The sequence below is a fragment of the Erwinia sp. 1181_3 genome, from assembly GCF_052824965.1.
Genome location: NZ_VTDE01000014.1, coordinates 57672 through 115048, shown reverse-complemented (window position 1 = coordinate 115048; position 57377 = coordinate 57672). Strand labels below are relative to the sequence as shown.

55 protein-coding genes and 3 tRNA genes (2 of these 58 cut by a window edge) are annotated in these 57377 nt (G+C 53.7%); 36 read left to right on the top strand and 22 right to left on the bottom strand.

The features are described from left to right. Both FY046_RS21980 and aspA read right to left on the bottom strand, forming a co-directional pair. Nucleotides 1–249, bottom strand: partial view of an anaerobic C4-dicarboxylate transporter gene (locus tag FY046_RS21980; protein ID WP_167864317.1) — the start only. 1053 nt of this gene lie to the left of the window's left edge; only the first 249 of its 1302 coding nucleotides appear in the window; it begins with the start codon at nt 247–249; its stop codon lies beyond the left edge, outside the window. A 116-nt stretch (nt 250–365) separates the two neighbouring features. Continuing rightward, complete coding sequence (gene aspA, locus FY046_RS21975) at nt 366–1802, bottom strand: aspartate ammonia-lyase (protein ID WP_133842584.1); 1437 nt, start codon at nt 1800–1802, stop codon at nt 366–368. A gap of 368 nt (nt 1803–2170) precedes the next feature. On the opposite strand from aspA, the gene FY046_RS21970 reads away from it, so the two are divergent. The 3 genes from FY046_RS21970 (at nt 2171) to groL (ending at nt 4842) form a co-directional block, all read left to right on the top strand. Further along, a complete protein-coding gene (locus FY046_RS21970) occupies nt 2171–2632 on the top strand; it encodes an FxsA family protein (protein WP_133842583.1) in 462 nt (153 codons plus the stop codon). Nucleotides 2633–2857: 225 nt separating this feature from the next. Further along, a complete protein-coding gene (locus tag FY046_RS21965) occupies nt 2858–3151 on the top strand; it encodes a co-chaperone GroES (protein ID WP_133842582.1) in 294 nt (97 codons plus the stop codon). A 47-nt stretch (nt 3152–3198) separates the two neighbouring features. Continuing rightward, the gene (gene groL, locus FY046_RS21960) at nt 3199–4842 is read left to right on the top strand and encodes a chaperonin GroEL (RefSeq protein WP_159336785.1); all 1644 of its coding nucleotides are present in this window, start codon (nt 3199–3201) and stop codon (nt 4840–4842) included. A gap of 72 nt (nt 4843–4914) precedes the next feature. Here groL and FY046_RS21955 read toward each other — a convergent pair whose 3' ends face one another. The 4 genes from FY046_RS21955 to FY046_RS21940 all read right to left on the bottom strand — a co-directional run bounded on the left by FY046_RS21955 (nt 4915) and on the right by FY046_RS21940 (nt 9768). Next, complete coding sequence (locus tag FY046_RS21955; RefSeq protein ID WP_446186483.1) at nt 4915–7344, bottom strand: fimbria/pilus outer membrane usher protein; 2430 nt, start codon at nt 7342–7344, stop codon at nt 4915–4917. A gap of 52 nt (nt 7345–7396) precedes the next feature. After that, nucleotides 7397–8092 (bottom strand): fimbria/pilus chaperone family protein, encoded by a 696-nt coding sequence (locus FY046_RS21950; protein WP_159336787.1) that lies wholly within the window; start codon nt 8090–8092, stop codon nt 7397–7399. Nucleotides 8093–8163: 71 nt separating this feature from the next. Further along, entirely contained in the window at nt 8164–8874 is a 711-nt protein-coding gene (locus FY046_RS21945; RefSeq protein WP_446186482.1) for a hypothetical protein, read from the bottom strand. Nucleotides 8875–9117: 243 nt separating this feature from the next. After that, a complete protein-coding gene (locus FY046_RS21940; protein WP_446186481.1) occupies nt 9118–9768 on the bottom strand; it encodes a hypothetical protein in 651 nt (216 codons plus the stop codon). 353 nt (nt 9769–10121) lie between these two features. Between FY046_RS21940 and FY046_RS21935 the strand changes: the two genes are divergently transcribed. Then, nucleotides 10122–10466: a DUF4156 domain-containing protein gene (locus FY046_RS21935; RefSeq protein WP_133842576.1), complete on the top strand. Its 345-nt coding sequence runs from the start codon at nt 10122–10124 to the stop codon at nt 10464–10466. Between the two features lie 87 nt (nt 10467–10553). Here FY046_RS21935 and epmB read toward each other — a convergent pair whose 3' ends face one another. Continuing rightward, a complete protein-coding gene (gene epmB, locus FY046_RS21930) occupies nt 10554–11582 on the bottom strand; it encodes an EF-P beta-lysylation protein EpmB (RefSeq protein WP_133842575.1) in 1029 nt (342 codons plus the stop codon). A gap of 41 nt (nt 11583–11623) precedes the next feature. On the opposite strand from epmB, the gene efp reads away from it, so the two are divergent. The 3 genes from efp to FY046_RS21915 all read left to right on the top strand — a co-directional run bounded on the left by efp (nt 11624) and on the right by FY046_RS21915 (nt 12618). Next, a complete protein-coding gene (efp, locus tag FY046_RS21925) occupies nt 11624–12190 on the top strand; it encodes an elongation factor P (protein ID WP_133842574.1) in 567 nt (188 codons plus the stop codon). Between the two features lie 61 nt (nt 12191–12251). Next, a complete protein-coding gene (locus FY046_RS21920) occupies nt 12252–12377 on the top strand; it encodes an entericidin A/B family lipoprotein (protein WP_133842573.1) in 126 nt (41 codons plus the stop codon). A 109-nt stretch (nt 12378–12486) separates the two neighbouring features. After that, nucleotides 12487–12618 (top strand): entericidin A/B family lipoprotein, encoded by a 132-nt coding sequence (locus tag FY046_RS21915; RefSeq protein WP_133842572.1) that lies wholly within the window; start codon nt 12487–12489, stop codon nt 12616–12618. 41 nt (nt 12619–12659) lie between these two features. Here the strand turns inward: FY046_RS21915 and FY046_RS21910 are convergent, their stop codons facing one another. From FY046_RS21910 to frdA, 5 genes are read right to left on the bottom strand one after another with little or no spacing between them, the layout of a single operon-like run. Next, entirely contained in the window at nt 12660–13184 is a 525-nt protein-coding gene (locus FY046_RS21910) for a lipocalin family protein (RefSeq protein WP_446186480.1), read from the bottom strand. A gap of 44 nt (nt 13185–13228) precedes the next feature. Continuing rightward, entirely contained in the window at nt 13229–13585 is a 357-nt protein-coding gene (gene frdD / locus FY046_RS21905; protein ID WP_205945503.1) for a fumarate reductase subunit FrdD, read from the bottom strand. Nucleotides 13586–13594: 9 nt separating this feature from the next. Next, entirely contained in the window at nt 13595–13990 is a 396-nt protein-coding gene (gene frdC, locus FY046_RS21900; RefSeq protein ID WP_159336790.1) for a fumarate reductase subunit FrdC, read from the bottom strand. A gap of 11 nt (nt 13991–14001) precedes the next feature. Beyond that, the gene (locus FY046_RS21895; RefSeq protein ID WP_227535187.1) at nt 14002–14736 is read right to left on the bottom strand and encodes a succinate dehydrogenase/fumarate reductase iron-sulfur subunit; all 735 of its coding nucleotides are present in this window, start codon (nt 14734–14736) and stop codon (nt 14002–14004) included. Beyond that, nucleotides 14729–16519, bottom strand: coding sequence for a fumarate reductase (quinol) flavoprotein subunit (gene frdA / locus FY046_RS21890; protein WP_167864320.1), 1791 nt, complete (start codon nt 16517–16519; stop codon nt 14729–14731). The genes FY046_RS21895 and frdA overlap by 8 nt, the downstream gene beginning before the upstream one ends. A 314-nt stretch (nt 16520–16833) precedes the next feature. Between frdA and epmA the strand changes: the two genes are divergently transcribed. After that, complete coding sequence (gene epmA, locus FY046_RS21885) at nt 16834–17811, top strand: elongation factor P--(R)-beta-lysine ligase (RefSeq protein WP_446186479.1); 978 nt, start codon at nt 16834–16836, stop codon at nt 17809–17811. Nucleotides 17812–17906: 95 nt separating this feature from the next. On the opposite strand, the gene mscM is transcribed toward epmA, so the two are convergent. The 3 genes from mscM to rsgA form a co-directional block, all read right to left on the bottom strand. Beyond that, entirely contained in the window at nt 17907–21242 is a 3336-nt protein-coding gene (gene mscM / locus FY046_RS21880) for a miniconductance mechanosensitive channel MscM (protein ID WP_133842566.1), read from the bottom strand. Nucleotides 21243–21251: 9 nt separating this feature from the next. Next, nucleotides 21252–22151, bottom strand: coding sequence for an archaetidylserine decarboxylase (gene asd, locus FY046_RS21875; RefSeq protein WP_133842565.1), 900 nt, complete (start codon nt 22149–22151; stop codon nt 21252–21254). Nucleotides 22152–22290: 139 nt separating this feature from the next. Next, complete coding sequence (gene rsgA / locus FY046_RS21870) at nt 22291–23349, bottom strand: small ribosomal subunit biogenesis GTPase RsgA (protein WP_133842564.1); 1059 nt, start codon at nt 23347–23349, stop codon at nt 22291–22293. 119 nt (nt 23350–23468) lie between these two features. On the opposite strand from rsgA, the gene orn reads away from it, so the two are divergent. The 4 genes from orn to FY046_RS21850 all read left to right on the top strand — a co-directional run bounded on the left by orn (nt 23469) and on the right by FY046_RS21850 (nt 24770). After that, the gene (gene orn, locus FY046_RS21865; RefSeq protein WP_133842744.1) at nt 23469–24014 is read left to right on the top strand and encodes an oligoribonuclease; all 546 of its coding nucleotides are present in this window, start codon (nt 23469–23471) and stop codon (nt 24012–24014) included. Nucleotides 24015–24210: 196 nt separating this feature from the next. Continuing rightward, nucleotides 24211–24286: transfer RNA gene (locus FY046_RS21860), tRNA-Gly, on the top strand. A 28-nt stretch (nt 24287–24314) separates the two neighbouring features. Continuing rightward, nucleotides 24315–24390, top strand: a tRNA-Gly gene (locus FY046_RS21855). Between the two features lie 304 nt (nt 24391–24694). After that, nucleotides 24695–24770: transfer RNA gene (locus FY046_RS21850), tRNA-Gly, on the top strand. Nucleotides 24771–25084: 314 nt separating this feature from the next. On the opposite strand, the gene queG is transcribed toward FY046_RS21850, so the two are convergent. Beyond that, a complete protein-coding gene (queG, locus tag FY046_RS21845; protein WP_446186478.1) occupies nt 25085–26224 on the bottom strand; it encodes a tRNA epoxyqueuosine(34) reductase QueG in 1140 nt (379 codons plus the stop codon). On the opposite strand from queG, the gene nnr reads away from it, so the two are divergent. The 14 genes from nnr (at nt 26223) to rlmB (ending at nt 42645) form a co-directional block, all read left to right on the top strand. After that, on the top strand, nt 26223–27746 hold the full coding sequence (gene nnr / locus FY046_RS21840) for a bifunctional ADP-dependent NAD(P)H-hydrate dehydratase/NAD(P)H-hydrate epimerase (protein ID WP_167864322.1): 1524 nt from the start codon (nt 26223–26225) through the stop codon (nt 27744–27746). The two genes, queG and nnr, sit on opposite strands and share 2 nt — an antisense overlap. Continuing rightward, entirely contained in the window at nt 27743–28219 is a 477-nt protein-coding gene (gene tsaE / locus FY046_RS21835) for a tRNA (adenosine(37)-N6)-threonylcarbamoyltransferase complex ATPase subunit type 1 TsaE (RefSeq protein ID WP_133842561.1), read from the top strand. The genes nnr and tsaE overlap by 4 nt, the downstream gene beginning before the upstream one ends. Then, nucleotides 28216–29892, top strand: coding sequence for an N-acetylmuramoyl-L-alanine amidase AmiB (gene amiB / locus FY046_RS21830; RefSeq protein WP_133842560.1), 1677 nt, complete (start codon nt 28216–28218; stop codon nt 29890–29892). The genes tsaE and amiB overlap by 4 nt, the downstream gene beginning before the upstream one ends. 69 nt (nt 29893–29961) lie before the next feature. Then, nucleotides 29962–31809, top strand: coding sequence for a DNA mismatch repair endonuclease MutL (gene mutL / locus FY046_RS21825; protein ID WP_446186477.1), 1848 nt, complete (start codon nt 29962–29964; stop codon nt 31807–31809). After that, nucleotides 31802–32752, top strand: a complete 951-nt coding sequence (gene miaA, locus FY046_RS21820; protein ID WP_167864323.1) for a tRNA (adenosine(37)-N6)-dimethylallyltransferase MiaA — start codon at nt 31802–31804, stop codon at nt 32750–32752. Before mutL ends, miaA begins: the two co-directional genes overlap by 8 nt. A gap of 102 nt (nt 32753–32854) precedes the next feature. Further along, nucleotides 32855–33166 (top strand): RNA chaperone Hfq, encoded by a 312-nt coding sequence (gene hfq / locus FY046_RS21815; protein ID WP_062745674.1) that lies wholly within the window; start codon nt 32855–32857, stop codon nt 33164–33166. A gap of 230 nt (nt 33167–33396) precedes the next feature. After that, complete coding sequence (gene hflX, locus FY046_RS21810) at nt 33397–34677, top strand: ribosome rescue GTPase HflX (RefSeq protein WP_133842557.1); 1281 nt, start codon at nt 33397–33399, stop codon at nt 34675–34677. Between the two features lie 68 nt (nt 34678–34745). Next, nucleotides 34746–35996, top strand: a complete 1251-nt coding sequence (hflK, locus tag FY046_RS21805) for an FtsH protease activity modulator HflK (protein WP_133842556.1) — start codon at nt 34746–34748, stop codon at nt 35994–35996. 3 nt (nt 35997–35999) lie between these two features. Further along, on the top strand, nt 36000–37004 hold the full coding sequence (gene hflC / locus FY046_RS21800; protein ID WP_133842555.1) for a protease modulator HflC: 1005 nt from the start codon (nt 36000–36002) through the stop codon (nt 37002–37004). 84 nt (nt 37005–37088) lie between these two features. Further along, the gene (locus tag FY046_RS21795) at nt 37089–37289 is read left to right on the top strand and encodes a DUF2065 domain-containing protein (protein WP_133842554.1); all 201 of its coding nucleotides are present in this window, start codon (nt 37089–37091) and stop codon (nt 37287–37289) included. A 133-nt stretch (nt 37290–37422) separates the two neighbouring features. Next, the gene (locus FY046_RS21790) at nt 37423–38721 is read left to right on the top strand and encodes an adenylosuccinate synthase (RefSeq protein ID WP_133842553.1); all 1299 of its coding nucleotides are present in this window, start codon (nt 37423–37425) and stop codon (nt 38719–38721) included. Nucleotides 38722–38907: 186 nt separating this feature from the next. Beyond that, nucleotides 38908–39351: a nitric oxide-sensing transcriptional repressor NsrR gene (gene nsrR, locus FY046_RS21785; RefSeq protein WP_133842552.1), complete on the top strand. Its 444-nt coding sequence runs from the start codon at nt 38908–38910 to the stop codon at nt 39349–39351. 16 nt (nt 39352–39367) lie between these two features. After that, the gene (gene rnr / locus FY046_RS21780) at nt 39368–41812 is read left to right on the top strand and encodes a ribonuclease R (protein ID WP_133842551.1); all 2445 of its coding nucleotides are present in this window, start codon (nt 39368–39370) and stop codon (nt 41810–41812) included. A 95-nt stretch (nt 41813–41907) separates the two neighbouring features. Beyond that, nucleotides 41908–42645 carry a 23S rRNA (guanosine(2251)-2'-O)-methyltransferase RlmB gene (rlmB, locus tag FY046_RS21775; protein ID WP_062745656.1) on the top strand — a complete coding sequence of 246 codons (738 nt, stop codon included), beginning with the start codon at nt 41908–41910 and terminating at the stop codon, nt 42643–42645. 46 nt (nt 42646–42691) lie between these two features. Here the strand turns inward: rlmB and bsmA are convergent, their stop codons facing one another. Together bsmA and FY046_RS21765 are read right to left on the bottom strand one after the other, a co-directional pair. Then, nucleotides 42692–43018 (bottom strand): biofilm peroxide resistance protein BsmA, encoded by a 327-nt coding sequence (gene bsmA / locus FY046_RS21770; protein WP_133842550.1) that lies wholly within the window; start codon nt 43016–43018, stop codon nt 42692–42694. A 43-nt stretch (nt 43019–43061) separates the two neighbouring features. Further along, complete coding sequence (locus tag FY046_RS21765; protein WP_446186476.1) at nt 43062–44999, bottom strand: methyl-accepting chemotaxis protein; 1938 nt, start codon at nt 44997–44999, stop codon at nt 43062–43064. Nucleotides 45000–45197: 198 nt separating this feature from the next. Here FY046_RS21765 and yjfP point away from each other — a divergent pair, with 198 nt between their 5' ends. From yjfP to rplI, 5 genes are all read left to right on the top strand, one after another. Next, entirely contained in the window at nt 45198–45947 is a 750-nt protein-coding gene (gene yjfP, locus FY046_RS21760) for an esterase (protein WP_446186475.1), read from the top strand. 262 nt (nt 45948–46209) lie between these two features. Then, nucleotides 46210–46605: a 30S ribosomal protein S6 gene (gene rpsF / locus FY046_RS21755; RefSeq protein ID WP_034891402.1), complete on the top strand. Its 396-nt coding sequence runs from the start codon at nt 46210–46212 to the stop codon at nt 46603–46605. Between the two features lie 5 nt (nt 46606–46610). Further along, complete coding sequence (gene priB / locus FY046_RS21750; RefSeq protein WP_159336799.1) at nt 46611–46928, top strand: primosomal replication protein N; 318 nt, start codon at nt 46611–46613, stop codon at nt 46926–46928. 4 nt (nt 46929–46932) lie between these two features. Continuing rightward, entirely contained in the window at nt 46933–47160 is a 228-nt protein-coding gene (gene rpsR, locus FY046_RS21745; RefSeq protein ID WP_062745644.1) for a 30S ribosomal protein S18, read from the top strand. Nucleotides 47161–47198: 38 nt separating this feature from the next. Continuing rightward, on the top strand, nt 47199–47651 hold the full coding sequence (gene rplI, locus FY046_RS21740; RefSeq protein WP_133842546.1) for a 50S ribosomal protein L9: 453 nt from the start codon (nt 47199–47201) through the stop codon (nt 47649–47651). A gap of 212 nt (nt 47652–47863) precedes the next feature. On the opposite strand, the gene FY046_RS21735 is transcribed toward rplI, so the two are convergent. Next, on the bottom strand, nt 47864–48520 hold the full coding sequence (locus FY046_RS21735) for an OapA family protein (protein ID WP_445235342.1): 657 nt from the start codon (nt 48518–48520) through the stop codon (nt 47864–47866). Between the two features lie 226 nt (nt 48521–48746). On the opposite strand from FY046_RS21735, the gene fklB reads away from it, so the two are divergent. Beyond that, complete coding sequence (gene fklB / locus FY046_RS21730) at nt 48747–49367, top strand: FKBP-type peptidyl-prolyl cis-trans isomerase (RefSeq protein ID WP_133842544.1); 621 nt, start codon at nt 48747–48749, stop codon at nt 49365–49367. Between the two features lie 47 nt (nt 49368–49414). Here fklB and FY046_RS21725 read toward each other — a convergent pair whose 3' ends face one another. Beyond that, nucleotides 49415–51349, bottom strand: a complete 1935-nt coding sequence (locus FY046_RS21725) for a bifunctional 2',3'-cyclic-nucleotide 2'-phosphodiesterase/3'-nucleotidase (protein ID WP_446186474.1) — start codon at nt 51347–51349, stop codon at nt 49415–49417. Nucleotides 51350–51689: 340 nt separating this feature from the next. On the opposite strand from FY046_RS21725, the gene cysQ reads away from it, so the two are divergent. Then, a complete protein-coding gene (gene cysQ, locus FY046_RS21720; RefSeq protein WP_200641848.1) occupies nt 51690–52436 on the top strand; it encodes a 3'(2'),5'-bisphosphate nucleotidase CysQ in 747 nt (248 codons plus the stop codon). Between the two features lie 73 nt (nt 52437–52509). On the opposite strand, the gene FY046_RS21715 is transcribed toward cysQ, so the two are convergent. Then, nucleotides 52510–53067 carry a YtfJ family protein gene (locus tag FY046_RS21715; protein ID WP_421505135.1) on the bottom strand — a complete coding sequence of 186 codons (558 nt, stop codon included), beginning with the start codon at nt 53065–53067 and terminating at the stop codon, nt 52510–52512. 316 nt (nt 53068–53383) lie between these two features. On the opposite strand from FY046_RS21715, the gene FY046_RS21710 reads away from it, so the two are divergent. Beyond that, on the top strand, nt 53384–53590 hold the full coding sequence (locus tag FY046_RS21710) for a DUF1107 domain-containing protein (protein ID WP_133842540.1): 207 nt from the start codon (nt 53384–53386) through the stop codon (nt 53588–53590). A 44-nt stretch (nt 53591–53634) separates the two neighbouring features. On the opposite strand, the gene FY046_RS21705 is transcribed toward FY046_RS21710, so the two are convergent. Further along, nucleotides 53635–54966, bottom strand: a complete 1332-nt coding sequence (locus FY046_RS21705; protein ID WP_133842539.1) for a hemolysin family protein — start codon at nt 54964–54966, stop codon at nt 53635–53637. Between the two features lie 569 nt (nt 54967–55535). On the opposite strand from FY046_RS21705, the gene tamA reads away from it, so the two are divergent. Together tamA and tamB are read left to right on the top strand one after the other, a co-directional pair. Beyond that, nucleotides 55536–57251 (top strand): autotransporter assembly complex protein TamA, encoded by a 1716-nt coding sequence (gene tamA / locus FY046_RS21700; protein ID WP_446186473.1) that lies wholly within the window; start codon nt 55536–55538, stop codon nt 57249–57251. Then, nucleotides 57248–57377, top strand: the 5' end (the start) of a protein-coding gene (gene tamB / locus FY046_RS21695; protein WP_446186472.1) for an autotransporter assembly complex protein TamB. 3644 nt of this gene lie beyond the right edge of the window; only the first 130 of its 3774 coding nucleotides appear in the window; its start codon is at nt 57248–57250; its stop codon lies beyond the right edge, outside the window. Before tamA ends, tamB begins: the two co-directional genes overlap by 4 nt.

The window sequence follows — 57377 nt, the reverse complement described above, 5'->3', positions numbered from 1 at the left end:
TTTACGCAACAGCCGCTCGGCCAGATTGACCAGATAATCCATCCCGCCAGCAACCTGCATCGCGGCGATAGCGGCAATAACGCCCATAATGATTTCGATAACGTCGAACGGGATGGCACCCGGTTTGATTTGAAATCCCAGGGTGAGAATCAGCACCCCGAGACCTCCGGCAAAGCCGATGCCGATCCCTCCCAGCCGGCTTCCCAGATAGATCGCGGCAAAGACGACGATAAGCTCAGGTAATAACATACGGTGTTCCTTAATTTTTTTGCTAATAAACCGTTAAAATTTTGTGTGCTGTGAAAAGTAAAAAGGCACGGTGTTCGGGTGAACAACGTGCCTTAAAAAGTTAGATATCCGGTCTGTTATTGTTCGTTTTCATCGGTATAGCGTTTTGCTTTGTACACCGGGAACATCAGGTTCTGCGTAGAGAAAATATCATCCAGCTCGCTTTCGGTCAGTAAACCGCGCTCAAGTACCACTTCCCGCACGCTCTTACCGGTTTCGGCGCAGATCTTGCCGACGATATCGCCATTATGGTGGCCGATATACGGGTTGAGGTAGGTGACAATACCGATGGAATTAAACACGTAGGCTTCGCACACCGCTTTGTTGGCGGTAATGCCATCGACGCATTTTTCCAGCAGGTTGTAGCAGGCGTTGGTCAAAATATGAATGGACTCAAACATCGCCTGGCCGATGACCGGTTCCATCACGTTCAGCTGGAGCTGGCCCGCTTCAGAAGCCATCGTCACCGTAATATCGTTGCCGATGACCTTGAAGCACACCTGATTGACGACCTCAGGGACGACCGGGTTAACCTTGGCAGGCATGATTGAAGAGCCCGCCTGCAATTCCGGCAGGTTAATTTCATTCAGGCCAGCGCGTGGGCCGGAGGAGAGCAGACGCAGGTCATTACAGATTTTCGACAGCTTAACCGCCAGGCGTTTCAGCGAACTGTGCACCATCACGTAGGCACCGCAGTCGGAGGTGGCTTCGATCAGGTCTTCTGCCGGCACGCAGGCCAGGCCGCTGACTTCTGCCAGCTTCTGTACGGCCAGCTGTTGATAGCCGTCCGGTGTATTCAGACGAGTACCAATGGCGGTCGCGCCCAGGTTGACTTCCAGCAGCAGTTCGGCGGTGCGCAGAATGCTGCGGATCTCTTCATTCAGCAGCACGTTAAAGGCATGGAATTCCTGGCCAAGTGTCATCGGCACGGCATCCTGTAGCTGGGTACGGCCCATTTTCAGGATGGTGTTAAATTCCACCGCTTTCCGCTGGAAGCCTTCACTCAGCTGGCCGATAGCGTCCAGCAGTTTCAAAATGGAGCTGTAAACCGCGATGCGGAACCCGGTTGGGTAGGCATCGTTGGTGGACTGGCATTTGTTTACGTGGTCATTCGGATTGAGGTACTGATACTCCCCTTTCTGATGCCCCATCAGCTCGAGGCCAATATTGGCCAGCACTTCGTTGGTGTTCATGTTTACCGAGGTGCCCGCCCCCCCCTGGTAAACGTCGATCGGGAACTGATCCATACACCGGCCGTTGTTCAGTACTTCATCACAGGCACTGATAATGGTGTTTGCCACGTTGCGCGGGATAGTTTGTAGCTCTTTATTCGCCAGCGCCGCCGCTTTTTTAACCATGACCATACCGCGTACAAATTCAGGGATGTCACTGATTTTGTTGTTGCTGATATAGAAGTTTTCAATCGCACGCAGAGTATGAACACCGTAGTAAGCATCCGCGGGGACTTCACGCATACCTAACAGGTCTTCTTCGATACGAATGTTATTAGTCATGAGAACCTTCTTTAAAGGAATACCGGTAAAATCATCACAATTTAAGTGCCTGTTTCTGCGGTCGACATCCAGAGAATATCGGGCCGGAGAACGGCTGCCGCAAGATTTTATCTGTTTGCGTCACACCGAGCACGATCATATTCTGTCGTGATGCAAAAGCCTGAAGCCAGATCACTTAAACTGCCTGCCATATCAAACAGTTTCAATGATATGTGATCGTACTCACAATGAAAGGTGTCGCATCTATTTCAACATTTCCCGTTGAAAAAGGGGGTCCTCGCTCCCACCTTCTATACTATCGGTCACTACGATCGCCATTTTATGCCGCCGTGCACTCTGCAGGGGGGCCATTGATACAGGAGAATACGGTGCGCTGGTTACCGTTCTTAGTAATATTTGCCCTGGTATGGATCGAGATTTCTCTCTTCATTCAGGTTGCCCATGTGATGGGCGTGTTGATGACCATGCTACTGGTGATCTTCACTTCCTGCATTGGCATTTCTCTGGTGAAAAACCAGGGGATGAAAAACTTTATGCTGATGCAGCAGAAGCTGAATGCGGGCGAAAGCCCGGCGGCAGAGATGATCAAGAGTGTCTCGCTGGTGCTGGCGGGTTTCCTGCTGTTACTGCCAGGCTTCTTTACTGACTTCATTGGTCTGCTGCTGCTGTTGCCTCCGGTACAAAAGCATCTGACGCTGAAGCTGATGCCGCATCTGAAAGTCTGGGGCGGTGGGGGCGCTGCGCCTGATAGCGGGTTTACCGTTGATGGTGAATACGAGCGTAAAGAATCGAATCTGATTGAGCATGACCGCAACGACGACAGGCGTTAATGTTTTGCCCGTCAATCACGGCGCTTTCCTGACGGGGCGCCGTTTTTTTTGCCTGCCGAACAGGATGTACAAAAAAACACCTAAAGAGGCAGTTAACAAAAAAAATTACTTCTGGCCCTTGAAAGGCCTCCTCGGCGGCCGCATCTCTTCCGTCACGAGGCCGGTAGCCAATGCAGCCCGGCTTTCATCCCAAAACTGATTGGACTTCTCAAAGGAGAGCTAACAATGAAAATTCGTCCATTGCACGATCGTGTTATCGTCAAGCGTAAAGAAGTTGAATCCAAATCTGCAGGTGGCATCGTGCTGACCGGTTCTGCGGCGGGTAAATCTACTCGTGGCGAAATCCTGGCTGTTGGCAACGGTCGCATCCTGGAAAATGGCGAAGTGAAGCCATTGGACGTGAAAGTAGGTGATGTGGTCATCTTCAGCGAAGGCTACGGCGCGAAAACTGAAAAAATCGACAACGAAGAAGTTCTGATCATCTCAGAAAACGACATTCTGGCGATTGTTGAAGCGTAATTAACGCGTAATTCACTGAACGTAACGAATTTAAGGAAAAAGATAAAATGGCAGCTAAAGACGTAAAATTCGGTAATGACGCGCGCGTAAAAATGCTGCGCGGTGTGAACGTACTGGCAGATGCAGTAAAAGTTACCCTGGGCCCGAAAGGCCGTAACGTGGTTCTGGATAAATCTTTTGGTGCACCGACCATCACGAAAGATGGTGTTTCTGTTGCGCGTGAAATCGAGCTGGAAGACAAGTTCGAAAACATGGGCGCTCAGATGGTGAAAGAAGTCGCTTCCAAAGCTAACGACGCTGCGGGTGACGGTACCACCACTGCTACCGTACTGGCACAGTCCATCATCACCGAAGGCCTGAAAGCCGTCGCTGCGGGTATGAACCCGATGGATCTGAAGCGCGGCATCGACCAGGCGGTTATCGCCGCGGTTGAAGAGCTGAAAAAACTGTCTGTGCCTTGCTCTGACTCTAAAGCGATTGCTCAGGTCGGTACCATCTCTGCTAACTCCGATGAAACCGTGGGCCAGTTAATTGCTCAGGCGATGGAAAAAGTGGGCAAAGAAGGCGTGATCACTGTTGAAGAAGGCACCGGTCTGCAAGACGAGCTGGACGTGGTTGAAGGTATGCAGTTTGACCGTGGCTACCTGTCCCCTTACTTCATCAACAAGCCAGAAACTGGCGCAGTTGAGCTGGAATCTCCATTCATCCTGCTGGCTGACAAAAAAATCTCCAACATCCGTGAAATGCTGCCAGTGCTGGAAGCCGTTGCGAAAGCCGGTAAACCACTGCTGATCATCGCTGAAGATGTTGAAGGCGAAGCGCTGGCAACGCTGGTGGTGAACACCATGCGCGGCATCGTGAAAGTGGCTGCGGTTAAAGCTCCTGGTTTCGGCGACCGTCGTAAAGCCATGCTGCAGGACATCGCTGTTCTGACCGGTGGTACCGTAATCTCAGAAGAGATCGGTATGGAACTGGAAAAAGCAGGTCTGGAAGATATGGGCCAGGCGAAACGCGTTGTGATCAACAAAGACACCACTATCATCATCGATGGTACCGGTGAAGAAGTGGCGATCAACGGCCGTGTGACTCAGATCCGTCAGCAGATCGAAGAAGCAACTTCTGATTACGATCGTGAAAAACTGCAGGAACGTGTCGCGAAACTGGCAGGCGGCGTTGCCGTTCTGAAAGTGGGCGCAGCGACTGAAGTTGAAATGAAAGAGAAGAAAGCACGCGTTGAAGATGCTCTGCACGCTACCCGTGCAGCAGTAGAAGAAGGCGTGGTTGCTGGTGGTGGTGTTGCACTGGTACGCGTGGCGTCTAAACTGTCTGAACTGCGTGGCCAGAACGAAGACCAGAACGTGGGTATCAAAGTTGCGCTGCGCGCAATGGAATCCCCACTGCGTCAGATCGTTGCTAACGCCGGTGAAGAGCCATCTGTTGTGACTAACAACGTGAAAGCAGGCGAAGGTAACTACGGTTACAACGCGCAGACCGAAGAATACGGCGACATGATCGACTTCGGTATCCTGGACCCAACCAAAGTGACCCGTTCTGCTCTGCAGTACGCGGCTTCTGTTGCTGGCCTGATGATCACCACCGAATGTATGGTGACTGATCTGCCTAAAGGCGATACGCCTGATTTAGGCGCAGGCGGCATGGGTGGTATGGGCGGCATGGGCGGAATGATGTAATCCCCCCGCTCCACTGCCCTTAGCGGTACGTGATGCAGAACGCCCCGTCAGTTTGCGCTGACGGGGCGTTTTTTATTGGCAGGTCACATCAAGCCTTTTGTACAGAGTACGATCGTCGTCGTCCTCATCATCGATGTGATAATTGATGATGCACTCCTCTGTACTGCGCGCAATTTTTACCTGCATACTGGCCTGTTCTGCTGCATTACTGAGAAAGGCCACGCCCTCATCTACAGCTTCTGTGACGAGCTCCCCATCCCGCCATAGCGTACTGCCTTTCGGTAACATTTGGCCATTTGCAAGCCTGACGGTGAGCAGCAATCGCGTGCCGGAGAGCACTGCTATCTTCACTTTTTTTACCGTGCCTCGTGCCAGATGCAGCGTGCGGTGACCATTAATCACATCGATATTTTTAGGCAGTTTATCCACATCGATGTTCAGCGAACTATCCTGCCATGGCGGTATCGCCGGGAGGACTGCCTCTCCACGCCAGTCCGTCCACGCGATCCCGCCCGGTGTGATGATCGGGATCCCTGCCACAGGACGACTGAGTGCCAGCAGACCAAAGGTATCTGATACCGGATTGTTGCTGAAACCCACGCCATAAGGGTAAAGAATGACTGCACCCTGACCGCTCACGCTGTAGTTGCTGTTGTGCTGGGTGTCCTGCTGGGCATTAAGGCTAAGGCGGGTATAGCGCAGATCGCTGTTGAGCGAGCCCTGGATCGAGCGGTTATGATCGCTGTTGGTTTGTTCCAGAGCCAGGTTGTAATCACTGTAGTCTGAAAGTGACGCACTGACTTCACTACCCAACACATCACGATGATTATAAGCGCGGTAGTAGTGCCGAAAATGCGTCTCCCCCAGCGACCAGTTAACATTCAACGAGATATTTTTATTTTTCTGCTTTCCGCCGCTGCCCTGCGACGCACTCAATGACAGCCGAAGATTCTTAGTGAAACGACGATTCCAGGACAGCATGGCATAGCGCCATAACTGATCATTCTGATAGCTGCGCGAGCGACTATAGCTCAGGGACAATGTGCCCAGCCATTGAGGAGACCAGTTAGCAGAGACGCTGAGTTCGTTATTTTGCTGGTCGTTGTGGTTGTTACTATTGCGCTGTTTTGCTTCATTCAACGTGATAAAATTCGGGCTATTTTTACTCATTCCCAGAGACAGGGAAAGATTCTGCGACAGGTTATGGCTACCCGAAAGCTGCAATTGAGCGCCGTTACTGCGGCGAGTATCGTTCTGTTCCACGATAGCCTGAAGTGAAATTGAGCTGCTGCCTGCAAGGATTTGCGGCACGCCGTTAAGCGAAATCGCAAGGGAATGGTAGCTTTTGCTGAGCAGCGCTCCACTGCGCAGTGACCACGAGGGGCCGGGTTGCCAGTTCTGATTTAGCGTCAAAATGGCCGGTGTAGCACTGTCCTGTGCCACTCTCTTTACACTGCCTATCGCCAGGCTGAAACCGGGGCTGCTGCCGCGATTAAAATGGGTAAGCTGGGTGACAGGAACCACAAAGTGCTGATTTTCCCCCTTATTTTCTACTACCGTGACATCAAGTGGGGCATTGAGGTTTTGTACTGGAATATTGTCCAGGTTGAACGGGCCTGCCGGCACCAGGGTGCTGTAAATGATTTGATCATACTGTCGCACTTCGACACGCGCTTGAGGGGTATTAGCAATGCCCTCAATATTGACGCCACTTCCTCCCACCCCCTGAGATAACACATCATCCGGTGAGAGCTGAAAGCCATTTAACGTATCCAGGGCGAATAGGGTATTTCTAACGTTAATTTCCCCTGCCTGTAGGGTCTTGTTCAGCTTACTAACATAGCGTTCCAGATAGGTGGAGTTAACCGTAGCCGTCAGGCCCTGTTTATCCTGTTGAACGTTTTGCTGACTGCGCAATATCCAGTTGGCCAGATTGATACCGCTATCCAACGCCAGCCAGCTGTAACGTTCCCGGTGGTCAGGGGAAAGATTCATACTGGAAAAGTAGTTGTAGTTAACGTGGATGGCACTGCCGCCGGATTCGCCCTCATGACGCTGGCTGACAAGCCATGAAGAGGGCACTACGATACTGAGCGACTGTGTTTCCTGCTGCCAGGCGAGACTAATCTGGCTATCACTGGCCGCCCAGTCATAACATTTTTGAGATCGTGCGGCATCAGGAACGCTCAGGCCCAGTTCTTCAAACAGCTCTGGAGTGAAACAAATCGCCCCCTGGTGAGTGACCTGTAATTGGAATGAACCGATAAAATCACCGTTAAGGCTGATATCTATCACATTCAATCCGGCAGGGATCTTGCCCAACCGATCCAGCTTTTCCAGTGCACTCTGGTCCAGGCCGTGGCGTTTTAACGTTTCAACGTCCCAGTCTTCAGGCGAGGTTTCACCCGATAAAGAAGCGGAAGGTGTTTCGTTGGCGGTGGCATTAGAGTTTAGCGCCACAAATATCAGACTGGCGGGCAGTAAAAAAATGAGCTTCCACATTATTCCATTTCATTTGGTAATGAGTGCAGTAAATTTCCTTTTACCGCCGGGGTCAATGTGTCACCGACATTTCAACATTGCCGGTGTCGAAGCCATATTTCGACACGGTTTCAATACTGACCTTCTGCGTGCCAGTGAGCTGTGCGGCTTCTTTCACCATCACGGGCACCGTCTGCTGCGGCAGAACATAGGTTTTGGTCAGCAGTGCGTTTTTCCCCTGTGGAAGCAGCTTGATTTGTTGTGACAGCCTGACCACATAGGGACTGGGATTGTGTACCGTCAGCTTATTGCCGTTGAGGTTCCAGACCAGTGCTTTCCATGGATCGGCGCTCATGGCTAATCCTTGTGGATGAATAATCACTGGAATATTTTGGCGAATATTAACGTCAATTCTGTTTTCATCATTGCCTGTTTTCGGCCGGATGCCTTCGAAGGTGACACGCTTCAGATGCTCAACCTGGAGTGGGCGGTCGCTATTAAGAATAAAACGCACCAGCTGGGTTTTCCCGGCTTCCAGGCGCATGACGGGCTGAGTGGCATACAATTTGGGCTGCGGATCGTCAGGTAAATCGTGAATTTTGACATACAGCAGTTCTGTCTGATCGTCAGTATTGGTGACATTGATGCTGCCGCCGCCATCCTTTTCAAGAATAAACAGCATGGGGGTTTCTGGTTTCATGGTGGCGTAAGACGCTGCTGTCCAGGAGCAGCAGAGTAGAGCCAGTGTAGTCAGGGTAAAGGAGCGCATGGTACCTCTGTAACAAGAACGGAGTGCTACAGGTCGTAACACTCCGGTATTTAGGTGAAATTAATCTGGGATTACAGGTAAACCAGATCGTAAGTCGCTTCACCTTTGATATCGATTCTTTCAGAGGTTTTCAGCTTGGATGCCGGGGAAATAAACGGGGAGAATTCCAGCCCGATGGTATGGCTTTTACCCATAACAGGTGCATTGCTTTTATCCCCTGTTGTCCAGGAGTACATCTTTTGGCCGGTACCTGAAATAAGGCGGCTGGCGTTATCAAAAGTACTCCAGACGTTAGACCCCACAGGAGCAACGATGAAATTGTTCACGCCAACCTGGTCTACATTCGTGCTATCTGTGTCGAGCTTCACCATATAACCGCCGATTACCGCGCCGTCAGAGGTTGCTCCCAGGCTGAAAATTTCGGGCACCTGCATGCCCATATAGAAAACCTGGCCTGCTTTTTCTGCCACATCGGTGGGTTGGATGGCAACGGCTGTGGCGGATGGGCAGTCAATCCTAATCTGCAGTTTTGATACGGGTAGGATTGTTTCTTTCGTCACGTTCAGATTATCGGCTATCAGTTTTCCTAACTTAATGCTCGTTGAACTGACCCCTTTACCAATATCGCATGACGCAGGAATAATCATGCCATCAACTTTTACAGTGAACTGTGATTTGCCTGCATTGGCCATGCCCGATGTTGCGATAGCGGCCAACAGAGACAGGCTCAGCGCGGTCTTTTTAAAATTCATGTTTGTATAGTCCTTATACGTTTTATTCATGAAGAAAATACTCTCCTAAGAGAGTAAGTGGAACGCTTAATACTGAATACGGGTTTCCTTGAATTCCACTTTCACTTGGATACTCCCTTTTTAACCTAACATGTGGAACGCAGGATTAAATGTCGCATGTGTGTTTTATTTAACGTTATCAAAGGTTGTCTGATGTATTTTGGAGGCTTTTTTTTACATCTATTGATGTAGGATTAACTAATTAAGTTAAAATAAAAATAGCAAATGAGATTTTTACAGATATACAATTTCAAACGTTGTCATTCCATCGATTTTTATTGCATCTGCCTGATTTAAATTGAAGATGAAAGGCTTCAGGATGATGTCAATATTAACCTGATGTGCGCTTCCTGGTGTTATCTGGCTACCCCAGGAGTAAATGTTTTCACCGGATGGAGTCAGCCTGAACTGCCCGGTGCGCCAGCTAACCCCTTCGTTATCTGAAACCAGCACGTTAGGTATAACTCTTCCGTCCATTCGCGAGTGTTCAGGGTCAATCAGGGCGAGATAGCCACCAATTGCCTGTCCTTTATTTGTCAGGCCAAGGCTGAAAATATCACGCTGCTGTTCACCCGCCAGCTGAACGTTGCCGGCATTCGGGGCAATGTCTCTTGCCCGAAAAGCAAACGAAGTCGCTCCCTGACATTGAATCATCAAGCCTAATTTTTTTTCGGGCAGTAGCGTTCTGCCCGAATGGGAGCTGCCCTGACCAGCGACCAGATTTAACTTAATGCTTCCTGCGCTATTCATACCGATATCGCATGAGCCGGGCATAATCTCGCCTTGCAACTTTATGGTTGTTTGGGAGGATGCGAATATCTCATTAGAGCCTAATGCAAGCAGTATCATCACGGTAAGGGTGAGAGGTGATCTGATTTTTTTCATGCATAGTCCATTATTTATGATGTGTGATAGCAGCCTGACTCGTTATCCTTGAGTGGTAATTGCTGCCTCGATTATACACAGTGCCGTGTTTAATAAAAGTTTGTCTTTATAGTAAAATCTTTATTTGCGTGTTTACTCTTGTTGTTTCAATATGTGCTTTTTTGGGAGCGATCGTTATTAATATATATTTCTTAGCTGGAAATATATCACTTAATGGGTGTTAATTATCACTCTAATGGTGTGTTCAAAAAGCAATCAGTTGCGGGCGCAAGAAAATCAGTAAGTATGTTTTTCTTTTGCCAGTTAAAAGGGTATAAATGGGGTCGTATAATTTTACAATTTTGAGGAAAAGCATGCGTATTCACGTACTGGGATTCTCGGCGCTCGCGCTGCTGCTGGCAGGCTGTAGTTCATCCAACACACTGAGTTCAGCTGGCGAGCGTGTCACCTTTACCGATCAGCAACCAGCAAGTAGCTGCCAGCTGCTGGGCAACGTGACTGGCGCACAAAGTAACTGGTTCTCAGGTTCCGGTGGCGAAGGCAGTTCACTGCGCGGCGCAGCCAACGATCTGCGTAATCGTGCGGCAGAGATGGGCGGTAACGTCATTTATGGTGCCACCAGTCCAACCCAGAACATCTGGTCTAACTTTGCACCGCTCGACAGCAAAATGAGTGGTCAGGTGTATAAGTGCTCGTGATCGTTATGGCCTGATGGGCATTCTGACGATGAATAAAAAAGGGTGGCTTTAAGCGCACCCTTTTTTATTGCTGCAATGCCGCCGCATCTATTCCTGACGTAACTGTAAATCGAGCGGTGTTTTGCTCGGCTCACCCCCAATCTCCCGCGCCAGTTTCGGTACCATATAACCCGAAACCTTACCTAACAGTTCACGCACAATGGCGCGTGCGCGCTGGTCATCAACGTAGAAATGCGCTGCGCCTTGCACCTTATCCAGCACATGCAGGTAATAAGGAAGTATCCCGGCATCAAACAGCGCATTGCTCAGTGCGGCCAGCGTGGTGGCATCATCGTTAATGCCCCGTAGCAGCACGCTCTGATTCAGCAGCGTCACACCCGCACGTTTTAGCATACGCATACCATGGCGCAGGTCGTCGTCGATCTCTTGCGCGTGGTTGATATGGGTGACCATCAGCGTTTGCAGGCGTGACTGTGCAAGCCGCTGGCACAGCGCTTCGGTGATGCGTTTAGGGATCACCACCGGCAGACGGCTGTGGATGCGCAGGCGCTTAATATGTGGAATTTGTTCCAGTTCTGCGATCAGCCAGTCCAGCTCGTGATCCTTTGCCATCAGCGGATCGCCGCCGGAGAAAATAATCTCATCCAGTTCTGGCTGTTGTCGGATATACTCCAGGGCTTGCTGCCAGTTGCGTTTATTGCCCTGGTTATCAGAGTACGGAAAATGGCGGCGAAAACAGTAACGGCAATTGACGGCACAGCCGCCTTTGACCAGCAATAACGCACGATTACGATATTTATGTAACAGACCCGGCACCACACTGCTCTGCTCATCCAGCGGATCGGTACTGTAACCCGGTGCATCAACGAACTCCTGCTGCGAGGTAATAACCTGTAGCAGCAGAGGATCCTGCGGATCGCCTTTGCGCATGCGTGCAGCAAAGGCCCGGGGGACGCGCAGGGCGAAAAGACGCCGTGCGTCATGGCCTGAAACCAGATCAGGGTGATGGTGCAACGCTAAAAGTTGCAGTAATTCATTCGGATCAGTGATTACATCGGCAAGTTGATGCAACCATTCTTCTCGCACAGGGGTATTTAGGGTTACAATGTGTGCCATTTTTTTGGCTAAGTACCAGTAATAAATTGTAGAGGGCCTTTATGGCGACTTATTCTAGCAACGATTTCCGTCCCGGTCTTAAAATCATGTTCGAAGGCGAGCCTTATGCCATCGAATCAAGCGAGTTTGTTAAGCCGGGTAAAGGCCAGGCATTCGCACGCGTAAAAATGCGTCGTCTGTTGACCGGAACGCGTGTTGAGAAAACTTTTAAATCTACCGACTCCGCTGAAGGCGCTGATGTAGTAGATACTAACCTGAACTACCTGTACAACGACGGCGAGTTCTACCACTTCATGCACCCGGAAAGCTTCGAGCAGCATCCTGTTGAAGAGAAAACCGTGGGCGATGCAGCAAAATGGCTGCTCGACAACGCTGAGTGTATCGTGACCCTGTGGAACGGCAAACCGATCCAGGTGTTACCACCGAACTTCGTTGAGCTGGAAATCACGGATACTGATCCGGGCCTGAAAGGTGATACCGCAGGGACTGGCGGCAAGCCAGCGACACTGTCTACCGGTGCGGTAGTGAAAGTGCCACTGTTCGTGCAGATTGGCGAAGTGATCAAAGTTGATACCCGTTCTGGCGAATACGTTTCACGCGTAAAATAAGCCCGAACCAGTGAGGGCCTGCCCGTCAGGCCCTTATCCTTGACGATGTGAGTTTAAGTATATGTTGAAATTCATAGCTGTTGCATTGTTGATGACCTGCGCGCTCAGCGCCTGTAATACCTTCCACGGCTTTGGCGAAGATGTGCAGCATCTCGGCGGTGCCATCACCGATGCAGCCAATAAATAACGTCTTCTGGTCTGAAAAATTCCCTTTTTGCTTTGCCATACAGGCAAGCGCATAAATTACAGCTATGCTTACATCGCTGTGCTTTATCTCTAATTAAAAGGAAATTGCTATGAAGAAAAGTATTGTTGCCCTTCTTTCTGTTCTGGTGCTCTCTTCCGTACTCTCTGCCTGTAATACCACGCGCGGCGTGGGTGAAGATGTTGAGGCGGGTGGTAAGGCAATTCAGAAAAGCACGAATTAATCTGTGTGAAAGGCCGGTGCGGTGCACCGGCGATAGCTTTGTTAGCGCTGATTAACCCAAATCAGTTTATCCACGGCAAAGCCTGCTCCGCGTGCTTTAGCCAGTAACTCTGTTTTTACCCCGTCTTCCAGCTGCGGCGTCCGCGATAAAATCCACAGATAGTCCCGATTCGGCCCGCACACCAGCGCGTGCTGGTAATCGTTATCCAGCGCAATCACGTTATAGCCGCCATAAAACGGTCCGAAGAATGACACTTTGAGTGCGGCCAGATCAGAAGGGCCGGTAAAATACGCTTTACCTACACTCTCCTGCCAGCGCTGTTTGCGCGTATTAAAGCCGCGGTTAACCACTTTCAGCCCGCCATCGTCGCGTTTGCTGTAGGTGGCCGTCACCTGATCCAGGCCGCGTTCAAAACGGTGGTCCAGGCGCGCAATCTCATACCAGCTTCCAAGATAGCGTTCGGCATTGAATCCAGAAATGGGGGTAACGCCTTGCGGCGGGGTGGTAGAGCAGGCAACCGAGAGCAGCGCCCCGGCACCTGCGGTGAACATTTTCCATAGCGACATATAAATAAGCCATTCCTTAATGATCGAATGGCTTGAGTATAGATTTACACGGCGATCACGCCAATTAATGCTACTACGCTTAACAGCGAGGCAATGCCGTAGCACAGCAACTTGCTGGCAGGGATATGCAGTTTCAGGTCATGCAGGCTATGGTGCAGGCGGTGCAGTGCGCACCACAGTGGCATCACAATCACCAGCAGCAGGATGACTCGGCCAGGCAGTGACTGAGCAAATCCCAGAACCCGCTCATAGCTGAACGTCTCTGCCGGTGCCCAGCCTAGCGGCAGCAACAAGCCGACCAGCAGAACGATCACCGGGCTGACCAATGCAGCCCACATGCCCCCGGCACCAAACAGGCCCCAGAAGATGGGCTCATCAGAACGTTGCGGTTGTGTGTTCATTATCACTCCTTAAGCCAGCAGCGACACGGCCAGTACAACGCCGCTTAAAATAATCATCACGATCCATAGCCCTTTAATGATCGGTTCCGGCGGCAGCTTCTCCCCTTTAACGATAATAATTTGTGCTTTTGGGGCCAGGTCAAACCAGGTTTTGCTGTGATGCAAGGCGGCGACGAGTGCCACCAGATTCAGTAGCAGGACGATGGGGTTCTGCAGGAAGGTGACAAAACCTTCCCAGCTTTCCTGCCCCATCTTCAAAGCAAACAGGCCGATAATCAGCTCAATACTGAACCACAGCGCGGGAATGGCGGTGCCTTCGCGCAGCATATACAGACGGTAGAACGGCAGCGACTGCCACCAGCTTCCTGACATAGGACGGATATACGCATTACGTTTCGAGGTCATTTACAGCCTCCTTAATGGGGTTTCAGGGTGGCGATCAGGAAGTCTTTACTGCTCTCCACTTTGCCCTGCTGGATAGCCGCCGCCGGGTCGACGTGTTTTGGGCACACTTCGGAGCAGAAGCCGACAAAGGTACAGCTCCAGACGCCATTAATGCCGTTAAGCTGCGGCATACGCTGTGCTTTACCCCGGTCACGGCTGTCGAGGTTATAGCGGTGGGCGAGGGTGATCGCCGCAGGGCCAATAAATTCAGGGTTCAGGCCAAACTGTGGGCAGGCGGCATAGCACAGACCACAGTTAATACAGCCGGAAAACTGATGATATTTCGCCATCTGCGCCGGGGTTTGCAGACCCGGGCCTTCACTGGCCTCCCGCGGGTTACCAATCACCCAGGGCTTAATCGCCTCCAGACTTTCCATAAAGTGAGTCATATCCACCACCAGATCGCGTTCGATCGGGAAGTTTGCCAGTGGTTCTACTTTGACGCCGGCCGGGTAATCGCGCAGGAAGGTTTTGCACGCCAGTTTGGGGACACCATTCACCATCATCCCGCAAGAACCACAAATCGCCATACGACATGACCAGCGATACGACAGATCAAAAGCCAGGTTGTCTTTGATATAGCCGAGGGCATCAAGCAGCGAGGTGGTTTCATCCCAGGGAACGTCAAAAATCTCGTTACGCGGGACGCGGTCTGTCTCCGGGTTGTAGCGCATAATGTTGATTTGACGGCTTTTGCTCTCACTCATGACCAGGCTCCTTGTGGGTGCTGCCCTCAGAGGCCGCGCCATACACGCGCGCAGCAGGCGGCAGATGGGTAATGGTCACCGGATCGTAAGCGACCGAAGGCGCTCCCTGCGGGTTGAAGAAGGTCAGGGTATGCGCCAGGAAGTGTTCGTCGTCGCGTGTGGTGCAGCCTTCATCCAGCCGCTGATGTGCGCCGCGAGACTCTTTACGTTGAATGGCTGAATGCGCCATACACTCCGCCACATCCAGCCCGTGGGCCAGTTCAACGGCGTACAGCAGTTCGGTATTGAACACGCTGGAGGTGTCGGTCACACGCAGGTTAGAAAAACGCTGCTTCAGCTCCGCCAGCTTATCGATAGTTTTTTGCATCAGCTCCGTGGTGCGGTAGATGCCGCAGCCTTCTTCCATCGCCATGCCCATTTCATCACGCAGCGTGGCCGCATTTTCGCTGCCCTGCTGATTCACCAACCCGTGCAGTCGTTTTTCAATGTCGTTGCGCTGAGCGCTGAGCGCGGCATCCCGCACCGGATGTGGCTGGGAAGCGCGCTGTGCGGCTTGCTCACCCGCCAGGCGCCCAAACACCACCAGTTCTGCCAGCGAGTTAGAGCCGAGGCGGTTCGCCCCGTGCAGTCCAACGGAGGAACATTCACCCACGGCAAACAGACCCTGGATACGCGTTTCACACTCGGCGTTGGTTTCAATGCCGCCCATGGTGTAGTGCGCGGTCGGACGCACCGGGATCGGAGCCGTAATCGGGTCCACGCCGACATAGGCTTTGCTCAGTTCGCAGATAAACGGCAGGCGTTCGCGCAGTTTTTTCTCACCGAGGTGGCGCAGATCGAGATAGACGACATCCCCGCGTGGTGTGGCGATGGTGCGCCCTGCACGCCATTCATGCCAGAAAGCCTGGGAAACCTTGTCGCGCGGGCCCAGCTCCATATATTTGTTTTTTGGCTCCCCGAGTGGAGTTTCCGGCCCCATGCCGTAATCCTGCAGGTAACGGTAACCGTCTTTATTGACCAGAATACCGCCCTCACCACGGCAGCCTTCCGTCATCAGAATGCCGGAACCCGGCAGGCCGGTGGGATGGTACTGAACAAACTCCATATCGCGCAGTGGGACGCCGTGGCGAAACGCCATGCCCATACCATCGCCGGTGACAATGCCGCCATTGGTGTTGTAGCGATAGACGCGGCCCGCGCCGCCGGTCGCGAGGATCACTGACTGTGCGCGTACTTCCAGCAGCGTGCCTTCCATCATGTTGATCGCGACCAGACCGTGCGCCACGCCATCGTCCACCAGCAGGTCGAGGACGAAATGCTCATCAAGCCGTTGGATTTGCGGGTATTTCAGCGATGTTTGAAACAGGGTGTGCAGCATATGGAAGCCGGTTTTATCGGCGGCAAACCAGGTGCGTTCAATCTTCATTCCGCCAAAACGACGGACGTTGATGGAGCCATCTTCTTTGCGGCTCCACGGGCAGCCCCACTGCTCCATTTGCGCCATTTCCTGCGGGCAGTGCTGAACAAAGTAGTCCACCACGGGTTGTTCGCACAGCCAGTCGCCCCCGGCAACGGTATCGTGAAAATGAGAATCGAAACTGTCCTGCTCTTGAGTGACGGCGGCGGCACCGCCTTCGGCGGCCACAGTGTGGCTGCGCATCGGATAGACTTTGGAGATCAGAGCAATCTTCAATCGCGGGTTGGCTTCTGCGGCGGCAATCGCAGCACGCAGCCCGGCTCCACCAGCACCAACAATGACTAAATCGGCATTCAGGGTTTGCACAATTTTCTCCCTTATACCCTGCATACGTCGCGCAACATGTGTGTTGCCTGTTTTTCTGCCACGCGAACCATGGTGGGTATTTTGTGTTTGAGATTTTTCCAGAGGCAAAGCGGGTGGCTCTACCCGACAGTCGCGGCCCAGTATAAGGGGGTTAAAATGGCGCCAATTTGATGTGTTCGGGCATTTCGGCGGGTAAGTGATAAAAACCCTTCACTTTCTGTGGAAAGCGTGTTGCTGGTTTTTTCGACGTAGAATTGTGTGTTGCGGCCCGGACAGGTAGACTTCTTGCCCCTACTGACTTTGGAGTAAAAAAGATGAGCGATTCGGCTAGCTGGCAGCCAAGTGCATCTATCGCCAATTTATTAAAGCGTGCGGCGATCATGGCTGAAATCCGGCGTTTCTTTGCCGATCGTGGCGTACTGGAAGTGGAAACCCCGGCCATGAGCCAGGCGACGGTGACCGATGTGCATCTGTTCCCATTCCAGACCCGGTTTGTTGGCCCAGGTACCGCTGCCGGTATCGATCTTTATCTGATGACCAGCCCTGAATACCATATGAAGCGTCTGCTGGCCGCAGGCAGCGGGCCGATTTTCCAGCTGTGTCGCAGTTTCCGTAATGAAGAGATGGGGCGCCACCATAATCCCGAATTTACCATGCTGGAATGGTATCGCCCGCACTACGATATGTACCGCCTGATGAACGAGGTGGACGATCTGCTGCAACAGGTGCTGGAGTGTGCTCCGGCCGAGACGCTTTCCTACCAGCAGGCCTTTATTCGTCATCTGGAGATTGACCCGCTGTCTGCTGACAAAGCGCAGTTGCGCGAAGCGGCTGAAAAACTGGGCGCTGGCGATCTCGCCCATCGTGAAGAAGATCGCGATACGCTGCTTCAACTGTTGTTTATGCTGGGTGTGGAGCCTGAAATCGGTAAAGAAAAACCGGCGTTCGTCTATCACTTTCCGGCCAGTCAGGCGGCGCTGGCAGAGATCAGTACGGAAGATCATCGCGTGGCCGAGCGTTTCGAGGTCTATTTCAAAGGTATTGAGCTGGCGAATGGTTTCCGTGAACTGACCGACAGCCGTGAACAGCGTCTGCGTTTTGAGCAGGATAACCGTAAGCGTGCGGCTGCGGGTCTGCCCGTGCAGCCGATTGATACCCACCTGTTGGACGCGCTGGCGCACGGTATGCCGGAGTGTTCCGGTGTGGCATTAGGGGTTGATCGTATTGTGATGCTGGCACTGAAAGCAGAGCAGCTCAGTGATGTGATCGCGTTCACCGTCGACCGTTGTTAATTCCTCGGCGGGGTAAACGGGCTGACCGAAAAACGAGGTCAGCCCTTGGGTGTCGGGGGCGATTATTTTTTCCGATCGCCCCGTGGTTCAGATTCTTATAACCCGCCCGATTTGTAGTTTCTTGCCGCTGGTGCGCCGTTGCTGGCCGGGGTTTTACGCCCAATAGTTTCCATACGAACCTGGAACGGTGGGAACGGCATTTCCAGCCCGTGTTCCTGATAGCCACGCAGGATCAACTGATGCAGCTCATGGCGCAGCGGCATACGGTGCCCCATTTCTGCCGCGTGAATGCGCAGCTCAAACAGCTGAATACCCTGCTGTAAATCCACCAGGAACGCTTCCGGCTGCGGTGTATCCAGCACGTAGCTGCAACGCTGTGCAGCCGTCAGCAGGACGTTGGTCACTTCTTCGCTGTTGGCTTCAGCCGGTGCCGGGATCGTCAGCACTACGCGGGTGACGGAGTCCGACAGCGACCAGTTGATAAACTGTTCAGTGATAAAGGCCTTATTCGGCACGATAATTTCTTTGCGATCCCAGTCCGTAATCGTCGTGGCACGGGTGTTAATCCGCGTGATGCTGCCGGTGAGTTCGCGGATCGTGACGGTATCCCCGATGCGGATCGGTTTCTCAAACAGGATGATCAGACCAGAGATAAAATTGGCGAAGATCTCCTGCAGCCCAAAGCCCAGCCCCACGGTTAAACCGGCGACCAGCCACTGTAATTTCGACCAGTCGATACCAATCAGCGAGAACCCCGCCAGGCCGCCAATCAGAATCAGCAGATATTTCGTCAGGGTGGTGATCGCATAACCGGTCCCTGGCGTCAGGCTAAGGTGTTGCAGCAGCGCCAGCTCCAGCAGGGCAGGCATATTGCGCACCAACTGGGTGGTAATGATCAGCACCAGGACTGCGATCATCACCGATCCGAGCGTGATCGGTTGCAGGCTTTCGACGCCCTGAACGGTGGTGCTGACATCCCACAAGCGGATATTTTCCAGGAAACCAAAGGCGGAGTGAATCTCTGACCAGAGCACAATCACGGAGACCAGCGCAATCAGCGTCAGGATTGAGCGTACCAGGCGTAATGACTGTGCGCTGATGGCATCAAGATCAATGACCGGCTCTTCCACATCCACGCTATCGACGGCGGTCTGTTGTGCAGCCACTTCTTCTTCGCCGCGTGCACGCTGAGCAAGGATTTCAGCACGGCGCTGACGGGCGCGATCAAAAGCGATGCGTCGCCGCTGGATCAGCATCCAGCGGCGGATAATATGGTAAATCACCAGCAGCAGGAACCAGATGGCCACCGAGGTTTCCAGACGTGCCAGCAGAGCCTGCGCGGTGGCCAGATAGCCGATGCAGGAAGCCAGTGCCGCCACCATCGGAATGGCGATCATCGCGTTCCACAGCACGTTATTAATAAAGTTCTCACCGTTGCCCTCTTTGTCGAGGTGAAGCGGGATACCGGCACGCTTCAGGCTGACGGTCACCATGCTGAGCGCACCACAAATCAGGATAAAACACAGACGCCCGAGGGTGGCTGAGAATTGACGATCTTCGAGATTATCGAAGGCGATCAGCATCATCATCAGCGGCACGACCAGGCCGATGCACAGCGTGTAGAAACGCATAGCGCGTGCCACGCGGGTTTGTGGCCAGCGGAAATGGACGATAAACAGACCCTGAGGACGGGCAAAGGTATTACTGACCATAAAGGCCCACAGCAGCGGTACGCTGGCGGTCACGCCGTCACCGATGGCGATGGCGATAGGATAGGGCCAGGCATGCTGTAAACCGTAACCCAGTGCCGCCCACAGCACCGGCAGCGGTAACGCCACCAGAATCGACCAGAACACGGTACGCAGTGTCAGGCTGAAATGATCCTGGGTGACTTTGCCGACCTTGCTGGAGGCGCGTTCAAGGAATTTACGGAAATGGCGGCGCGAGCTGATACTGAAGCCGACCAGCAGCATCGCGCCCAGCAGAGGCAGCACGGTTTCGCGGCTGGTGACCATCATCACCATTGCGCCACCCAGCTGGCCCAGGGTATCCAGCGACAGCAGACGGTGCAGGTCGCGCGCCAGATCAAGCGGGTAGCTGAAGTCTACCGGGCTGACATCTGCCGTCCAGAACAGATAGCGGTGCGTGGCTTCTTTCACTTCATTTAGCGCATCCACCAGCTGGCTGTTACCGACTTTTAGCTTGGTCACGCCAAGGATCAGGTTATCGCAGCCGGAGAGCAGGGAGGTGAGCAGTTCGCGTTGGGTTTTCAGCTGCGCATCCAGAATGCGTCGCTGTTCTGCGGTCAGATTGCTGTTGTCATCCTGGCGCAGCTGAAGCAGCGATTTCTGACGTTCCAGCAGGTCTTCATAATAGAGACGCTGGACGCGCAGCTGGGCCATTTCATTATCCAGCTGCTGAGGTTTTGGCATATCTGGCAGACGAGCCACCTGCGCACGCAGCGCTTCGCCCAGCACATTGGATACGCCCAGCCATTGCGACTGTTCACGGATGGTGCTCAGTGCCTGACGAACCTGGATGGTCTGATTGGCGGCGGTGCGCTGCTGCGACGCCACCAGATCCATACGCTGCGCCTGCTGATTCAGTGCGCTGGACAGTTCACGGTTAACGCGGAACTGTTCGGTGATGCCTTTGGGCATATCACCGCTGTTTTCCGCTAACTGTTCTGTGCGGGCCAGCGCCATTTCAGCTTCACGCTGGCGCAGGCTGTTCAGCTGGTTACGTAAATCCTGTAGGTAGGCATCCAGGCTGGCGGCTTTACGCTGGTGTACTTCGGCACGCATACGCGCCAGTTCCTGGCGATTGTTAGCCGACAACTGTGCCAGTTCGAGTTCATCGACCCGGGCTTTTTGTGCCGCAGACTCAGCCTGACGCTGTGCCAGCTGTGCCTGACCCAGCGGTGTGGTCGGGGCGGGTTGCCCCTGTAAACGGCGTTCGATCTCATTCAGCGCCCGGCGGGCTTCTGTTTGTTGCTGCGGTAACTGGGAAAGTGAATCACTGATTTCGCGTGCGCGATCCTGCTCCTGCTGAACCTGGCGGCTCTCTTCCAGCAACTGGCTGCTGACCTGTAAGATCTCCTGATCAAGGTCAGCGGCACTCATGTTGCTGCGCAAAGGCTTGCTGCTGTCCGTCAGCGTGACGACCTGCTGACGTAACTCGCGGGAAAGTTTAGGAAAATCGTCAATGACCTGCTGGTAATCCTGAGTGAGGTTGAGCGAGTTTTGACGCTCGTCCAGCCAGGTTAGCGTGGATTGCAGGGCATCGACGATAGCCGTCTGATTCGCCGACGTCTTGTCTGACTTCGCCTCTTCCAGCTGCTGTTTGATCAGCGATGCATCCGGTGCGCTGGCGGCATAAACCGGCTGGAGTAAGCTCCAGCCTAATAAAAAAGTGAGAATCAGACGTGACATGGCAATTCGCTATGGATGGTGGAGGACGTCTTCCGCACTTTCTTTCTGCAGTGCGATGGCCAGCGTGGCGCCAAGACGGGTTTTACTTTCTGCCGCCAGGCTTTCAGCCAGCTTCACTTTGCCTGGTGCGAACAGGTTGATGACGGTAGATCCCAGTTTGAAACGGCCCATTTCCTGGCCTTTCAACAACACGACAGAACCTTCGGCATCGGCACCTGGCCAGCTCCAGCGTTTGATCACTCCTTCACGGGGTGGCGTAACGGTGCCGGACCATACGGTTTCAATACTGCCCACGATGGTTGCACCCACCAGAATCTGCGCCATTGGTCCAAATTCAGTATCAAACAGACAGATGACGCGTTCATTACGCGCAAACAGGTTGGGAATGTTCTGCGCGGTCAGTGGGTTCACGGAGTAGAGATCGCCCGGAACGTAGATCATTTCACGCAGGATACCATTACACGGCATATGGACACGGTGGTAGTCACGCGGTGCGAGGTACGTGGTGACAAACTCGCCATCACGGAACATATCGGTCATCGCGGCGTTGCCTGCCAGCAGTGCTTCCAGCGAATAGGTATGGCCTTTGGCCTGGAAAATCTGCTCACCTTCAATATGGCCGAGCTGGCTGATAGCACCATCTGCAGGCAGGATCAGCAGGTTCGGGTCCGTTTCAATCGGACGCGCATCGTCACGCAGCGGGCGGACGAAAAAGTCGTTAAAGGTGCGATAGCTGGCGGTATCAGGCTTCTGCGCCTCTTTCATATCCACTTTGTAGTACCAGACAAAAGCATCAATCACTGCTTTGGTCAGCCATCCACCGCGCTTGCTGGCACCCCAGCCGGCCAGTTCAGTCAGGGCTTTTTTAGGCAGTAAGTTATTCAGGCCGAGTTTAATACGATCTAACACGTTAGCCTCCTGGCTCAAATCAGACGGGTATAGCGCTTTAAAATAAAAGGGGGCGGATTGTAGCAGCGCCCGGAGGTTTAGGCTATTGCCTGACTCTCAGGGCGGCTGCAGGTGGTTCACGCCACGCGGGCAGGTGCAATCAGTTTTTGTCCGTGGTGAAGCGACGGGTTTTACCCTGCACTTCAGACATGGTTTCCAGAATCAGGTGATAGTTAACGAAACGCGATTCGTTGATCTCACCTTTATCCACCGCTTCGCGAATCGCGCAGCCGGGATCGTTGTCATGTTTACAGTCACGGAATTTGCATCCACCCAGATAGTCACGGAATTCGACAAATCCTTGCGTGATTTGTTCCGGCTCCAGGTGCCACAAACCAAATTCACGTACACCTGGGGAGTCAATCACATCACCGCCTTGCGGGAAGTGATAGAGACGGGAGGCGGTGGTGGTGTGCTGACCCAGGCCTGAGTTATCTGAGACGTCATTGGTGAGGATCTCAGCATGGCTCAGTTCCAGCCCCAAAAGGGCGTTCAGCAGGCTGGATTTCCCCACGCCAGACTGCCCGGCGAAGATGCTGATACGATCGGTCAGTGCCTGCTCCAGTTCAACCAGCCCCTCTTTACGATGGCTGGATACCATCAGCACGTTGTAGCCAATATGACGATAGATATCCATTTGCTCATCAACAAAGGCACGGCCTTCATCATCCAGCAAATCGGTTTTATTCAGTACCAGCAATGGCTCAACGCCCAGCGTCTCACAGGCCACCAGATAGCGGTCAATGATGTTCAGCGACAGTTCCGGCAAAATAGCCGAGACCACCACAATCTGATTGATGTTGGCCGCAATGGGCTTCACGCCGTCATAGAAATCAGGACGGGTCAGTACCGAGGTACGTTCATGAACGGCTTCAACAATACCTTTAACGGTGGCACCGCCTTCAACGCCTGGACGCCAGCGCACACGGTCACCGGTCACCAGCGAACGAATGGTGCGGCGGATGTTACAACGGTGAACGGAACCATCCGCATCTTCCACATCAGCATGCATACCAAAACGGCTGATCACCACGCCATCGCGAACTTCACCGAACAGATTGTCATCTGGCTCAGGTTTATCGGCACGCTGCTTCAGGCGACGATCGTGGTTGGCACTTACGCGACGTTGCTGACCCTTGGATAGTTTGTTTTTAGTCACTGTTCCTCACACCGGTTTTGCATATTTCGCCCTGACAGGGCAAAAGGACTATCATACACGCTACTTAACCCTGCAGCCCTATACTCTGCATCATTCGAGTATACATTGTGAGACGTACTATGACTGCCAATGCCAACAACCTGATTTGGATTGACCTTGAAATGACCGGGCTGGACCCGGAGCAGGACCGTATTATTGAGATCGCCACACTGGTGACCGATGCCGATCTGAATATCCTGGCGGAAGGGCCGGTACTTGCTGTCCACCAGTCCGATGCCCAACTGGCGTTAATGGACGAGTGGAATGTGCGCACGCACACCAACAGCGGCCTGGTCGAGCGTGTTAAAGCCAGTCAGTACGATGAAGAAGCCGCCGTGCAGGCCACGATTGCGTTCCTGAAAGAGTGGGTGCCCATCAACAGTTCTCCGATCTGTGGCAACAGCATTGGCCAGGATCGCCGCTTCCTGTTCAAATATATGCCGGAACTGGAAGCATACTTCCACTATCGTTACCTGGATGTCAGCACGCTGAAAGAGCTGGCGCGTCGCTGGAAACCGGAGATCCTGCCAGGGTTCAAAAAGCAGGGCACCCACCAGGCAATGGACGATATCCGCGAGTCCGTGGCAGAACTGGCCTATTACCGCGAGCATTTCATTCAGCTGTGATGTTTTAACGATCTGGATGAAAAAGGGGGAAACCCCGATAAATGGCTCAAAAATGCCGATTAAATCAGCGCAATGACGTTTTAATCGGCAGTCGGAAGAAAAAAAACAAAAAATGTTAGTGGCAGGGTTGCGAGGAGAGAGAATTCTCGTATAATGCGCACCCCGTACCGGTGAAGAATTTTCATCGTTACCCAGAGCGGGAATAGCTCAGTTGGTAGAGCACGACCTTGCCAAGGTCGGGGTCGCGAGTTCGAGTCTCGTTTCCCGCTCCAATTTTTAAAGCAGTAAAGCACCACCCAAGCGGGAATAGCTCAGTTGGTAGAGCACGACCTTGCCAAGGTCGGGGTCGCGAGTTCGAGTCTCGTTTCCCGCTCCAAAATTTTGATTGCAGACAAGATGTATCGTCTACAACCTGTAGAAAAAGAGCCGAAAGGCTCTTTTTTTATGCCTGAAGATAAGCCATGCCTTTCCTGCAGTGGTCAGCGAATGCCGCCGTGCAGGGTACTTATGTGCGAAAATTGTACAGGCCACGATCGGCATTAAATTTTTTTCACGCAAGTCTTGCCAGCATCAGCAAACGGGTCCATAATAGCGACCTCTCCTCCGGAAGGAAGAGTTAAAAGCTAAAACAATCAAGTAGTTATAAGATGTTTAGCACAGAAATTCAGCAGTACTCCTAAGCGGGAATAGCTCAGTTGGTAGAGCACGACCTTGCCAAGGTCGGGGTCGCGAGTTCGAGTCTCGTTTCCCGCTCCAAATAAAAATCTTTCTCAATTGCCTTCCAAATTATCCACAGCGCTAAGCGCAGTGCGGTAGCCCGTTTTTACATGGGGCAAAAATGTTTTAAACAGACTTATCCACAGCCTATGTTGTTGATCTTCGCGCGCGAAAAAACAGCCGCTAATTAGTTGTTATACGTAACTTGCTGTTTTGTCTATTATTGTGAATATTTCAAATTGTTATCTGGATCACTTGTGCTTCCTGTGACGGTTGAATGACAACGACTTTTTATTTTTATTCACAGCATGTGGAAAAGATTCCGCGTGGGTAATATTCCGTATGTTGTGCAATTAAGCATCACGCGGTAATCCCTTCTCAATGACGCGAACCAGACGTTTTTGCTGGTTGTTCTGAACGTCGACCCTGTTTTCTTCACGTCGTGCTAACTGGCAGCCAATAGCCCAGTCGATATGCTCATCCAGCATGTTGTTTTCGCCCCGTCGTGTTTCCAGCGCCGCCAGATGCTTTTCATCCCAGGGAGCGTTGCCCAGCGCTACCGCAATATTACGCAACCAGCGCAGATGACCAATACGTCGGATAGCCGATCCTTCCGTGATACGCAGAAATTTCGCTTCATCCCAGGCAAAAAGTTCGATCAACGGTGGAGCGTGTAACACCGCTCGCGGGCTAAAATCATCCTCATCGGTGAGCTGGCCGTATCGGTTCCACGGACAGATCAGCTGGCAGTCATCGCAACCATAAATACGATTTCCGATTAATGGACGAAACTCTTCCGGGATCGCGCCTTCTAACTCAATCGTGAGGTAGGAGATACAGCGGCGGGCATCAACGGTATAGGGTTCGACAATCGCACCCGTTGGGCAGGTGGTGATACAGGCCACGCAGCGCCCGCAGTTTTCTTCCACCGGTTGATCTACGGGTAATGGCAGGTCGATCAGTAATTCGCCAAGAAAAAACCACGACCCCGCTTCACGATTAAGGATCAGCGAGTGTTTGCCTGTCCAGCCCAGGCCCGCTTTGGCGGCCAGTGGGCGTTCCAACAGTGGGGCAGAGTCGACAAAGGGCCGGAACTGGGCCTCGCTACAGTGTTCGCGGATCTTATCGCCGAGCTTTTTCAGTCGATTACGTAATACTTTGTGGTAATCGCGGCCAAGAGCATAACGGCTGACATAACCGAGGCGCGGATTTTTCAGCGTGCTGGCAAAGGCGGCTTTTGCCGGCAGATAATTCATCCGCACGCTGATCATCCGTAACGTGCCGGGAAGCAGTTCATGGGGACGGGCGCGCATCATGCCATGACGCGCCATCCAGTCCATTTCTCCGTGATATTGTTTATCCAGCCAGGCCTGAAGACGCGGCTCTTCCAGCGTTAAGTCGGTATCACAGATACCCACCTGCTGAAAGCCGAGGTCAAGCCCCCACTGTTTAATATCCAGAGCGAGTTGATGGAAATCGAGAGGATGCGACATGAATGACCTGAACCAGCAAAAAGACCCGGTCAGTTTACCCTATTCTGTCTGGCCTGTGGAGGCGATAGCCAGGCTGGAGCGTGAGGGGGCGGACAATCTTGGCATCACCCTGTTCGAATTGATGCAGCGAGCGGGGGAAGCTGCCTTCAGTCTGCTGCGCCAGCAGTGGCCGCATGCGCAACACTGGGTGATTCTGTGTGGACCGGGTAACAACGGCGGTGACGGCTTTGTGGTGGCGCGCCTGGCGCAGGCGGCCGGTGTGGAAGTGGCCCTGATTGCGGTGGAGAGTGACAGCGCGCTGCCGGAGGAAGCTCGTCAGGCACGTGAAAACTGGCTGGCGGCCGGAGGCGTGATCCACGATGTCTCGTTTGCATGGCCAGAAAAGACAGATGTCATTGTTGATGCCCTGCTGGGTACCGGTCTCAATCGCCCTCCTGCTTTTCCCTATGACCGTCTTATTGAGCAGGCAAACCACCATACTGCGCCGGTTTTCTCTCTGGATATTCCTTCCGGGTTAGTGGCTGCTAACGGGACAGTGCCCGGAGTGGTAATAGATGCCCAACACACGCTGACATTTGTGGGGCTAAAACCAGGTTTGCTAACGGGTAAGGCGCGTGACCATGTCGGTCAGCTACATTGCCACAGTCTGAATCTTGATGCGTGGTTGCAGACCCGGTCTGCGCCCATCGCGCGTTACGATGCTCATCATCTGGCCGCCTGGCTGCCGCCTCGTCGTCCCACCTCGCACAAAGGGGATCACGGGCGACTGCTGGTTATCGGGGGCGATCATGGCACTGCCGGGGCCATTCGAATGACGGCTGAGGCCGCATTACGTTCGGGGTCAGGGCTGGTGCGAGTGCTTACTCACATTGAGAATGTTGGCCCGCTGTTGACTGCACGGCCCGAGCTGATGGTGCAGGAGATGACGGCAGAGACGCTGGATGCAGGCCTGGAATGGGCTGATGTCATTGTGATTGGCCCCGGTCTTGGCCAGGGTGAATGGGGTAAGAAAGCCTTGAAAAAGGTAGAAAATACTCAGAAAACGATGCTTTGGGACGCCGATGCGCTTAACCTGCTGGCAATCAGCCCCGATAAACGTCAAAATCGGGTTATTACGCCGCATCCCGGCGAAGCCGCAAGGCTCTTGAACACTAAAGTTAGCGATATTGAGAGTGACCGCTTACTGGCTGTACGGCGTCTGCAAAAGCGTTATGGTGGCGTTGTGGTACTGAAAGGTGCCGGGACGCTCATCGCCAGCGAGCAGGGCGAACTGGCGATTGCTGATGTCGGCAACGCCGGTATGGCCAGCGGGGGAATGGGAGATGTGTTATCTGGTATCATCGGCAGCCTGGCAGGGCAAAAGCTCTCACTGTACGATGCCGCCTGCGCAGGATGCGTAGTGCACGGAGCGGCGGCAGACGCAGTGGCGCAACGTCGCGGTACACGCGGAATGTTAGCCACCGATTTGTTCTCCGAGCTGTATCTGTTTGTCAATCCTGAGATCTCGAATACTAAAGAATGATGACCTGTGTAATTGCGTTGCCCGATGAGGCAGCAACCCTCGCATTGGGTGCCCGCCTGGCCCGCGCCTGTGATGGCGCGGCGACCCTCTATCTCTATGGCGATCTGGGGGCGGGTAAAACCACTTTCAGCCGCGGATTCTTGCAGGCACTCGGCCATCAGGGCAATGTGAAAAGCCCTACCTACACACTGGTTGAGCCCTATGTCCTGCCGGATCGCCGGGTTTATCATTTCGATCTGTACCGCTTGTCTGACCCGGAAGAACTGGAGTTTATGGGAATTCGTGATTACTTTGGCCCTGACAGCTTGTGTCTGGTCGAATGGCCGCAGCAGGGCGCGGGTGTTCTGCCCGAGCCGGATCTGGAACTGCACCTCAGTTATCAGGGGCATGCGCGCGAAGCCTTATTGCGTGCCTGCTCGCCTGCGGGTGAAGTGATGCTGGCGCGGATGACCGCTGAGCAGGGTGGCGCATGATGTTGCGATTGAAAGCCTGGTGTCTGCTGGCGCTGTTCTGCTGTTCATTTAGCTCACTGGCGGCAAATTTATCGGATATTAAAGTCTCGAACGGCAGTAACCAGGCGGAAGTGACCCTGAGCTTTGCCGGTCAGCCCGTCTATGCCTTTTTCCCGCTGCATAACCCGGACCGGGTGGTGCTGGATATTCGCCAGAGCGGGATTGTTCAAGGGCTGCCGCTGAATTTCAGCGGTGAAAATATTGTCAAACGCATTCGTTCCAGTACGGCGAAAGACAGCCAGAGTATCCGGCTTGTCTTTGAGCTCACCCAGCGTGGGAAAACGCGTGCGGTCACCCAGCGTAACGGCAATAATTACAACGTGGTGTTTACCATTACGGGTACGCAGCCTGCCGCACAAACCGCCAGTCCCAATGCGCCAGTCAGCAGTGTCTCCCGTTCACGTCCAGCCAGTCAGCCTGGGAAAAGCCCGTTTGATGCTAATCCGGTGACGTCGGTCAGCAGCGGCAATCAGGTCGCACGCCCGCGCAGCGCGGCCAGTAGCAACGATACGGTGATTGTGGCGATCGATGCCGGTCACGGTGGTCAGGACCCCGGTGCCATTGGCGGCGGTGGCTTGAAAGAGAAAAACGTCACCATTGCGATTGCGCGTAAGCTGAAAGAGCTGCTCAATGCCGACCCGATGTTTAAAGGGGTGATGACCCGCGACGGCGACTACTTTATCTCCGTGATGGGGCGTTCGGATGTGGCGCGTAAACAGAATGCGAATATGCTGGTTTCTATTCATGCTGACGCCGCACCTAACCGCTCAGCATCCGGGGCATCGGTCTGGGTGCTGTCGAACCGTCGTGCCAATAGTGAAATGGCTGGCTGGCTGGAGCAGCATGAGAAGCAATCAGAACTGTTGGGGGGGGCAGGTGACCTGTTAGCCAACAGCCAGGCCGATCCCTACCTGAGCCAGGCAGTGCTGGACTTACAGTTCGGCCATTCGCAGCGTGTCGGCTACGATGTGGCAGTGAAAGTGATTGCGCAGTTGCAACGCGTAGGCGCACTGCACAAACGCCGGCCGGAACATGCCAGCCTGGGCGTATTGCGCTCGCCGGATATTCCTTCTCTGCTGGTGGAAACCGGCTTTATCAGTAACCCTTCGGAGGAGCGACTGCTTGGCAGTAGCGCTTACCAGCAGAAGATTGCCGAGTCGATTTATAAAGGCCTGCGCAACTACTTCCTGGCGCACCCGCTACAATCGATCCCAAAGGAGGAAAACCGACCGTTGCAAGCCGCAACGGCGGTTGAAGTCGAGGCTAACCCGGCACCAACAGCGACCGAATACACTGGCGCAACGCAGCGCCATGTGGTGAAACGCGGTGAAACGTTATCCGGTATCGCCGCCAGCTACGGTGTCAGCATGTCGACACTGCGCTCCATGAACACCCTGAAAAAAGATGTGGTGTGGGTGGGACAGCGTCTGAAAGTGCCAGCAGGCAGTAAAACGGCCGCCATCGCCAGTGTGGCAAAAAGCAAAAAGCCGGCCCGGCATAAAGTGGTCCGTGGCGATTCGCTGACGGCGATTGCGGCGAAATATGGCGTTAGCCCGCAGGCTATCCAGCAGGCGAATAAGATGAAGTCTCAGAATGTGATGCTTGGCCAGACATTAAAAATTCCGGCGTCATAATCTCGTGCGGGGCATACCTCGCCCCTCCCCAGGGGGCAGGCATGCCTGGCCCTTTTCTAAGGATAAATCATGCCCATTCAGGTATTACCGCCACAACTTGCTAATCAGATTGCCGCTGGTGAAGTCGTTGAACGCCCGGCATCGGTGGTGAAAGAGCTGGTGGAAAATAGTCTGGATGCGGGCGCAACGCGCATTGATATCGATATCGAAAAAGGCGGCGCAAAGCTGATCCGCATTCGTGATAACGGTTGCGGCATTACTAAAGATGAGCTGGCGATGGCACTGGCGCGCCACGCCACCAGTAAGATCACGACGCTGGACGATCTTGAGGCGATTATCAGCCTCGGATTTCGTGGCGAGGCGCTGGCCAGTATCAGCTCGGTGTCGCGTCTGATCCTGACATCGCGAACGGAAGCGCAGAGCGAAGCCTGGCAAGCCTATGCCGAAGGGCGCGATCAGGCGGTGACCGTCAAACCGGCGGCGCACCCGGTAGGCACCACGCTGGAAGTGCTGGATTTGTTCTATAACACCCCGGCGCGCCGCAAATTCATGCGCACCGAAAAAACCGAATTTACCCATATTGATGAAGTGATCCGGCGTATCGCGCTGGCACGCTTTGATGTGGCGATCTCCCTCACCCACAACGGAAAGCTGGTGCGTCAGTATCGCGGCGTCAGTGATAGTACGCAGCGTGAGCGCCGTGTGGCAGCCATCTGCGGCACCGCTTTTATGACTCACGCCCTTACCATTGAATGGCAGCACGGCGATCTGAGTTTACGCGGTTGGGTGGCTGACCCGGTGGGGTCAAAAGCGCTGACGGAATTACAATATTGCTATGTTAACGGCCGCATGATGCGTGACCGTTTGATCAATCACGCTATCCGTCAGGCCTATCAGGACAAACTGGGGGAGCAGCATCAGCCTGCTTATGTCCTGTATCTGGAAATTGACCCGCATCAGGTGGATGTCAACGTACATCCGGCGAAGCATGAGGTGCGTTTTCATCAGTCGCGCCTGGTGCATGACTTTATTTATCAAGGCGTGGTGAGTGTATTACAGGAAACCGGTGCTGAAACACTGCCTGAAATGTCCTCTGCCTCTGCCGAACGTTGGCAGCCGGAAAACCGCCAGGCGGCAGGGGGGAATCATTTTGCTGAACCTGCGCCGGCGACGCCACCGCGTGCTGCCCCGGCGGGAAATACCGGGAGCGGCGGCAATAGCTGGCAGCGGCAGGAGCCGCAGTATCAGAAACGTGAAGGTGCCGTCTATCAGCAACTATTGAACACCCCGGCACGCAGTGAAGATCCGCGCCCCGTGGCGGTCGCGGCAAAAGAAGACAAACCGGCACCGTTGAGCGGGCATGTGCACAGCTTTGGGCGAGTGCTGACGGTAGTACGTGAACAGTATGCGCTGGTTGACGGAACATCGGGTGTGGCATTAATCGCGCTGGCAGTGGCAGAGCGCTGGCTGAAACAGACACAGCTGGAGCCCGGTAGCGAGGGGTTGAAACCTCAGCCGCTATTGATTCCGGTCCGATTGAAGCTGGAGAAGGCAGAGCGCGAGGCAGGTAACCGAAATGCTGCCTTATTGAGCGAGATGGGCATTGACCTGCTGTTTGACGCTCATCATGTGATGTTACGCGCCGTGCCTTTACCATTACGCCAACAAAATTTACAAAACTTGATTCCAGAAATGTTAGGGTATCTGGCCCGGCAGCAAGATGCTTCAGCGAGCCAGACGGCGCAGTGGTTAGCGCGCCAGTCGGTTTCTGAACATCAGCACTGGAATCACTCGCAGGCGATTACCTTGCTGGCTGAAGTCGAACGACTTTGCCCGCAGTTAGTGAAGTCGCCACCTTCTGGATTATTGCAATACATCGATATTGAATCGGCGATGAACGCCCTGAAGCATGAGTGAACAATCCATGGCTGGCCTGCCTAAGGCAATATTTTTGATGGGGCCTACGGCCTCCGGTAAAACCTCTCTGGCAATTGCATTGCGTCAGGCGTTACCGGTAGAGCTGATTAGTGTTGATTCAGCGCTGATCTACCGCGGGATGGATATTGGTACCGCCAAGCCATCCGCAGAAGAACTTGCGCTCGCGCCCCATCATTTGCTGGACATACGCGATCCGTCTGAGGCCTATTCGGCCGCAGAATTTCGGCGCGATGCACTGGCCGAAATGGCGGAAATTACCCGGCGGGGAAATATTCCGTTGCTTGTTGGAGGCACCATGCTCTATTACAAGGCGTTACTGGAAGGATTATCGCCGTTGCCCTCGGCCGATCCAGAGGTACGTCAGCGTATTGAGCAGATGGCGAACGAAGAAGGCTGGGAAGCCCTTCATCGCCAGTTATGTGATGTAGATCCCGTTGCTGGAAGTCGTATTCATCCGAATGATCCCCAGAGACTCTCGCGAGCACTGGAAGTTTTTTTTATTTCGGGTAAAACTTTAACGGAACTGACAAAAACGTCGGGCGATCCCCTGCCATATGATGTCTCACAGTTTGCTATCGCACCGGCGAGCCGTGAACTGATTCATCAGCGTATTGAGCAGCGGTATCATCAGATGCTGGCGTCAGGATTTGAAGCGGAAGCTCGGGCGCTTTTTGCCCGAGGTGATTTGCATACGGACATGCCTTCCATTCGTTGTGTTGGTTATCGCCAGATGTGGTCATTTTTATCCGGTGAAATTGATTACGATGACATGGTTTATCGGGGAATTTGCGCAACCCGGCAGTTGGCGAAACGACAGATGACCTGGTTACGCGGCTGGAAGGAAGTTCACTGGCTTGACAGCGAACAGCCCGATGTTGCATACGACAGAGTGTTACAGGTTCTTAGTGCGAAGCCTGGGTGATTGTGTACAATTGGTGCGTTATCTTGCGCAAATTTTTTACGTCGTATTTCGAACCCTATGGTTCTTAAGTTACAAACAACAAGCATATAAGGAAAAGATAGAATGGCTAAGGGGCAATCATTGCAAGATCCGTTCTTGAACGCACTGCGTCGCGAACGTGTTCCGGTTTCGATTTATTTGGTAAATGGCATCAAACTTCAGGGCCAGATCGAGTCGTTTGATCAATTTGTTATTCTTTTGAAAAACACGGTTAGCCAGATGGTGTACAAGCACGCGATCTCTACCGTTGTTCCGTCCCGCCCGGTCTCCCACCATAGCAACAATGCAGGTGGCGGAAGCAGCAACTATCATCATAGCGGAAGTAACCAGGGGGCAGCTTCTCAGCCTCAGCAAGACAGTGATGACGCTGAATAAGTAGCGTGGCTGTCCCTCCAAGACGGGGAGTCTTTTGATCGCGGTTCCCCGTCCTGGCAATATTTTTATGGCAACGAATCTAACGCCTGGCTTCCTTATTGCGCTTAAGACATTAAGTGAATCCATGCAAAAAACGCCGTTTAGTGAGCTGAACGCGCATTTTGAATCTGGTTTTGACGCAGTATGGCCAACGCGCAGCAGGTTTAACAAAGTATCGAGAGGTTTTCAGTTTGTTTGACCGTTATGATGCCGGTGAGCAGGCCGTACTGGTGCACATCTATTTCTCGCAAGACAGAGATACAGAAGATTTACAGGAGTTTGAAACTCTGGTGTCTTCTGCTGGCGTAGAAGCGCTGCGTGTCGTTACAGGCAGCCGCAAGGCGCCACACCCCAAATATTTTGTCGGTGAAGGAAAGGCTGTAGAAATTGCCGATGCGGTAAAAGAGAGCGGTGCCTCCGTGGTGCTGTTCGATCACGCCTTGAGTCCGGCACAGGAGCGAAACCTGGAAGCCCTGTGTGAGTGCCGCGTCATTGACCGCACCGGACTGATCCTGGATATCTTCGCCCAACGCGCCCGAACCCATGAAGGTAAATTGCAGGTTGAGCTGGCGCAGCTGCGTCACCTTGCCACGCGACTGGTTCGCGGTTGGACGCACCTTGAACGCCAGAAAGGCGGTATTGGTCTACGCGGCCCGGGTGAAACCCAGTTAGAAACCGACCGTCGTTTACTGCGTAACCGTATTACGCTGATTCTTTCCCGTCTTGAACGCGTCTCTAAGCAGCGCGAGCAGGGCAGGCAGGCCCGTAACAAGGCCGATGTCCCAACCGTTTCGCTGGTGGGATACACCAACGCCGGTAAGTCCACATTATTCAATCGCCTGACCACCTCCGAGGTGTATGTGGCTGACCAACTGTTTGCCACCCTCGACCCGACGTTACGTCGTGTTGATGTGGTTGATGTGGGCGAAGTGGTACTGGCCGATACCGTGGGTTTTATTCGCCATCTGCCCCATGATCTGGTGGCGGCGTTTAAAGCCACGTTGCAGGAAACCCGTGAGGCGACGCTGTTGCTGCACGTGATTGATGCAGCGGATGCCCGGCTTGATGACAACATCGAAGCGGTCAACGTGGTGTTGGAAGAAATTGAATCCGATGAAATCCCCAGCCTGCTGGTGATGAATAAAATCGATATGCTGGATGATTTTGTTCCGCGTATCGACCGTGATGAAGAAAACCTGCCCATCCGTGTCTGGCTTTCAGCCCAGACGGGGGAAGGAATTCCACTGTTATTCCAGGCGCTGACTGAGCGCCTGGCCGGTGAAATCGCGCAGTATGATTTACGCCTGCCGCCAGCAGCTGGGCGGTTACGTAGCCGCTTTTACCAGTTGCAGGCGATAGAGAAAGAGTGGAATGAAGACGATGGTAGCGTAGGGTTACATGTGCGCATGCCAATCGTTGACTGGCGTCGCCTGTGTAAACAGGAACCCTCGCTGGTCGATTATATTGTTTAACTGATGTTGCCTGACACGTGTATCCCGGCCTGGGATACCACCGCACACACAATTAATGGAGTATAAACATGGCGTGGAATCAGCCCGGGAATAACGGACAGGACCGCGACCCGTGGGGAAGCAGCAATAACCAAGGCGGCAACTCTGGGGGAAATAAAGGAGGGCGCGATAAGGGGCCTCCTGATTTAGATGATATCTTCCGTAAGCTGAGCAATAAGCTCGGTGGCCTGGGCGGTGGTAAAAAAGGCGGTGACGGCAACGGCAGTGGCCAGCGCAAACCCGGCAATGCCGGACGTCTGGTCGGTATCGTGGCGGTAGCAGCAGTGGTTATCTGGGCTGCCAGCGGCTTCTATACCATCAAAGAGGCCGAGCGCGGCGTGGTAACACGCTTCGGGAAGTTCAGTCATCTGGTCGAGCCGGGTCTGAACTGGAAACCGACCTTCGTTGATCAGGTGCGTGCGGTGAACGTGGAGGCGGTGCGTGAGCTGTCGGCTTCCGGCACCATGCTGACCTCTGATGAAAACGTTGTGCGCGTTGAGATGAACGTGCAGTACCGCGTGACCAACCCGGAACGTTATCTGTTTGCTGTGACCAGCGCTGATGACAGCCTGCGTCAGGCAACCGACAGCGCCCTGCGTGGCGTTATCGGTCGTTCAACCATGGACCGTATTCTGACCGAAGGCCGTACCGTGGTGCGTAGCGAAACCCAGCGTGAGCTGGAAGAAACTGTGCGTCCGTACGATATGGGTATTACCCTTCTGGACGTCAACTTCCAGACAGCGCGTCCGCCGGAAGATGTGAAAGCCTCCTTCGATGATGCGATTGCTGCACGTGAAAACCGTGAGCAGGCTGTTCGTGAAGCGGAAGCTTACGCTAATGACAAACTGCCACGTGCACGTGGTGATGCACAGGGGATTCTGGAACAGGCTCGTGCCTACAAATCTCGTGTCACACTGGAAGCGCAGGGTGAAGTCGACAGCTTCGCGCGTATTCTGCCGGAGTACAAAGCGGCACCGCAGATTACCCGTGAACGTCTGTATATCGAAACCATGGAGCGCGTGCTGGGCCATACCCGCAAGGTGCTGGTTAACGATAAAGGCAGCAATCTGATGGTATTGCCACTGGATCAGCTGATGCGTGGCCAGGGCGGTGCATCTGCCAGTGGTCAGGATGGAAGCGGCGGTCTGCTGCGTCTGCCACCGGCATCAGGCAGTAACGAGCGCGCCAGCGGCAGTTCGTCGTTCAGTCCGGACGACATTATGGATCAGCGCCGGGTGAATGCTCAGCGTAACGATACCCAGCGCGAAGGGAGAGAGTAAGCGATGCGTAAGCCATTAATCGTACTATTGATTGTTGTGCTGGTGGTGCTGTACGCGTCACTGTTTGTTGTGCAGGAAGGCCAGCGTGGCATTGTGATGCGCTTCGGTAAAGTACTGCGCGATTCTGAAAATAAACCTCTGGTCTACGCGCCAGGCCTGCACTTCAAGATCCCGTTCCTGGAATCTGTGAAGTCACTTGATGCGCGTATTCAGACGATGGACAACCAGGCCGATCGCTTCGTCACTAAAGAGAAGAAAGACCTGATCGTTGATTCCTACATCAAATGGCGTGTCAGCGACTTTAGCCGTTACTACCTCGCCACCGGCGGTGGTGATGTCTCTCAGGCCGAAGTGCTGCTGAAACGTAAGTTCAGTGACCGTCTGCGTTCTGAGATTGGTCGTCTGGATGTCAAAGACATCGTGACTGACTCTCGTGGCCGTCTGACGACTGATGTACGTGATGCGCTGAACACCGGTAGTGCAGGCCAGGATGATGAAGTGGCAACGCCAGCCGCCGATGATGCGATTGCATCTGTAGCGAAACGCGTTGAAAGCGAGACGAACAGCAACGAACCGGCTATCAACCCGAACAGTATGGCGGCGTTGGGTATCCAGGTGGTTGATGTGCGCATCAAGCAGATTAACCTGCCAACGGAAGTGTCTGACGCTATCTATGCACGTATGCGTGCCGAGCGTGAATCTGTTGCCCGTAGCCAGCGTGCTCAGGGTGCAGAAGAAGCCGCGAAGGTCAGAGCTCAGGCAGATTATGAAGTGGAACGTACACTGGCTGAAGCGCGCCGTCAGGCTCTGATTACTCAGGGTGAAGGCGATGCGGAAGTGGCGAAACTGTTTGCTGATTCGTTCAGCCAGGATCCTGACTTCTATGCCTTTATCCGTAGCCTGCGTGCTTACGAAAACAGCTTCAAGAGCAATCAGGATGTCATGGTGCTCAGTCCGGATAGCGACTTCTTCCGCTTTATGAAGAGCCCGTCTACCACGACGCGCTAATCCGCTGATAGTGCACTCTAAGGGCCGGAAATTCCGGCCCTTTTTTTATGTTTCTTTTAATGGCAAAGACAGTGAGTGAATAACATGAACGCAACAGTGTGGATGGCGCTGGGGTTAGTGCTGGTATTTGAGGGATTAGGCCCGATGCTGTATCCGCGCCTCTGGCGGCGGATGATCATCACCATGGCGCGGATGCCGGATGGCCTGCTGCGGCGAGTCGGGGGTGGTCTGGTGGTTGCCGGTGCGGTGATCTACTACATGGTGAGCCGGGGTAATGGTGGTTAAGTGTGTCGCGTACTGTAATCCCGCCGCACAAAGTGCTAACTGGTAAAAAAGTACGCAATCGTATGCTAAAACTGCTGAAAGAGGGAAATGACGATGGTAGAATCCTTTTTTAAGCAATCGGTGATTTTGAAAAATGGGTAAGAACGTCGTCGTACTGGGCACCCAATGGGGTGACGAAGGTAAAGGTAAGATAGTTGACCTCCTGACAGAACGTGCAAAATACGTTGTGCGCTACCAGGGAGGCCATAACGCTGGCCATACGCTAGTCATCAACGGTGAGAAAACCGTCCTCCACTTAATTCCATCTGGCATCCTGCGTGAGAACGTCACCAGCATCATCGGCAACGGTGTTGTGCTGTCTCCTGCTGCGCTGATGAAAGAGATGAAAGGTCTGGAAGATCGCGGCTTCCCGGTACGCGAGCGTCTGTTCATTTCTGAAGCCTGCCCACTGATCCTTGAGTATCATGTGGCGCTGGACGTTGCTCGCGAAAAAGCGCGCGGCGCGAAAGCCATCGGCACCACCGGTCGTGGTATCGGCCCGGCTTATGAAGATAAAGTGGCTCGCCGTGGTCTGCGTGTTGGCGACCTCTTCAACAAAGAAACCTTCGCTGCAAAGCTGAAAGAAGTCATGGAATTCCATAACTTCCAGCTGGTGAACTACTACAAAGTTGAAGCGGTAGACTACGACAAAGTGCTGGCGGATACCCTGGCGATTGCCGATATCCTGACTGGCATGGTGGTTGACGTTTCCGAACTGCTGGACGGTGCGCGTAAGCGTGGCGATCTGATCATGTTCGAAGGCGCGCAGGGCACACTGCTGGATATCGACCACGGTACTTATCCGTATGTAACCTCGTCTAACACCACCGCAGGTGGCGTAGCAACGGGTTCAGGCATTGGTCCACGTTACGTTGACTATGTGCTGGGTATCGTGAAAGCGTACTCCACTCGTGTGGGTGCTGGCCCGTTCCCGACTGAACTGTTTGACGAAACCGGCGAGTTCCTGTGCAAGCAGGGGAACGAGTTCGGTGCCACAACGGGGCGTCGTCGTCGTACTGGCTGGCTGGATGCGGTTGCCGTGCGCCGTGCGGTTCAGATCAACTCCCTTTCTGGCTTCTGCATGACCAAACTGGACGTGCTGGATGGCCTGAAAGAAGTGAAAATCTGTGTTGCTTACCGTATGCCAGATGGCCGCGAAGTCACTACCACCCCGCTGGCAGCAGAGGGTTGGGAAGGCATTGAGCCCATCTATGAAACCATGCCAGGCTGGTCGGAGACGACGTTTGGTGTGAAAACGCTGGAAGGTCTGCCGCAGGCAGCGCTTGACTACATCAAGCGCGTTGAAGACGTAACCGGAGTGCCGATTGATATTATTTCTACCGGCCCGGATCGTAGCGAAACCATGATTCTGCGCGACCCGTTTGACGCATAATTCCGTTTCAGGCCGGGCATTGCCCGGCCAGCTTTTATTTAGTACCGGTTTCCTGCCGTTCCCTTCTGCCGTTCTCACCTTAAATAAAATGGCCCGGCTAGCCGTGGCTGGTTTATTATCATTGTTAACCATACAAATTCTTGAGCGGATCACAACTTCATATGCGGTTGTATCTCTGAGGTTACCGTGCAGCTAACCAGTTTCACCGATTACGGTTTACGTGCGCTGATCTATCTCGCTTCGCTACCCGCAGGCCAGATGACCAGTATCAGTGAGGTGACTGACACCTACGGTGTGTCACGTAATCATATGGTCAAAATTATCAATCACCTTAGTCGTGCCGGGTACATTGCAGCAGTGCGTGGCAAAAATGGCGGTATCCGTTTGGGTAAACCCGCCGAAGATATTGTGATTGGTCAGGTGGTACGCGCGCTGGAACCCCTGCAGTTGGTGAACTGTCACAGTGACTTTTGTCACATCACCTCAGCCTGCCGCCTGAAAAAAGCGCTGCATGATGCCGTACAGAGTTTTCTGCACGAGCTTGATCAATACACCCTGGCCGACCTGGTTGAAAACAACAATCCGCTCTACCAAATTTTGCTGAGTGAAAGACCTTCACTGAGCAGCTGACAACGGAGGAACCTCGATGTCACACGATCCCTTTCAGGAACGAGAAGCTGAAAAGTACGAAAACCCTATTCCAAGCCGCGAGTTCATTCTTGCCCACCTGGACAAACGTGAAAAACCGGCCAGCCGTGAAGAGCTGGCAGAAGAATTAGCGATAAGCGGAGAAGAGCAGACTGAAGCGCTGCGTCGCCGCCTGCGCGCCATGGAGCGTGACGGGCAGTTAGTGTTTACCCGCCGCCAGTGCTACGCGCTGCCGGAACGCCTGGACCTGTTAAAAGGTAAAGTCATCGGTCACCGCGATGGCTTCGGCTTCTTACGCATTGAAGGCAGCAAAGATGACCTTTATCTCTCTGCCGAACAGATGAAAATGTGCATGCACGGGGACATGATCCTCGCGCAGGCCATGGGCGCTGACCGTAAAGGTCGCCGCGAAGCACGCGTGGTTCGCGTGGTTGAACCGCGTAACGCCCAAATTGTTGGCCGCTACTTCACTGACTCCGGTGTAGGTTTTGTGGTGCCGGATGACAGCCGTCTGAGCTTCGACATCCTGATCCCGGCTGAAGAGCTGATGGGTGCTCGCATGGGCTTTGTGGTGGTGGTGGAGCTGACTCAGCGTCCCACCCGTCGTAGCAAAGCCGTGGGTAAAGTGGTTGAAGTGCTCGGCGACAATATGGGCACCAGCATGGCCGTCGATATGGCGCTGCGCACCCATGATATTCCGCATGAATGGCCTGAAGCGCTGGAAAAACAGATTGCTCATCTGAGCGAAGAAGTGCCGGAAGATGCCAAACAGGGCCGCGTTGATCTGCGCGATCTGCCGCTGGTGACCATCGATGGCGAAGACGCACGTGACTTTGATGACGCCGTTTTCTGTGAACGTAAACGCGGCGGCGGCTGGCGTCTGTGGGTAGCGATCGCCGACGTGAGCTACTACGTGCGTCCTGGCACCCCGCTGGACGATGAAGCTGTTAACCGTGGTACTTCGGTGTACTTCCCGTCTCAGGTGGTGCCAATGCTGCCGGAAGTGCTGTCCAACGGCCTGTGTTCCCTGAACCCGGAAGTGGACCGTCTGTGTATGGTGTGCGAGATGACCATCTCCTCCACCGGTAAGCTGACCGGCTATAAGCACTACGAAGCGGTGATGAACTCCTTCGCGCGTCTGACGTACAACAAAGTGTGGAACATCCTCCAGGGGCATCAGGAACTGCGCCAGCAGTATGAGCCGCTGGTAAAAGACCTTGAAGAGCTGCACCGCATGTACCTGGCGCTGGAAAAATCGCGTGAACAGCGTGGCGGTATCTCGTTTGAAACCGATGAAGCGAAATTTATCTTCAATGCCGATCGTCGTATTGAACGCGTGGAGCAGGTTTCTCGTAACGATGCGCACAAGCTGATTGAAGAGTGCATGATCTTAGCGAACATTGCCTCGGCGCGTTACGTTGAGAAAAACAACGAGCCAGCGCTGTTCCGCGATCACGACCGTCCAGGCGATGAAAGCATCAAGAGCTTCCGCTCCGTGCTGAATGAACTGGGCCTGACGCTGCCGGGTGGCGATAAGCCGCAGCCGGTCGATTACTCAGCGCTGCTGAGTCAGATCGCAGGTCGTCAGGATCACGAGATGCTGCAAACCATGCTGCTGCGTTCGATGAAGCAGGCGGTTTATGACCCGGAAAACCGTGGCCACTTTGGCCTGGCGCTGGCGTCCTATGCGCACTTTACGTCGCCTATTCGTCGTTACCCTGATCTGCTGTTACACCGTGCCATCAAGTATCTGCTGGCGAAAGAAGCAGGCACCTTGCAGGGCAATACCACCCCAACGGGCGGATTCCACTACGAGATGCCGCAGATGCTGCAACTGGGCCAGCACTGTTCGCTGACAGAGCGCCGCGCGGATGAAGCGACCCGTGATGTTGCGGACTGGCTGAAGTGTGACTTTATGCAGGATCAGGTCGGGGAAACCTTTACTGGCGTGATCTCCAGCGTGACCGGGTTTGGCTTCTTTGTACGTCTGACTGACCTGTTTATCGACGGTCTGGTTCATGTGTCTACCCTGGATAATGACTACTATCGCTTTGATGCGATAGGTCAGCGTCTGATCGGTGAATCCGGCGGCCGTACCTATCGCCTCGGCGACACGGTAGAAGTGCGTGTTGATGCGGTGCATATGGACGAACGTAAGATCGACTTCGCCCTGATCTCAAGCAGCCGTAAACCGCGTGGCGAAGGGAAAACCGAACGCGAACGCGAAAAACGTGCGGCACCGAAGAACAGCGGCAACCGCCGTCGTGCACCGCGCAAAGGGGCCAACTTTGAGCCGGACAGCGCTTTCCGTCCGGCCAAAGCCGCTGACGGTGCTGCTCCCGCCGCCGCGAAAGAGAAAAAACCGCGTAAGCCATCGGATAAAACCCGTAAAATCGGTGCTGCCACTCGTGCGAAGCGGGCGAAGAAAACCGACGGCGCATAACCGCATCCGGGCGACGCGTGCGTCGCCCCTACAGCGTAGGGGTCAGGCATGCCTGACCCGCACACGCGCAAATAACGAACTACTGAGTCAATGAAATGAGTGAAATTGTTTTTGGTATCCACGCCGTACAGGCGCTGCTCGACAGCGATCCACAGCGTTTCCAGGAAGTGTTTATCCTGAAAGGGCGTGACGATCGCCGGTTGCAGACGCTGGTTAAAGCGCTGGAAGCGCAGGGCATCGTTATTCAGGTCGCGAGCAAGCAGGTACTGGATAGCAAATCAGAAGGCGCTGTTCACCAAGGGATCATTGCCCGTGTGAAACCAGGGCGTCAATATCAGGAAGGCGATCTGCCGGATCTGCTGGCCAGTCTGGACAGTCCGTTCCTGCTGATCCTTGATGGCGTGACCGACCCGCATAACCTCGGCGCCTGCATGCGCAGCGCGGATGCAGCAGGTGTGCATGCGATCATTCTGCCAAAAGACCGTTCAGCCCAGCTGAATGCCACGGCGAAAAAAGTCGCCAGCGGCGCGGCAGAACATATCCCGCTGATCCGAGTCACCAACCTGGCGCGCACCATGCGTGTGTTGCAGGAAGCAAATGTGTGGATTGTGGGCACCGCAGGTGAAGCTGACCATACGCTGTACCAGAGCAAAATGACCGGCCCAATGGCGCTGGTGATGGGTGCAGAAGGGGAAGGCATGCGTCGTCTGACGCGTGAGCACTGTGATGAGTTGATTAGCATTCCGATGGCGGGCAGCGTCTCTTCGCTCAACGTCTCGGTTGCCACGGGTGTTTGCCTGTTTGAAGCGGTGCGTCAGCGCAGCGCGAAATAACTGTCGGGGGCGTGTTCGCGCCCCGATATTCTCTGATATTCCCCGATTACTTCACGCCACTGTCAGTTATACCTGCCCCATAGAAAATCGCACTGGCGTACCACAGACCCGGTGCCACCGTCTCATTGACCAGCAGCACTTGATAGTAACGTGCGCCGGCGGCATTGGCTTTCGCTGCCAGTGCCCGCACGGCATCATCCGGCGATCCCCGCACGGTCACGCTGGCACTACCGAGGCGTGGCAAAGCGGCACTTTGCGCACGGTTGATCTCTACCGCCTGTGCGCCAGGCGGCGGGGGAGGCTGCGGCGTACTTTTCAGCACGCTACAGCCGCTTAACAACAGGGCAAACAGCAAAGCGGTTATCAGACGCATCGTCATCATCTCAACAAGATACCGACAATCAGTGTACGCCAGTTTATGACTTGACGTTAAACACCTGTACCAGTTCGTTAAGGTGATGTCCCTTACGGCTAAGCTCCTGCGCGGTCTGCTCAGAATGTATCACCAGTTCGCTGTTCTGATGCGTGGCCTGACCAATCTGTGCCATCGCAATATTAACATGACCGATGCCAGTCGATTGCTCGTGTGAGGCCACGTTAATCTCACTCATTAATGCCTTCACCTGATCAATGCGCCCGGTAATGTTATCCATCGCCTGGCGGGTTTGTTCAGACAGGTCGTGCCCCTGCACCACTTTACGCAATGAGTCGGCAATCAGATGGTCAATCTCTTTGGCCGCATGTGCACTGCGTTGTGCCAATGCCCGTACTTCGGCAGCGACCACCGCGAAGCCTTTCCCGTTTTCTCCGGCACGCGCCGCTTCTACCGCTGCATTCAGGGCGAGAATATTGGTCTGGAAAGCAATCGACTCGATCACCTGGGTGATATCTGCAATGCCCTGTGATGCCGTCTTGATATCGGACATGGTGACTACCGACTGGCCAACGGTGGCTGAGCCTTTGCTAACTGCCTCGGCTGCTTCACCAACCAGGCGCAGTGCCTGAGTGACATTCCCGGCGTTCTGTTCCACCGTGGCACCAAGCTGCTCCATACTCGCGGACGTTTCCTCAACGCTGCTGGCCTGGCGGGTAATCTGCTCGCTGATGTTACTGCTGCTGGTCACAATAGCTTCGGTTCCGCTGGCGATCTCATCGGCAGCGTGACGTACCTGAGCGACAACGCGCTCCAGCCCGTCGCCGATGCCGTTAATCGCCACGATCAACTGTCCCACTTCGTCCTGGCGGCGGGTGCTCAATGTCGCCAGTAAATTACCGGCCGCATACTCTCGCGCCAGTGTGATCACCTGTTGGAGTGGCTGGCTCAGCCAGCGGCGAGTGATCCAGACGAACAGCACGGCAAACAGCCCCACCAATGCGGCACCGATCAGCAGAAACAGATTCCGTGTCTGTTGAACAGGTGCCAGCAGGCTGGCCTTGTCAACGTCACCTACCACGACCCAATTCCACTCCGGTAAATATTGCCAGGCGAGGATTCGCTCCTTCCCGTTATCGTCAGTGGTTTCCAGTGTTCCTCGAGGCTGGCGTAACAGCTGCTGCCGGGCCTCCTGCGGCAGATCCGGCATTTTACCTTCAAGGGAAGAGTGGAACAGATAGTGGCCATTCAGTTTCCCCGGTACACGGTTTAGCACGTAAAAAAATCCACTGTCGCCGAGATGCTTCGCCAGCACTTTTTGGCGGATGACTGCATACTGTTTCGTGATATCCACACCGACAAACAGGATGGCAATCACCCGGCCAGCGTCATCACGTACCGGCTGGTACTGGGTGATGTAGCGCTTGCCAAACAGCAGGGCGACACCGCGAAAAATCTCGCCTTTCTGTATCGGTTGCCAGGCGGGGCTGCTATGGTCAAGCCGGGTGCCGATAGCACGTTCACCATCCTCTTTACGCAAGGAGGTGGAGATGCGGATAAATTCGTCGTCCTGGGTACGGACGAAAATGGTGGCGATGGCACCAGTACGTTCCTGGAAATCATCCACCAGTACCTGATCAAGGTTCAGGGTGCGCAGCCCGGCACGCAGAGTGGGTGTCTGCTGTTCACCGACTGCGATGTGCTGTGATTCATCCAGCGAAAAGCGCTTCGGCAGGAAGCTCTGGAATAATCCGGTGTAGTTGCTGACTTCTTCAGCCAGGGTGGTGTTAAACATGCTGGCCATATCGCCGATGCCATCCACCTGGTTATCCATATCGGCCAGTGTCAGGGTATGGACTTGTTTTGCTGCATTGTGGCTCAGGGTCAGGGTTAAAATAATAAACAGCACTGCCACGGTCAGCGAGGTCAGTACCGAAAGTTTTACGCCCAGACTCCATGTCTTGAGAGAGAGACGTTTCATCGTTATGCCTTAAATCGTTAGGGTCTTACACGAGTTAACGGCAGGGGATGGGTAAAATTTACCCTATAAACTCAGTGGGAATTCGGCGTAGTTTATTGTGAGATATATCACATTAGTGCTCTTTTACTGTTAATCCCTAAAGCGGCGCTATGTTCCTGAAAAAAGAGCGTGCCGTGATGAATTTGACAAGGAGATGTAATGATTGAAGTCAACACAGAAATTTTCGCCAATATCGAATGTTTACATGCCTGTCCGGCAGGAAAAATGCACGAACCGCTCCCCACGGTGCTGTTCTATCATGGCTACACCTCGTCAAAAGAGGTCTATTCCTACTTTGCTGTAGCGCTGGCGCAGGCGGGTTTCCGTGCCATTCTGCCCGATGCGGATATGCACGGGGCGCGTTACAACGGTGACGATGAGCGACGAGTGACTCACTTCTGGGAGATCCTGCGCAGCAATATTGACGAATTACCGGAAATTGAACGAGCGCTGCGTGAACAGAAACTCGTGGATGGCGCACGGCTGGCGGTCGCCGGAGCGTCGATGGGCGGGATGACCGTGCTGGGCGCACTGGCTCGCTACCCACAGCTGCGCAGCGCGGCCTGTATGATGGGATCAGGCTATTTCAGCCAACTGGCACAGACACTGTTTCCGCCGTTTGTTGCGCGTAGCCCGGATGAGCGCAAAACACTGGCTGAACGACTGGCGCCGCTGGCGGAATATGAGGTCAGCCATCAGCTCGATAAACTGGCTAACCGGCCTCTGCTGGTGTGGCACGGCGAGGCGGATGATGTGGTTCCCGCCGCTGAAAGCGTCAGGCTGGAGAAAGCGCTGCGTGAAAGCGGGCAAAATGCGAACCTGACCTTCCTGACGGAAAAAGGTATTGGGCACCGTATCACACCGCCTGCGCTGAGCGCCATGACGGCATTTTTTAAACATCATTTGTAATTTTTGGGGATGCGCGAAGAAAAAGACCGCCCCCAACCGTAGGGCGGGGCCTTCTTTTCTGGTTCCCCCGAAATACCCTGCTGAACACCAATCTTTACCTTGTGTTATCCCCTCCCCGCAAGTATGATTACGCGTCAATTTTTCAGCCGCATTCTCAGGTTGTGACCCGGCACTATTTGGTCACGGCTTATAACGTTCCTTGCTTCCATGGGCCGCGGTTGACCCCGACAGGAGGCTGAATAATCCGTAAGGAGCAAATTCGATGCGTCATTACGAAATCGTATTTATGGTTCACCCTGACCAAAGCGAACAGGTTCCTGGCATGATCGAGCGTTACTCTGCAACCATCACTGGTGCAGAAGGTACGATCCACCGCCTGGAAGACTGGGGCCGTCGTCAGCTGGCTTACCCGATCAACAAACTGCACAAAGCCCACTACGTTCTGCTGAACGTTGAAGCTCCGCAGGAAGCGATCGATGAGCTGGAAACTAACTTCCGCTTCAACGACGCCGTTATCCGCAGCATGGTTATGCGCGTTAAGCACGCGGTAACTGAAGCATCTCCGATGGTTAAAGCGAAAGATGAGCGTCGTGATCGTCGCGAAGATTTTGCTAATGAAACCTCTGATGATGCAGATGCTGGGGATTCTGAAGAGTAATTTCCGTGACGGCTAACCGACTGACGCTGTCTGGCACTGTGTGCAAGACGCCAATGCGAAAAGTCAGCCCGTCAGGAATTCCACACTGCCAGTTCGTGCTTGAGCATCGTTCAGAGCAGGTGGAAGCCGGTTTTAACCGGCAAGCCTGGTGCCGTATGCCGGTGATTATCAGCGGCAAAGCCCATCAGGCGATTACTCAAAGTATAACGGTCGGCACGCAGCTAACTGTTCAGGGTTTTATTTGCAGCCATCAAGGGCGCAACGGCCTGAACAAACTCGTACTGCATGCCGAGCAGATTGAATTGATAGATTCTGGAGACTAGCCAAATGGCACGTTATTTCCGTCGTCGCAAGTTCTGCCGTTTCACAGCGGAAGGCGTTCAAGAGATCGATTATAAAGATATCGCAACGCTGAAAAATTATGTCACTGAAAGCGGTAAGATCGTACCGAGCCGTATCACCGGTACTCGCGCAAAATACCAGCGTCAGCTGGCTCGTGCTATCAAGCGCGCGCGTTACCTGTCCCTGCTGCCGTACACTGATCGTCATCAGTAACGGCAACTGTCCATTAACGACTTTAAGAGGATAAGGTAATGCAAGTTATTCTGCTTGATAAAGTAGCAAACCTGGGCAGCCTGGGTGATCAGGTTAACGTTAAAGCGGGCTACGCTCGTAACTTCCTGGTACCACAGGGCAAAGCTGTTCCTGCTACTAAGAAAAACGTTGAATTCTTCGAAGTACGCCGTGCAGAACTGGAAGCCAAACTGGCTGACGTTCTGTCTGCAGCTAATGCACGTGCTGAGAAAATCAATGCACTGGGCACCGTTACCATCGCGTCTAAAGCAGGCGACGAAGGTAAACTGTTCGGTTCCATCGGTACCCGTGACATCGCTGACGCAGTAACTGCGGCTGGCGTTGAAGTGGCTAAGAGCGAAGTTCGTCTGCCGAACGGCGTTCTGCGTACTACCGGTGAGCACGAAGTGGACTTCCAGGTTCACAGCGAAGTCTTCGCTAAACTGACTGTAAACATCGTTGCTGAAGCTTAATCGGCCTTAGTATCGCATGAAAGAACGCCGCCCCTCGGGGCGGCGTTTTTGTTTGTATGGCCTGAAATTTGGCTATTTTATTTGCCATTTTTGGCCCGGGCAGTGCTCACAATCCTCACGTACTGCGTGTACGCTCCGGTTGTTGCACGCTGTCCGTGCCAAAACTGGCTGCAACAATAACGCCAAATTCACAGGTAATCTTCATCATTAAATCAGTTTGCTTTTAAGAACGTCCCGTCGGGTTGTCGGGTAAACAGTATCTCGCCATTCGCCCCTTCCAGCGTTAATCCCGTCACTATCGCCTGCGCATTCTGGCGGATTTTCACCGTCTGCCCCGCATGTAAGGTGCTGAGGGGTTTGTCATTGCCTTCTACCTGCGCCATCGCAAACACATCATTGACGGGCAGATTATTGTCGCGGAACAACTGCGCCAGCGTCTGACCGGGAGCAATAGTGTATTCACCCCAGGTTCCCTGATCATCCTGCTGCGGCGTAGCAGGCGTGGGAGGTGGCGCATCCGTGATTTCAGCCTGTAAAGGCACCTCGGTGGCGGACGAGCCACTCTGCATCGGCGTCACGGCTCGGTGTGGCGACGGTGCGGGCCACAGGAAGGCCAGCAGGATCACCAGTACAGCGGCAATAATCCCGCGCCGATGATGCGGTGGCAGCGGGTCCATCCAGCGGATCTGGTCTGGCAGCTGCCAGAGACGGTTGAACCATAATGGTAAGCGTGATGTGAGCGATGCATTAGGCATGGCCTCTTCCTCCTGACGCGAACCTCGCGCTATCGGTAAGCTTTTCATCAGCCATTGCTTAACTCTGGCAACAAAAAGCGGCTTTTTCCTTCGCCTGCGGGCAATCTGGCCCATTTAAACCTCTGAATACATGTGCTGAACCGAAACCCTTCATGCTCAGGATATCAATCCTGGGTAAGCGTAAAGTATAGGCCCAAGAGCCACAGTGGTGCTGAATTGTGATAGGCGGTATTGTTTCTGTTTCCCGGGGAAAAGTCACCAGTGGAAGATGGGATTTTACGCCTGTTGTCTGCGCTGTTATGCTTCGTCTTCGGTTTTATCAATGATGAAAGGAAAATCCATGACAACCCCTTCTTTTGACAGCGTTGAAGCGCAAGCAAGTTACGGTATCGGTTTACAGGTCGGTCAACAGTTGCAGGAATCTGGTTTGCAGGGTCTGCTGCCGGAAGCACTGCTGGCAGGTCTGCGCGATGCGCTGGAAGGGAATGCCCCGTCCGTTCCTGTTGATGTGGTTCACCGTGCCCTGCGTGAAGTTCACGAGCGCGCTGAAGCGGTCCGTCAGGAGCGTCAGAAGGCCATGGCAGTTGAAGGTCAGAAGTTCCTGGAAGATAACGCGCAGCGTGAAGGCGTCAGCAGCACCGAGACCGGTTTACAGTTCAGCGTTCTGACTCAGGGCGAGGGCGCAATCCCATCCCGTCAGGACCGTGTACGCGTACACTACACCGGTAAACTGATCGACGGCAGCGTGTTCGACAGCTCCGTACAGCGTGGCGAACCGGCTGAGTTCCCGGTAAGTGGCGTGATCCCTGGCTGGATCGAAGCACTGACTCTGATGCCAGTGGGTTCCAAATGGGAACTGGTGATCCCTCACAACCTCGCTTACGGCGAGCGCGGAGCGGGTGCATCCATCCCACCATTCAGCACCCTGGTGTTTGAAGTGGAACTGCTGGAAATTCTGTAAGTCCTGCGGCACGCCCGTCACTGACATGCGTCGGGCGTGCCTCGTTGTTACGGTTTTAACTGATACACCGCAAAACCAATCTCATCCGTTCCCACCTGCTTCATCGGATATTGCCCATGGCTGCGAATAAATGCAGCGGCTTTTTCTCCCGTTGCCGTTTCAAACCGAATATCCAGCGGTGTACTGCTGTGAATCGGTGCCAGTCGCCAGTTATTATCAGCCTGGGGTTTCACTTCTCCCTTTTCCTTTGTTTGCGCACCAATATAGGCCGCCAGCACCGCCCGGTTCTCATCAGGCGAAGCGAAAGCAATCTGTTTATCCCCGGTTCCGGCAAATTTCCCGCCATAAGCACGATAGTTATTGGTGGCGATCAGGAAGGTTGCCTTCGGGTCGATCGGTTTACCGTTAAACGTCAGATGGCGAATGCGTGAGGCCTGGTTATTGATCAAGCCGCACTCAGCGTCATAGCGTGCAGGCTGCGTAACGTCAATCTGGTAGTCCACCCCATCAATCACATCAAAGTTATAGGTGCGGAAATCCCAGTTGATCAGTGACTGCGGTTTGCTGCTATGAACATCAATCTGATTGAACTGCCCGGCAGAGCACTCCAGCCACTGTTTCACCTGTTCCCCGGTCGCCTTCACCACCACCAGCGTATTCGGATAAAGATAGAGATCGGCGGCATTACGGAACGTAAGCTGCCCCTTATCCACCTCGACATAGCTGGCCGGATCGTTTTTACGGCCTCCGGCTTTAAACGGCGCAGCGGCGGCCAGTACCGGCAGATGCGCAAGGTCAGGGTCACCCTGAATAAAGTGTTCGGTATAGGCGCGCTGGGCGTTATTGACGATCTGGACGGTCGGATCGTCTTGTACCAGCGACAAATAGCTGGCCATTACATCCGCTGATTTGCCGATGGGCTGGCTGACAAATTCCCGTGTGGCAGCATGATCGGCCGCCAGCACGCTGACCAGCGCTGGATCTTCGGGGGCCAGAGACTGCTTCGCGACTTTGTCATAAACCGGACGCGCTTCAGCACGTGCGCTGCTCACCTGCCAGCGGCCAGCGTCATTGTTCAGTACCAGATCGACCACGCCCAGGTGATCGCCCCACATGCCAGGCATCACGGCTGGAATACCGTTCAGCGTTCCCCGGGAGATGTCTGCACCTTTGATATTGGCAAAGTCAGCACTGGGGAACACGGCGTGCGCGTGACCAAACATAATGGCATCAATGCCCGGCACCTGGCTTAAGTAGTAAACTGAGTTTTCAGCCAGTGCGTGATAAGGTTCGCTGGAGAGCCCGGAGTGAGGGATCGCAACAACAATATCCGCTCCCTCCTTGCGCATTTGCGGCACCCATTTCTTCGCCGTTGCTGTGATATCGTCAACGGTCACTTTGCCCGTCAGATTAGTTTTATCCCAGGTCATAATCTGCGGTGGCACAAAGCCGATATAGCCGACCTTCAGGGTATGCGTTTTGCCGTCACGGTCGCGGACATCAACGGATTTAATCAGATAAGGGGTAAACAGCGGCTTCCCGCTTTTGACGTCGATGACATTGGCATTGATATAAGGGAAGCGCGCGCCGTGAATGGCCTTTTTCAGGTAGTCGAGGCCGTAGTTAAACTCATGATTCCCCAGATTTCCGACGCTGTAATCGAGGGTATTCATCGCTTTATACACCGGATGGACATCGCCGTCCTTCAGACCTTTGGCTGCGATATAGTCCCCCAGCGGACTGCCCTGAATCACATCGCCGTTATCGACCAGTACGCTATTGGTCACCTGCTGGCGTGCGCTGGCAATCAGTGAGGCGGTACGGACCAGACCGTATTTTTCAGTCGGCTGGTCTTTGTAATAATCGAAATCCATCATATTACTGTGCAGGTCGGTTGTTTCCATAAGGCGAAAATCAACCGTGGCGGCCGTCAGCGCATGGCTGACCAGTAGAGCCGTCAGCGTGAGGCAAGTCTTGAACATGTCTTTTCCCTTTATGTTCTGGATTAAACTTTCGTAACCCTCTCAGAATAGTGTGAAATTGTGTCGTGTCATGACAGGAAATTGTGATGACGATCGCGTATTTAGCCCTCCGGAGGGCATGTGGTGCAGTACAGCCCCTGACGCGGGGCAATCTGGTCGAAAATGGCAGGAAAGCGTGTTACCTCACAGCAGGTACGTTATGCTGTTGAAAACAAATGGCTAACCCAGTGCGTAACCCACGGTATAACGACTCACAGAGTGAACTGCTATTCTCAATAGAGAAGCGTTTAGGTTTACACAGCGGTGGCCGTGATAACGTCAGGCAATCAGGAGGTGGACAGTGTTAGAAAAAATTTGCCAGATGGCGCGTGAAGCAGGCGATGCCATTATGCGGGTCTATGATGGCGAGGCCCCGCTGGATGTGGCGCATAAATCGGATGACTCACCAGTCACCGCGGCGGATATTGCCGCACACAAAGTGATTGTCGCCGGACTGGCGGCGCTGACGCCGGATATCCCCGTACTGTCAGAAGAAGATCCGGCAGGTTGGGATGTGCGTCAGCACTGGCAGCAATACTGGCTGGTTGACCCTCTTGATGGCACCAAAGAATTTATCAAACGTAACGGCGAGTTCACCGTTAACATCGCCCTGATCCAGCAGGGTAAACCGGTGCTGGGCGTGGTGTACGCGCCGGTGCTGAAGGTGATGTATTCTGCTGAGGGCGGCAAAGCCTGGAAAGAAGAGGGGGCTAAAAGGGTGCAGATTCATGTGCAGGATGCGCGTCCGCCGCTGGTGGTCATCAGCCGCTCTCATGCTAAATCTGATGACGAGTTGAAAGAGTATCTGGCACAAATGGGTGAGCACCAGACCACGGCAATTGGATCATCGTTAAAATTCTGCCTGGTGGCGGAAGGGCAGGCGCAACTCTATCCACGCTTTGGACCAACAAATATTTGGGACACGGGCGCAGGTCACGCCGTCGCGCTGGCAGCCGGTGCTCATGTGACGGACTGGCAGGGGAAAACGCTGGATTACACCCCGCGTGAATCCTTCTTAAATCCGGGCTTCCGGGTATCGATCTATTGATTCACGGGATGCTGAAAGAAAGGCCGATCGGAAAAAAGGTCGGCCCCTTTAGAGGCTTTCGAATGTCACGGCGCTAATGTAACAACTCTCTTAACAGCCCTATCACCGTTTTCACTTCATCCTGAGTCAGCGCCCCTTCTTTAACGAAGCGTACCCGCGCGTCTTTATCCAGCACGACAATGGCTGACCCGCCGCCCGCCAGTTGCCAGGCCTGATGCACTGCGCCATTGCTGTCGACGATAAACTGTGACCAGGGGAACTGCTGTTTATTGCTCTCTATGCTGCTGCGCACAAACATACCGGTGCCGGGGATCGCATCGTCAGTATTCACAATGGTGGTGGTCTGGTAATGGTCATGCGGGAATTTGGCGGCCTTAATCGCTTCTATCAGCGCGGCATTTTGTTCTTTTGCTGAGGAGCGCCCGGCAATATGTTGGACCACTCGCACTTTTCCTGCCAGTTGTGCGCTGTTCCAGTTTTTGTAGCTAAACTTCTCCTCTTTGAACAGTAACTCGCCTTTATCTGCAACGCCCACAGCAGCTACGCGCTCGCCGACATGAAGGTTGTGCGCCGCCGTGGTGAAAGGCAGTAGCAGGCAAAGCATGGCCGTGAAAATACGGATTCCTGTCATAGTCGCTCCTGTGAATGTAGTGGTCTGATCAGTAAGTCATCCTACTGAAATAATATGCGTGGATGATGCTGCTGTCGCATCGGGATAACATCTTTGCAACACACCGCACAAATCCCTGCGAATTGAAGGTTTATACTGTGTGTGTACGGTCAGGTAACAGAGAGTTCTGTCATGATGTGTAAACACAGTAAAAAAATTCAATTTTAGGAACATTGGAAGCAAACGATGTTCTATAGTACAGGCACTTTGCGTTTCACAGGTTCGTGCCGAGATTGGTAACGACGAGGCGTAGTTACTCTTCAGGAGTTGAACAAGAATGAAGATCTTCCAGCGATATAACCCACTACAGGTCGCTAAATACGTAAAAACGCTGTTCCGTGGGCGGCTGTATATCAAAGATGTCGGCGCGTTTGAGTTTGATAAAGGCAAGATCCTTATCCCGCGCGTCAAAGATAAGCAGCATTACAGCGTGATGTCGGAAGTTAACCGACAGGTCCTCAGATTACAGACCGAATTTAACTGACAAAAAAAGGCGCTGAAAGCGCCTTTTTTGTGTCTTGCCACCGCTTACGAAACGAGTTCTTCCGGATCTTTCGGCAGTACGGGTGCTGTCGGTCGCGCATCAATACGCGTCACCAGCAGCTGGTCAATGCGGTAACTGTCGATATCCACCACTTCAAACTTAAAGCCATGGAACTTCACGAAGTCGGTGCGTTTTGGGATCTTACGCAGCATAAACATCATAAAGCCACCGATAGTCTCGTAATTACCTGACTGCGGGAATTCGTCGATATGCAACACGCGCATAACGTCATCAATAGGCGTACCGCCCTCAACCAGCCATGAGTTCTCATCACGCGCGACAATCTGCTCTTCCATTCCCTGACCGACCAGATCGCCCATCAACGTCGTCATCACGTCGTTAAGGGTGATAATGCCCACCACCAGCGCATACTCGTTCATGATCACTGCGAAGTCTTCCCCGGCGGCTTTAAAGCTCTCCAGCGCTTCTGACAGCGTCAGCGTATCCGGCACGATCAGTGCCGAACGGATTTGCAGGCCGCTGTTCAACGTCATGCTCTGATTACCCAGTACGCGCAGCAACAGCTCTTTCGAGTCAACATAGCCGACGATATGGTCAATATCTTCATTACAGACCAGGAACTTCGAGTGCGGATGGCGGGCAATCTTTTCTTTCAGGCTGCTTTCATCTTCGTGCAGGTCGAACCACACCACGTTCTCACGTGATGTCATTGAAGAGGGCACGGTACGCGATTCCAGCTCAAAGACGTTTTCAATCAACTCATGCTCTTGCTTACGCAGCACCCCGGCCAGCGCACCGGCTTCGACTACCGCATAGATATCGTCAGAGGTGATGTCGTCTTTACGCACCAGCGGGATTTTGAACAGGCGGAAAAGGATGTTAGCCCCACCGTTAAAGAACCACACCAGCGGGCGGAACAGGAACAGACAGAAGCGCATCGGGTTGATGATTTTGAGCGCCATGGTTTCCGGCGCGATCATGCCCAGACGCTTGGGGAACAGATCGGCAAACAGGATAAACAGGCTGGTGACCAGCGTGAAAGAACAGACAAAGCTGATGCTCTCAGCCATTTCCGGCGTTGTCACACGTTCGAACAGCGTTCGGAAGGCCGGGGAAAACGCGGAATCACCGACAATACCCCCGAGGATCGCCACGGCATTCAGGCCAATCTGCACCACAGTAAAGAACATGCCAGGCGTTTCCTGCATCTTCAGTACGCGTTGTGCGTTGATATTGCCTTCGTCGGCCAGTAGCTTCAGTTTAATTTTGCGGGCAGCCGCCAGCGAGATTTCTGAAAGAGAGAAAAACGAGCTGATCGCAATCAGCAGCATGATGACAAGAAAGCTGTCTAACATAAAACATCCATTAGTTGGCTCGTCTCTGTGGGCAATCTGGAACACAATCGCGCAGACAAAGAAGGCCGGGTTAATCACTTGTCATTTTTGGCCTGGGCAGCGCGCAGTCAGTTTATCCTGCGATCATCACATCAGGGAGTGCAGCGATTCAGGGCTATCCGTGCCAAAAATGTCTGCGGTTCGGCTGGTGCCGGAGCAGAAGGGTAATCAGGCCGCGGAGCAGTCTGTGGGGAGATTATAGCTGTGGCATCGAGCGCTTACAATTGCGGCAACGATGTTCTGAGTGAGCAGGTATCCCGGAGCAGGAAATGGGTTGAGACTTGTCTGATACTGATACCACGTTACACTCCTTTTACGGCTAATCGCGATCTGTGTTGTAACGTAGCGTGACGTTGCACAAAATTTGCCTTAGGTTCGGGTTGATCGCGCGTAAATAATAAGTAAGGTGATGCGCATGCATTACCTTTGAACTGAACCATTCGCGAACTATTTTTACCAGAGTAAGCCCAGTGGATTGCGGGCTGGCAATAAAAACGGGAGTAAGCGTGCCACGAATTCATGTGTATTGCATGTCTTGTCTGCTGATCGTCGCGCCTGTTACTCAGGCTGCGAATGTTCGTTTGCAGGTCACAGGGTTATCCGGGGAATTACAGAAGAACGTCAGGGCGCGTTTGTCCACCATTACCAATGACGAAGTCACCTCTGACGGTCGCTTTCGTGCACGCGTCAGCGATGCGGTGAAAGAGGGGCTGAAGGCGCTGGGGTACTACGAACCGCAGATCGATTTCGAACTGCAGCCACCGCCTGCTGGCGGAAAACGGCAGGTGTTACTGGCGAAAGTTACGCCAGGTGAACCGGTGAAGATTGCCGGAGAAACGGTGATCCTGCGTGGCGGTGCCCGAACGGATGAAGACTACCAAAAGCTGGTGCGGGACGGTAAACCCAAACTGGGCACCGTGCTTAATCACAGTGACTACGATAAGTTTAAAAGCTCCCTGAGCAACATGGCGCTGCGTAAAGGCTACTTTGACGGTGATTACCGCAAAAGCCAGCTGGGCGTCTCCGTTGAACGGCGTGAGGCATTCTGGGATCTCGATTATGACAGTGGCCAGCGTTACCGCTTTGGCGAGGTCAGCTTCGAAGGTTCGCAGATCCGCGACGACTACCTGCAAAACCTCGTGCCATTTAAAAAGGGCGATTACTACAATTCGCGTGATTTAGCCGAACTTAACCGACGTTTGTCCGCAACCGGATGGTTTAACTCGGTTGTCGTTGCTCCTGAATTTGACAAAGGACGCGAGAGCAAGATGCTGCCGCTGCATGGCGTCGTTTCGCCGCGCACCGAGAACACCATTGAAACCGGCGTGGGTTACTCGACGGACGTCGGCCCGCGCGTCAAAGCAACATGGAAAAAGCCCTGGGTAAATGATCGGGGGCACAGTTTTAGCACCAGCGCGAACATCTCTGCGCCGGAGCAGCAGTTAGATTTCAGCTATAAAATGCCATTGCGTAAAAGCCCGCTGGAGCAGTATTACCTGTTGCAGGGCGGTCTGAAACGCACCGATCTTAACGATACCAAAGCAGACTCCACTACGCTCGCAGCCTCACGCTACTGGGACAGTTCCAGCGGCTGGCAGCGTGCCGTCAACCTGCGCTGGAGTCTCGACCACTTTACCCAGGGCAGCGTGACCAACACCACGATGCTGATTTACCCGGGCCTCAGCGTTAACCGTACCCGATCACGGGGTGGTCTGATGCCGACCTGGGGTGATTCACAGCGTTACTCGCTGGATGTCTCTGATACCACCTGGGGATCGGATATCGACTTCGCCGTGATTCAGGCTCAGAACGTCTGGATCCGCACATTGCAGGATAAACACCGCTTTGTCGTGCGTGGCAATCTTGGCTGGATTGAAACCAATGATTTCGAAAAAGTCCCGCCGGACCTGCGCTTCTTCGCCGGGGGTGACCGCAGTATTCGTGGCTACAAATACAAAGGCATCTCCCCACGTGATGATGAAGGCAAGCTGACCGGGGCATCAAAACTTGCCACCGGTTCGCTGGAGTACCAGTACAACGTCACGGGTAAATGGTGGGGGGCGGTGTTTGTTGATTCGGGTGAAGCGGTTAACGACATCAAGCAGAGTAATTTCAAAACCGGTGCGGGTTTTGGCGTGCGCTGGCAGTCGCCGGTCGGGCCGATCAAAGTGGACATTGCCCGCCCGATTGGTGATCAAAACGATCGGGATATTCAGTTTTACATTGGGTTGGGGCCTGAACTATGAAGTGGTGGAAAAAGGGCCTGATTGGCATTCTGATTTTTATTGTGCTGCTGTTTGGCGGCGTTGCCTTCTTACTCGGCACCACCACTGGCCTGCATCTGGTGCTGAACGGTGCCGCGCGCTGGGTGC

Bases quoted from the DNA above. Each gene is read 5' to 3' on its own strand.
- aspA (WP_133842584.1), bottom strand. From the start codon at position 1,802: ATGACTAATAACATTCGTATCGAAGAAGACCTGTTAGGTATGCGTGAA.
- FY046_RS21965 (WP_133842582.1), top strand. From the start codon at position 2,858: ATGAAAATTCGTCCATTGCACGATCGTGTTATCGTCAAGCGTAAAGAA.
- groL (WP_159336785.1), top strand. From the start codon at position 3,199: ATGGCAGCTAAAGACGTAAAATTCGGTAATGACGCGCGCGTAAAAATG.
- FY046_RS21955 (WP_446186483.1), bottom strand. From the start codon at position 7,344: ATGTGGAAGCTCATTTTTTTACTGCCCGCCAGTCTGATATTTGTGGCG.
- FY046_RS21950 (WP_159336787.1), bottom strand. From the start codon at position 8,092: ATGCGCTCCTTTACCCTGACTACACTGGCTCTACTCTGCTGCTCCTGG.
- FY046_RS21945 (WP_446186482.1), bottom strand. From the start codon at position 8,874: ATGAATAAAACGTATAAGGACTATACAAACATGAATTTTAAAAAGACC.
- FY046_RS21940 (WP_446186481.1), bottom strand. From the start codon at position 9,768: ATGAAAAAAATCAGATCACCTCTCACCCTTACCGTGATGATACTGCTT.
- FY046_RS21935 (WP_133842576.1), top strand. From the start codon at position 10,122: ATGCGTATTCACGTACTGGGATTCTCGGCGCTCGCGCTGCTGCTGGCA.
- epmB (WP_133842575.1), bottom strand. From the start codon at position 11,582: ATGGCACACATTGTAACCCTAAATACCCCTGTGCGAGAAGAATGGTTG.
- efp (WP_133842574.1), top strand. From the start codon at position 11,624: ATGGCGACTTATTCTAGCAACGATTTCCGTCCCGGTCTTAAAATCATG.
- FY046_RS21920 (WP_133842573.1), top strand. From the start codon at position 12,252: ATGTTGAAATTCATAGCTGTTGCATTGTTGATGACCTGCGCGCTCAGC.
- FY046_RS21915 (WP_133842572.1), top strand. From the start codon at position 12,487: ATGAAGAAAAGTATTGTTGCCCTTCTTTCTGTTCTGGTGCTCTCTTCC.
- FY046_RS21910 (WP_446186480.1), bottom strand. From the start codon at position 13,184: ATGTCGCTATGGAAAATGTTCACCGCAGGTGCCGGGGCGCTGCTCTCG.
- frdD (WP_205945503.1), bottom strand. From the start codon at position 13,585: ATGAACACACAACCGCAACGTTCTGATGAGCCCATCTTCTGGGGCCTG.
- frdC (WP_159336790.1), bottom strand. From the start codon at position 13,990: ATGACCTCGAAACGTAATGCGTATATCCGTCCTATGTCAGGAAGCTGG.
- FY046_RS21895 (WP_227535187.1), bottom strand. From the start codon at position 14,736: ATGAGTGAGAGCAAAAGCCGTCAAATCAACATTATGCGCTACAACCCG.
- epmA (WP_446186479.1), top strand. From the start codon at position 16,834: ATGAGCGATTCGGCTAGCTGGCAGCCAAGTGCATCTATCGCCAATTTA.
- mscM (WP_133842566.1), bottom strand. From the start codon at position 21,242: ATGTCACGTCTGATTCTCACTTTTTTATTAGGCTGGAGCTTACTCCAG.
- orn (WP_133842744.1), top strand. From the start codon at position 23,469: ATGACTGCCAATGCCAACAACCTGATTTGGATTGACCTTGAAATGACC.
- nnr (WP_167864322.1), top strand. From the start codon at position 26,223: ATGAATGACCTGAACCAGCAAAAAGACCCGGTCAGTTTACCCTATTCT.
- queG (WP_446186478.1), bottom strand. From the start codon at position 26,224: ATGTCGCATCCTCTCGATTTCCATCAACTCGCTCTGGATATTAAACAG.
- tsaE (WP_133842561.1), top strand. From the start codon at position 27,743: ATGATGACCTGTGTAATTGCGTTGCCCGATGAGGCAGCAACCCTCGCA.
- amiB (WP_133842560.1), top strand. From the start codon at position 28,216: ATGATGTTGCGATTGAAAGCCTGGTGTCTGCTGGCGCTGTTCTGCTGT.
- mutL (WP_446186477.1), top strand. From the start codon at position 29,962: ATGCCCATTCAGGTATTACCGCCACAACTTGCTAATCAGATTGCCGCT.
- miaA (WP_167864323.1), top strand. From the start codon at position 31,802: ATGAGTGAACAATCCATGGCTGGCCTGCCTAAGGCAATATTTTTGATG.
- hfq (WP_062745674.1), top strand. From the start codon at position 32,855: ATGGCTAAGGGGCAATCATTGCAAGATCCGTTCTTGAACGCACTGCGT.
- hflK (WP_133842556.1), top strand. From the start codon at position 34,746: ATGGCGTGGAATCAGCCCGGGAATAACGGACAGGACCGCGACCCGTGG.
- hflC (WP_133842555.1), top strand. From the start codon at position 36,000: ATGCGTAAGCCATTAATCGTACTATTGATTGTTGTGCTGGTGGTGCTG.
- FY046_RS21795 (WP_133842554.1), top strand. From the start codon at position 37,089: ATGAACGCAACAGTGTGGATGGCGCTGGGGTTAGTGCTGGTATTTGAG.
- FY046_RS21790 (WP_133842553.1), top strand. From the start codon at position 37,423: ATGGGTAAGAACGTCGTCGTACTGGGCACCCAATGGGGTGACGAAGGT.
- rnr (WP_133842551.1), top strand. From the start codon at position 39,368: ATGTCACACGATCCCTTTCAGGAACGAGAAGCTGAAAAGTACGAAAAC.
- rlmB (WP_062745656.1), top strand. From the start codon at position 41,908: ATGAGTGAAATTGTTTTTGGTATCCACGCCGTACAGGCGCTGCTCGAC.
- bsmA (WP_133842550.1), bottom strand. From the start codon at position 43,018: ATGCGTCTGATAACCGCTTTGCTGTTTGCCCTGTTGTTAAGCGGCTGT.
- FY046_RS21765 (WP_446186476.1), bottom strand. From the start codon at position 44,999: ATGAAACGTCTCTCTCTCAAGACATGGAGTCTGGGCGTAAAACTTTCG.
- yjfP (WP_446186475.1), top strand. From the start codon at position 45,198: ATGATTGAAGTCAACACAGAAATTTTCGCCAATATCGAATGTTTACAT.
- rpsF (WP_034891402.1), top strand. From the start codon at position 46,210: ATGCGTCATTACGAAATCGTATTTATGGTTCACCCTGACCAAAGCGAA.
- rpsR (WP_062745644.1), top strand. From the start codon at position 46,933: ATGGCACGTTATTTCCGTCGTCGCAAGTTCTGCCGTTTCACAGCGGAA.
- rplI (WP_133842546.1), top strand. From the start codon at position 47,199: ATGCAAGTTATTCTGCTTGATAAAGTAGCAAACCTGGGCAGCCTGGGT.
- FY046_RS21735 (WP_445235342.1), bottom strand. From the start codon at position 48,520: ATGGGCCAGATTGCCCGCAGGCGAAGGAAAAAGCCGCTTTTTGTTGCC.
- fklB (WP_133842544.1), top strand. From the start codon at position 48,747: ATGACAACCCCTTCTTTTGACAGCGTTGAAGCGCAAGCAAGTTACGGT.
- FY046_RS21725 (WP_446186474.1), bottom strand. From the start codon at position 51,349: ATGTTCAAGACTTGCCTCACGCTGACGGCTCTACTGGTCAGCCATGCG.
- FY046_RS21715 (WP_421505135.1), bottom strand. From the start codon at position 53,067: ATGACAGGAATCCGTATTTTCACGGCCATGCTTTGCCTGCTACTGCCT.
- FY046_RS21710 (WP_133842540.1), top strand. From the start codon at position 53,384: ATGAAGATCTTCCAGCGATATAACCCACTACAGGTCGCTAAATACGTA.
- FY046_RS21705 (WP_133842539.1), bottom strand. From the start codon at position 54,966: ATGTTAGACAGCTTTCTTGTCATCATGCTGCTGATTGCGATCAGCTCG.
- tamA (WP_446186473.1), top strand. From the start codon at position 55,536: ATGTCTTGTCTGCTGATCGTCGCGCCTGTTACTCAGGCTGCGAATGTT.